The sequence below is a fragment of the Proteus faecis genome (assembly GCF_030286765.1).
GTDB classification, from domain to species: domain Bacteria; phylum Pseudomonadota; class Gammaproteobacteria; order Enterobacterales; family Enterobacteriaceae; genus Proteus; species Proteus faecis.
On record NZ_JASVWV010000008.1, the window covers coordinates 57672 to 115342 of the forward strand.

41 protein-coding genes (1 of these 41 only partly in view) are annotated in these 57671 nt (G+C 36.8%); 8 read left to right on the forward strand and 33 right to left on the reverse strand.

Annotated elements, in window-relative coordinates; translation table 11 throughout:
• The 6 genes from QSH13_RS11620 to QSH13_RS11645 form a co-directional block, all read right to left on the reverse strand.
• Positions 1 to 686, reverse strand: the 5' portion of a protein-coding gene (locus QSH13_RS11620) for a polymorphic toxin type 24 domain-containing protein (protein WP_109396355.1). Its footprint begins 64 nt before the window's first position; 686 of the gene's 750 nt are visible here — the first part of the coding sequence; its start codon is at positions 684 to 686; the stop codon falls past the left edge of the window.
• 158 nt (positions 687 to 844) lie between these two features.
• Positions 845 to 1342, reverse strand: coding sequence for an immunity 42 family protein (locus QSH13_RS11625; RefSeq protein WP_109396356.1), 498 nt, complete (start codon positions 1340 to 1342; stop codon positions 845 to 847).
• Positions 1339 to 12426, reverse strand: a complete 11088-nt coding sequence (locus QSH13_RS11630; protein WP_286039166.1) for a hemagglutinin repeat-containing protein — start codon at positions 12424 to 12426, stop codon at positions 1339 to 1341. The genes QSH13_RS11625 and QSH13_RS11630 overlap by 4 nt, the downstream gene beginning before the upstream one ends.
• 79 nt (positions 12427 to 12505) lie before the next feature.
• Positions 12506 to 14152, reverse strand: coding sequence for a ShlB/FhaC/HecB family hemolysin secretion/activation protein (locus QSH13_RS11635; RefSeq protein WP_286039215.1), 1647 nt, complete (start codon positions 14150 to 14152; stop codon positions 12506 to 12508).
• 710 nt (positions 14153 to 14862) lie between these two features.
• The gene (locus QSH13_RS11640; RefSeq protein ID WP_286039165.1) at positions 14863 to 15750 is read right to left on the reverse strand and encodes a DMT family transporter; all 888 of its coding nucleotides are present in this window, start codon (positions 15748 to 15750) and stop codon (positions 14863 to 14865) included.
• A 180-nt stretch (positions 15751 to 15930) separates the two neighbouring features.
• Complete coding sequence (locus tag QSH13_RS11645) at positions 15931 to 16947, reverse strand: sialate O-acetylesterase (RefSeq protein WP_109396998.1); 1017 nt, start codon at positions 16945 to 16947, stop codon at positions 15931 to 15933.
• A 104-nt stretch (positions 16948 to 17051) separates the two neighbouring features.
• Here QSH13_RS11645 and nanR point away from each other — a divergent pair, with 104 nt between their 5' ends.
• A complete protein-coding gene (nanR, locus tag QSH13_RS11650; protein WP_109407078.1) occupies positions 17052 to 17753 on the forward strand; it encodes a transcriptional regulator NanR in 702 nt (233 codons plus the stop codon).
• A 24-nt stretch (positions 17754 to 17777) separates the two neighbouring features.
• On the opposite strand, the gene QSH13_RS11655 is transcribed toward nanR, so the two are convergent.
• The 6 genes from QSH13_RS11655 to nanA form a co-directional block, all read right to left on the reverse strand.
• A complete protein-coding gene (locus QSH13_RS11655; RefSeq protein WP_228407245.1) occupies positions 17778 to 18710 on the reverse strand; it encodes an alpha/beta hydrolase in 933 nt (310 codons plus the stop codon).
• A gap of 132 nt (positions 18711 to 18842) precedes the next feature.
• Positions 18843 to 19946, reverse strand: a complete 1104-nt coding sequence (locus QSH13_RS11660; protein WP_286039164.1) for an N-acetylneuraminate epimerase — start codon at positions 19944 to 19946, stop codon at positions 18843 to 18845.
• 16 nt (positions 19947 to 19962) lie between these two features.
• Positions 19963 to 20670 (reverse strand): oligogalacturonate-specific porin KdgM family protein, encoded by a 708-nt coding sequence (locus tag QSH13_RS11665; protein WP_109397001.1) that lies wholly within the window; start codon positions 20668 to 20670, stop codon positions 19963 to 19965.
• Positions 20671 to 20730: 60 nt separating this feature from the next.
• The gene (locus QSH13_RS11670; RefSeq protein WP_286039163.1) at positions 20731 to 21576 is read right to left on the reverse strand and encodes an alpha/beta hydrolase; all 846 of its coding nucleotides are present in this window, start codon (positions 21574 to 21576) and stop codon (positions 20731 to 20733) included.
• A gap of 12 nt (positions 21577 to 21588) precedes the next feature.
• On the reverse strand, positions 21589 to 23061 hold the full coding sequence (locus QSH13_RS11675; protein WP_162556466.1) for an MFS transporter: 1473 nt from the start codon (positions 23059 to 23061) through the stop codon (positions 21589 to 21591).
• Between the two features lie 132 nt (positions 23062 to 23193).
• Positions 23194 to 24093: an N-acetylneuraminate lyase gene (nanA, locus tag QSH13_RS11680; RefSeq protein ID WP_286039162.1), complete on the reverse strand. Its 900-nt coding sequence runs from the start codon at positions 24091 to 24093 to the stop codon at positions 23194 to 23196.
• A 796-nt stretch (positions 24094 to 24889) separates the two neighbouring features.
• Here nanA and QSH13_RS11685 point away from each other — a divergent pair.
• Positions 24890 to 26146 (forward strand): Zn-dependent hydrolase, encoded by a 1257-nt coding sequence (locus QSH13_RS11685; protein WP_109397005.1) that lies wholly within the window; start codon positions 24890 to 24892, stop codon positions 26144 to 26146.
• Here QSH13_RS11685 and QSH13_RS11690 read toward each other — a convergent pair.
• Positions 26140 to 27024, reverse strand: coding sequence for a helix-turn-helix domain-containing protein (locus tag QSH13_RS11690; protein WP_109397006.1), 885 nt, complete (start codon positions 27022 to 27024; stop codon positions 26140 to 26142). The two genes, QSH13_RS11685 and QSH13_RS11690, sit on opposite strands and share 7 nt — an antisense overlap.
• A gap of 533 nt (positions 27025 to 27557) precedes the next feature.
• On the opposite strand from QSH13_RS11690, the gene QSH13_RS11695 reads away from it, so the two are divergent.
• From QSH13_RS11695 to QSH13_RS11715, 5 genes are all read left to right on the forward strand, one after another.
• Positions 27558 to 29357, forward strand: coding sequence for a M10 family metallopeptidase C-terminal domain-containing protein (locus QSH13_RS11695; RefSeq protein ID WP_286039161.1), 1800 nt, complete (start codon positions 27558 to 27560; stop codon positions 29355 to 29357).
• Between the two features lie 348 nt (positions 29358 to 29705).
• Positions 29706 to 31160 (forward strand): ZapA family metalloprotease, encoded by a 1455-nt coding sequence (gene zapA, locus QSH13_RS11700; protein ID WP_109397008.1) that lies wholly within the window; start codon positions 29706 to 29708, stop codon positions 31158 to 31160.
• Between the two features lie 167 nt (positions 31161 to 31327).
• A complete protein-coding gene (locus QSH13_RS11705; protein ID WP_109397009.1) occupies positions 31328 to 33061 on the forward strand; it encodes a type I secretion system permease/ATPase in 1734 nt (577 codons plus the stop codon).
• 16 nt (positions 33062 to 33077) lie between these two features.
• Positions 33078 to 34403: an HlyD family type I secretion periplasmic adaptor subunit gene (locus QSH13_RS11710; RefSeq protein WP_286039160.1), complete on the forward strand. Its 1326-nt coding sequence runs from the start codon at positions 33078 to 33080 to the stop codon at positions 34401 to 34403.
• A 2-nt stretch (positions 34404 to 34405) separates the two neighbouring features.
• Positions 34406 to 35755 carry a TolC family outer membrane protein gene (locus QSH13_RS11715; protein ID WP_286039159.1) on the forward strand — a complete coding sequence of 450 codons (1350 nt, stop codon included), beginning with the start codon at positions 34406 to 34408 and terminating at the stop codon, positions 35753 to 35755.
• 489 nt (positions 35756 to 36244) lie between these two features.
• Here the strand turns inward: QSH13_RS11715 and arnT are convergent, their stop codons facing one another.
• Positions 36245 to 37891 carry a lipid IV(A) 4-amino-4-deoxy-L-arabinosyltransferase gene (gene arnT / locus QSH13_RS11720; RefSeq protein WP_286039158.1) on the reverse strand — a complete coding sequence of 549 codons (1647 nt, stop codon included), beginning with the start codon at positions 37889 to 37891 and terminating at the stop codon, positions 36245 to 36247.
• Between the two features lie 385 nt (positions 37892 to 38276).
• Entirely contained in the window at positions 38277 to 38615 is a 339-nt protein-coding gene (locus tag QSH13_RS11725; protein ID WP_109397013.1) for a carboxymuconolactone decarboxylase family protein, read from the reverse strand.
• 129 nt (positions 38616 to 38744) lie between these two features.
• Between QSH13_RS11725 and QSH13_RS11730 the strand changes: the two genes are divergently transcribed.
• Entirely contained in the window at positions 38745 to 39137 is a 393-nt protein-coding gene (locus tag QSH13_RS11730) for a DnaJ family domain-containing protein (protein WP_196544865.1), read from the forward strand.
• A 58-nt stretch (positions 39138 to 39195) separates the two neighbouring features.
• Here QSH13_RS11730 and QSH13_RS11735 read toward each other — a convergent pair whose 3' ends face one another.
• The 18 genes from QSH13_RS11735 to QSH13_RS11820 all read right to left on the reverse strand — a co-directional run bounded on the left by QSH13_RS11735 (position 39196) and on the right by QSH13_RS11820 (position 57609).
• Positions 39196 to 40770, reverse strand: coding sequence for an AbgT family transporter (locus QSH13_RS11735; protein ID WP_109397015.1), 1575 nt, complete (start codon positions 40768 to 40770; stop codon positions 39196 to 39198).
• Positions 40771 to 41385: 615 nt separating this feature from the next.
• Entirely contained in the window at positions 41386 to 41703 is a 318-nt protein-coding gene (locus tag QSH13_RS11740) for a helix-turn-helix domain-containing protein (protein ID WP_109397016.1), read from the reverse strand.
• Between the two features lie 21 nt (positions 41704 to 41724).
• Positions 41725 to 42576, reverse strand: coding sequence for an MrpH family fimbial adhesin (locus tag QSH13_RS11745; RefSeq protein ID WP_109397017.1), 852 nt, complete (start codon positions 42574 to 42576; stop codon positions 41725 to 41727).
• Between the two features lie 20 nt (positions 42577 to 42596).
• Positions 42597 to 43148 carry a fimbrial protein gene (locus tag QSH13_RS11750; RefSeq protein WP_109397018.1) on the reverse strand — a complete coding sequence of 184 codons (552 nt, stop codon included), beginning with the start codon at positions 43146 to 43148 and terminating at the stop codon, positions 42597 to 42599.
• Positions 43149 to 43158: 10 nt separating this feature from the next.
• Positions 43159 to 43623 (reverse strand): fimbrial protein, encoded by a 465-nt coding sequence (locus QSH13_RS11755; protein ID WP_369961648.1) that lies wholly within the window; start codon positions 43621 to 43623, stop codon positions 43159 to 43161.
• Between the two features lie 42 nt (positions 43624 to 43665).
• Positions 43666 to 44223: a fimbrial protein gene (locus tag QSH13_RS11760; RefSeq protein WP_286039157.1), complete on the reverse strand. Its 558-nt coding sequence runs from the start codon at positions 44221 to 44223 to the stop codon at positions 43666 to 43668.
• A gap of 11 nt (positions 44224 to 44234) precedes the next feature.
• Complete coding sequence (locus QSH13_RS11765) at positions 44235 to 44993, reverse strand: fimbria/pilus periplasmic chaperone (protein ID WP_109397021.1); 759 nt, start codon at positions 44991 to 44993, stop codon at positions 44235 to 44237.
• A 44-nt stretch (positions 44994 to 45037) separates the two neighbouring features.
• Positions 45038 to 47659 carry an outer membrane usher protein gene (locus tag QSH13_RS11770; RefSeq protein ID WP_109407073.1) on the reverse strand — a complete coding sequence of 874 codons (2622 nt, stop codon included), beginning with the start codon at positions 47657 to 47659 and terminating at the stop codon, positions 45038 to 45040.
• Between the two features lie 20 nt (positions 47660 to 47679).
• Positions 47680 to 48240, reverse strand: coding sequence for a fimbrial protein (locus QSH13_RS11775; protein WP_109397023.1), 561 nt, complete (start codon positions 48238 to 48240; stop codon positions 47680 to 47682).
• 86 nt (positions 48241 to 48326) lie between these two features.
• A complete protein-coding gene (locus QSH13_RS11780) occupies positions 48327 to 48854 on the reverse strand; it encodes a fimbrial protein (RefSeq protein WP_109373867.1) in 528 nt (175 codons plus the stop codon).
• A gap of 1938 nt (positions 48855 to 50792) precedes the next feature.
• Entirely contained in the window at positions 50793 to 51113 is a 321-nt protein-coding gene (locus QSH13_RS11785; protein ID WP_109397025.1) for a helix-turn-helix domain-containing protein, read from the reverse strand.
• 20 nt (positions 51114 to 51133) lie between these two features.
• On the reverse strand, positions 51134 to 51961 hold the full coding sequence (locus QSH13_RS11790) for an MrpH family fimbial adhesin (protein ID WP_109397026.1): 828 nt from the start codon (positions 51959 to 51961) through the stop codon (positions 51134 to 51136).
• A 21-nt stretch (positions 51962 to 51982) separates the two neighbouring features.
• A complete protein-coding gene (locus QSH13_RS11795) occupies positions 51983 to 52531 on the reverse strand; it encodes a fimbrial protein (RefSeq protein WP_109397027.1) in 549 nt (182 codons plus the stop codon).
• A gap of 10 nt (positions 52532 to 52541) precedes the next feature.
• Positions 52542 to 53027, reverse strand: a complete 486-nt coding sequence (locus QSH13_RS11800) for a fimbrial protein (RefSeq protein WP_109407072.1) — start codon at positions 53025 to 53027, stop codon at positions 52542 to 52544.
• 11 nt (positions 53028 to 53038) lie between these two features.
• Positions 53039 to 53584, reverse strand: coding sequence for a fimbrial protein (locus tag QSH13_RS11805; RefSeq protein WP_109397029.1), 546 nt, complete (start codon positions 53582 to 53584; stop codon positions 53039 to 53041).
• A gap of 13 nt (positions 53585 to 53597) precedes the next feature.
• A complete protein-coding gene (locus QSH13_RS11810; protein WP_109397030.1) occupies positions 53598 to 54356 on the reverse strand; it encodes a fimbria/pilus periplasmic chaperone in 759 nt (252 codons plus the stop codon).
• A 55-nt stretch (positions 54357 to 54411) separates the two neighbouring features.
• On the reverse strand, positions 54412 to 57027 hold the full coding sequence (locus tag QSH13_RS11815; RefSeq protein WP_109397031.1) for an outer membrane usher protein: 2616 nt from the start codon (positions 57025 to 57027) through the stop codon (positions 54412 to 54414).
• A 21-nt stretch (positions 57028 to 57048) separates the two neighbouring features.
• Positions 57049 to 57609: a fimbrial protein gene (locus QSH13_RS11820; RefSeq protein WP_109397032.1), complete on the reverse strand. Its 561-nt coding sequence runs from the start codon at positions 57607 to 57609 to the stop codon at positions 57049 to 57051.
• Positions 57610 to 57671 lie beyond the last annotated feature (62 nt).

Here is a 57671-nt window from a genome sequence, read left to right on the forward strand (position 1 = left end):
ACTTGCCCATTAGGTAATACATTACGCCCATATTCTATAACATGGGGAGTTGCTATGCCTCCGTGAGCAGCTCCAGTAACATCAACTCTCTTTAAAATCATACCATTAGAATCATAGGTCGCATAACTTGTAATATTCCCTTGGTTATCCGCTCGATAGACTATACCGTTTTTAGGTCCATTCTCAATTTGGAATCTTCCACTTACTTGTTGAGCTCTCTCTAATGGACCACCTGCAAGGTTAGCCGCATTTCGAGGTGGTCGTTGATGATTACTACCTGTATTTTGTGGTGGCTGAGAACTACTTTCTAAGTCTTTTTGTTTACCTGCCCCAGTATTTACCTCTACACCATGATCTGGTTTCCATGCTCCACTTGATGATTGCGATGTAGGACTTGAAGGCAATTTTGTTGGTATGGCATCACTCGCATCTTTTATGAGCTTATTCGCCCCCTCAAGATCGCCGGCTTTTAACAGTAATTTAGCTTCTTTCAGTGGCTTCGTGAATACCTTGGCAAAAGGCAATGTGCCCGCAGCAGCTAATGTGTAATCAATCCAGTCATCTGCTTCAGCAAAACTTTTAAAATCACCGACCACTGGCACAAAATCAATACCTAAAGAAGCGACTTCTCTGAAGAATTTATCGCGATCTTCTGCCATTTTAGCTGAGCAGGCACCTGCGCTCATTCTTGCACAGTTTTCCTTTTTATAGCGCTCAATCTCTGCATTAACACGCTCTTCAGCAACCTGTTGAGGTGTTCATTGATAACATCACTCAGTGAGTTATTCTCAACAATAAATTGCTGAGATTTCCTTTCATACTTAGCGACTTACTCGTATCTTCCCTAAATAGAATCCTTGTCAGGTAATTTATTTAGTACTTTTTTTATTGTCCCTTTGGGAAACATCACCTTACTAATTGTAACTCCATAATCTTTACTAAAAATTAAACTCTCATAATCACCATTCTCAATATAATAAAAAAGATAAAACCCAACATCTGAGATTTCTACTGGACTTAGGTCAACGCCAATAGGTTGACTCGGAATTATTTCAAAATCATCGGGATCTGTATCCAAAATTTTTATATGAGAATGAGCTATTAAACCAAATAATTCACATTCGTTTATTGAGTGGTCATCCAATGGTCTGCAATTATCAATTTCTTCTACACTATCCTTTAAGTAATTAATTGCCATATGAAGGGTATAATTAGAGCCTTTGGCTGGAAATAGTTCATCTTTGATAACAAAATTAAAAAAACCAAATTTCCAGTAACCATCGTTAGACTCTTCTACTTTCTCATAAATAACCGCAAAATCATAAGGATCACCAAAAATCATTTGGCACCTCTAAGCGTTTTAATTTCACTATTAAATTTCTTTAATTCTCTATGTCCAAGTGAGCTATTAGTATCGCCGGTACTTCCACTCCAGTGAAATGCTCCACTTCCATCTTTAGATTCACTAAAAAATCTATGGATATTACCATCAGAATCAATTGACAATCTAGTTTTAGGATCCTTTGTTGGTATAGAATGCTCAAAAAGTTCTAATGAATTTCGAGGTTCAATACCCGCATCAGGTTTATATCCAGCCCCTCCAGGTGTATGCTTCGTATTAGATTTTATGCTTAATCCATTGCCTGAAATTATTGGTTCAGGGATAGGTAAGCGGTTATCCCGCCCCTCTGCAAGATAAATAAGATCATCTTTTGTAGGTGGTTCTAGAATGGGGGTTACGTGTTTACTATCAACAGACTCAGGTATCTGATTGCCACCGGTATCCGTCGGTATTGTAACATTTCCCTTTCTTTCTGTATCTCCTGTATGGTTAGGCCCAAATTCATCCGGATTAGGTGTCGGTGTGATATGCGTGTTGCTGATAGGGTCAGGTATTTGATTCCCACCCGTATGATTAGGCACCTTAATATCTGGAATTGCCGATAAATAACGTCCTTCATAAGAGTCACTAACAACCCCGTTACGACTGCCATCTGGGTTCAGGGCATTAAGGAATTTCCCTTCCTTAGAGTATACAATCAGATACCCTCCATCAATAACAACCATATCTCCTTGTGCAATATAATTTCCTGCACCGCCTTTATCCATAATACGGACAGTATTTCCGTACTGGTCTTTCGCATCAACTGAACTATGGACAAATGCCGAACCAAATGCCCCCTGCTTACTGATAGCTTCTAATGAAACTTGAGATACATTCATAGCAAGTGCATTCTTTTCCCAGAGAATATCAAATTGTTTTTGCTGTTCCGGTGATAAAGCCGCTTTTACCTCAACAATATTTACTTCACCTTCGCCATTGATAAAATCATTGATAGATTTACCAATATTTTTTAATGCGTTATCCAGTGCTAAAGCCATTTCTTTGTTTGCATCGGCATCATTTATACCCGGAAAAATGATTGGCATAGGAACAGGGCCTGCTGGGGTCATAACAAATGCTACTGCATTATTCTCAACCGCATTCTTCCCTGCCTGCGCGGCAGTGACTGCACCCGCCATATCCCCCGTAGTAAGGCCACCCGCTAAACCTGCTGCCAATTGACTCAATGCACTGACTTGCTGTTTCTCCTTCTCACTTAAATCAGAAACCTTCTTGCCTGGGAAGAGGGTGTTTAAGATAACATGAGCGGACAGCTCACCACCGCCTGCACCTAATCCACCCGCAGCAACAGATTGGTTATTTAGCTCAGCAACCACGGCACCTAATACGGCATGCGCCATGGCATTCGCGGCTTTATTCTCTTCACCCACTTGTTGTTTTATCAACGTCGCTAAGTACGGTGAAGAAACATTTGCCAATGCACCTGCTAAATTATCACCGGCCAGTCCTTGCAACAAACCGGTAACCGCCTGAGCCGCTTTTTGGACATCACTGCCCGTGCCGTACTGCGCCATGGCATTATCATAGGCCTGCTGCTGAATTTGTGCCTCAGTTGGTGCCTCTGACAAGTTATTCTCTTTGGCTTTTTCTTCCAGTTGTTCTTTCGCAGCCGCTAACGCATCCGGGTCTTTTTGCGCTTTGTAGCCCGCGATTTCCCCTTCAGCACGGATGATATCCATCGTCTGATTGCCAATTTCACCAATCAACTGAGACTGTTTTAAGCGATTTTGTTCTTTCTCTTTATCGAATATCGGGTTAATACTGCTGTCATTGGCGTGGTCCGTATCGCGATTAAGCGTATTAACATCCTGTTTTTGCTTATCATCATGACGAACGATGATTGTCCCGTCACTAACGGCCGATTTTGTCGTACCTTCTGACTGACCACTGTTATTGGCATTAGATAATAACCCACCCGCTGCATTGGCCAGTAACTGACTGCCAATCGGTCCTCCTGTACCCATTGAACCGCCTGTATGCTCAGCAGTAAAATCGGCTTTGTTGTCAATATCTTTCCAACCCAGCGTCCCCGTATCCAGGCGGTTTTTATCTTTGTCCGCAGTGGAAGCCATCACCGCACCATCAAGTTGAGTGTGCTCTTTGACGCTGACATCAAAGCCACCTTTGCCGGCAAAAATACCGGTTTGTTCTTTCACACTGTCGTAGTTGCTGTGTATCTTGTCTTTGCTGGCACTGATATTGATGTTTGGTGTACCACCTAGCGTGTAACCGCCACCGACGCTGATCTCTTGCTGTTTGGCATCATAGCGGTCACTGTCCTGCTCACTTTGTAAGGTGAGGTCGCGACCGACCTTGACGGTGACTTGTTCACCGCTGACCTGTGCGCCTTTGAGGGTGGTGTCCTGTCCGCTGTTTAAGGTGAGTTTATGACCGGCATCCAGCGTGGTTTCGGTGTGGGTAAGGCCATTGCCTTTTTCATGCCCCTTACCAGCATTAACCCCCGCAGAAATGGTAATGCCATACCCTCCTGAACCGACGCCAATACCGATACCCACGTTACTACCCTGACTGCTGTTTTTACCAGTAGTCTGTTCGGTATTTTGCGCGGAAACCAGATTGATATCTTGTGTGGCAGACAGTGATAAGTCTTTGCCGGCTTTGAGTTCACTGCCGGAGACCGTGATATTACCGCTGTCTGGGTTGCTGTTTTTGTTTTTACCGGTTGCGGTAATCGACAGGTTCTGACCCGCGTTTAATGTGCTGCCCTGTGACTGACGGCTATTAGTATAGGTTTCACTTTTCGATGACTGGCTACCGTAAGACACGCTGACGCCAACTGTATTGGTCTCGCCTTTTTGGTAGCCGTCATTGCTCGGTTTGAGGTTATTTGCAGTATTGTAGTCATTGGCGGCCTCGGTTTTAAGACCATCCAGTTCATAGGCTTGCTGAGCCTGTACACCGGATAAGACCGCTTTGGTATTTTGCAGAGCACTTAATCGACCATCACTTTCTTTTCTCGCCTGCTGAGCGGTACTCACCGCAGTGTTGAGAGCACCGCCAACCGTGCCTGATAACGCCAGCGTCAGGCCACTTTGTTTGGTTTCAAAGGTTTCGGTGCGGGTACGCTCATCATAACCTGGATCTATTTGGACGCTGTCACCGGTGAGGTTTAAGTCTTTCTGGGCAATCAGGTCAGCCCCCCCCACATGCAGTTTATTCCCTGCGGTGATATTGACATCACCTTGTGTGCTACCAATAGTGCTAACACTCTGACTTTGTGTGGTGCCTTTCTCATCCACTTCATGACGGGTGGATTGTTTACCGAGAGTAAATCCGAGCCCACCGCCACTAAACAGACCGCTTTTCTTCTTCTCTTCCAGAAAGTAATGCGAGTCCGTTTCAGTGGCCGCCGTGATATCCACATTATTACCCGCATTTAACGTGACATCCTGTTCAGCAACCACGGAAGACCCTGTTACAGTTAAGTTATTACCTGCATTAACAGTCACTTTTTCTCCGCTCAGGAGACTCTCTCTTTCACGTGTGGTTTCATCGTTTTGGATAGTATGCTCACTGCGGGAGCTTAAAAAGCCTTTTTTGCTGCTGTGTGTTTCCAGATAGGATTGGGTTTCTTCGGTCGCTGTGTTCAGCACCACATTATTCTGAGCATTAAGATTGACGGCGCCTTTTTCACTGTGAATAGCACTGCCTGTCACGGTAATATCGTCAGCACGCGCCGTGATATCAACACCTTTCTGCCCGCTGAACGTACTGCCGGTAACAGTGTGTGATGAGGTTTCATCAATTCGTGAGCCATTGCTCTTCCGACTGAAACGAGTTTTCTCATAATCCTGTGCGGAGATATCCTGTGTAGCAGCAGTAATACTCACCTCTTTCGCACTGACAGCGACGTTTCCTTCACGGCTGTCAACCTGAGCACCTTCTGCGAGGAAATCATTACCTGCATTTAGGGAAACACCTTTATCTCCGCTTAATGTACTGAGTAATAAACGTTCTTCCTCCCGGGTATTGCTGACAGAAGATGTTCTGCTACCTGCTTCAAGATGCGTTTTTGTGGTCGTCGTATCAGACAGAATATTGAGATTATGCCCCGCATCAGCAGCGAGTTGCCCACCGGCTTTTGCCTGACTTCCCTGAAGCGTAATATTCTGCCCTGCTTTCAGGGTAAGGTTACCACCAGCATTCAGTTCACTGCCTTGTGATCGCTGCCATTCACCACTGATATGTGCAAGACGATGTTCACCCGCTTTTTCAAGCCCGTCACGGGTACGGTTACCCATCGCCCCCGAAATAACACGGATATCTCCAGAATGTGTGCTTCTTGCAGACGTAATAGATAAATTATCGCGGGCAGTAACACTGATATCGTTTAATGCCGCAAGTTTAGCGCCCTGCAACTGAATATCATGTCCATTGAGACTGATGTCCGTTGCACTTAAAGAAGCCTGGCGTAATGCATCCTGTAGATTGGTGCTCAGCGTAATGCTGTCCGCCTGAATATTAATGCGTTCTGCACCGATATCCCCCCCATGATGTAAGAACTGTTCCGCATTAACTTCCAGCCCTTTGTCAGCGAGGAGTTGCCCTGCGTTATTGACACTTTCAGCTGAAAGTTGCAGATTTTTACCGCTGATCACCGCGCCACTACTCAGCAGACGCAATGTTGTGTTGGCTAGGTAAACCTTTGGAACCCAAACAGTCTGAGGTCCGTTCGCTGTTTCAACCGTTTCACTGACTAACCAGACAATATCCTGCTGTAGAGCTGCAATTTGGGCTGGGGTTAATTCAACCCCAGGACGTAAGCGAAAGTCTTCCGCGACTTTAATCCCGTTATTCATCAGATATTGATACTGGGCCATCGCATCTTCTTCACGCAGAGATGCGCGACCGGTGAGTTTTAATACTTGCTCGCGCACCAGACGTTGCTCATAAAAACCATCGCCTAAACGTTTATGAACATCTGCCGGAGAGTAACCCACACGAGCCAGTAGATAGTCACTGCTGATAAATTTATCCCTGTCAGTAAACCGTTTATCAGTCACCACCAAATATGGACTATCCGGCGTTAAATTCTGACGAAATAAACCATTATCAGGAATAAAGGTGGCAACATTACTGATATGCTGTTTCTTTGTAAGTGCCAGTTCTGAAGGTAGTAAAGGACGCCCGGAGGGCGATATAGCCTCAGAATACGTTAAATCCGATTTATCGCTCGCAGAAAAATCCGCATTCAATATCGGTTTACCAGTACCTTCAATATGAAAAGCCAGCGGATTACGTGCAAACTCAGCACGCTCAGCTTTTACCGCATTTAATGCTGCTTCAATTTCACTGATTTGAGCGGAATTTACTGTTGTATTGGTAATTGACTGACCATTAATAACAACATTTCCGTTACCTGAAATAATACCGTCGATGGTTTTCAGCGCTATCGTTTCATCGTGTTCAAAAGTCGGATACCAATGCCGGGTATCTCTGTCATAGTGATCTACAATATGCTCCCGGCGATGCTCATTCACTGAATAACCTTTATTCTCAAACCGTCCATTTCCCCTCTTATGGAGATCACCGGCAGAAGTGATCGTACTGGCATCATTAAGTAAGGACCCAGTAATAGTCAGCACCATATTCCCACCAGAAAGAATACGAGCTCCCGTTCCTTCCGAAATAAGTTTATCGCGACTGATAGTTCCTTCGACTGAACGCTCGCGTAAGTTGTTATAATCTGTTACATATGGAATATCAGCAAGATCAAGATGTAATGCAGGATCCCATTGTTCAATAAACCCGATGTCATGCTCACGCCACACGGTATTGTGATAAGGCGTAGGAGGGGTATTCTGACGCCAGCCCCGGGTTTCATAGAATGTCATGGTATAACCGCCATCACTGTCAGGCGTTAATGCCAGATAATTGACCCAAACATCCGTTAACTGACCATCCTTATTTTTTACACGTACCTGCGCGCGTTTATTGCTCGCATCAATATTTAATAACGTACCATAAGGATTTGTGGTTGCCGCGATATCGTTTTTAAATGTCAGTTTCTGAGTTGTCGGGTCAATAGTCGTTTTATCGGTATTCACACCAGATCCGTAAGAGCGCCAGTTATAACTATAACGATGCCACCGGTAATCACTTTTTTCTACATCACGTTGAATTTCCAGTCCTTTACGCAAATTATTGAGTAACCGTGCAGTAATGGAAACAGCACCATCGGCCTCAATAAAGCTGGCATTATTTTCAATTAAATTATCACTGGTGAGTGTGAGAGTATCACCACTATAAATCAGCGCCTGATCACGGTTAGTGAGCGTGTTTTCTGTATGTAGGTCAATGTGTTTTGCTGCAGCAATAACCGCCATTTTTCCCTGATTATCCAGAGTGTTAGCTTTAACACGGATATCATCTCCCATTAAAGTGGCGCTATTGTTCAGGGTATCTACATTAAACGTCATCTTATCGGCTTCTAACCGATTAAGGTTATTCAACTGACCCGTAGTGACTACGAGGTTTTTACTGACCAGCGAGCCTTGGTTAATGAAGTTCAGTCCCGAAAAGGTGAAATCCCCCGGTAATAACCAGTCAGTGAGGTTGGTCAGCGCACCCGCAATATTCAGCGTGACCGATTGATTACTGGTGAGGGTATCGCCTGCGCGGTGCATATAGTCCTGTGCAGCAGTCAACGAAAGTGCTCTCTGGCTTTGGATTGTTCCGTTCTGATTGTTAATGGACTGAGTGTTGATGGCGAGTGCCGAACCACTTTGTAAAGTACCTTGTTGATTCAAAAGAACAAGCTTCGCAGAAGTGGAAGCCTCATCGGTGTTGATTGCAATATTCCCATTAGCTAAAACCTGACCGGATTGATTATTGAGAGTATTCACCCCCGAAAATGTCAGGCTTTCGTTACTTTGCAGTCGACCTGTCGTGTTTTCGATATTTTTGATGGTCAGCGTAGTTTCTTTACTGCCGTGAACCAACCCGTTTTCGCGATTATCTAAGGTATTCAACAACGCCCTGAGGCTACCCTGACTGCTTAGAATACCGTTATGTCGGTTATCCAGCGTGAGCGCAATCAGTTTCAGAGCCTTAGTGGAAACCAGTTGTCCTTGTTGGTTTTGGATATCAGAAGTGGTTAGCGTTAGGGTATCGCCACCATGAATTTTTCCCTGCGTGTTATTGATCTGTGCGATATTGTAAGAGCCCGCCTGCTGACTAATGACAGTTCCCTGACTGTTATCGAGTTGTGTTGCGTTCAGGACAAGTTGATCGAGGCTGCTGACAGTACCTTCACGGTTGTTAAATGTTTTTGTTTCCAGTTGTTGATTTTGATTACTGCGGATCACTCCCGAGGCATTATCAATTCGTTCTGTACCAGTAAGGCTCAACGTTTGCTGGCTTTCGATTTTGCCGGAGGTATTGTCTAATACTTTACTGGTTAATATGAGATTTTCGCCACTTTGCAGTTTGCCCAGAGTGTTATTGAACGCATTTTCAATGGATAACAACAACTGTTTTTGACTATATAGTAAACCACTTTGTGAGTTATCGGCATTCGATACACTGAGCTGTAATGTGCCCCCCGAGAGCAATTGCCCTTGCCGGTTTCTGACGGATTGCCCTGTGGCGACGAGGTTTTGCCCCGCACTGATTTTACCTTCAGTATTATTGATTTCGTTAGCAATCAAGAGTGAAGCAGAGGCACCTGCTTGTAATTTACCTTGTAGATTTCCCAGTGTGTTTGCTGTGAGTTCAATCTCTTTTTGGCTTTGGATTTCACCATTTTGGTTATTAAACATCTGAGCAGTGGCTTTCCAAGAGTCCAAACTACCTATCCACCCCTGCTGGTTGAAAATATTTTGTGCTTGTAATGTTTGTGCCTGCTGGCTGAAGATGCGCCCATCGCGGTTATCGAGCTGTTGTACTACCCGAACCGTTAAACGCCCAAGGGCATTAAGTACCCCTTTCACATTATTAATAAGGTTTGCATTAATGACGGTATCACCTTGGCTGGTAAAAATACCGGTTTGGTTATTAAAATCACCATTGAGAGTGAATAACAGCGCATTCTGGCTGAGTATCTGACCTTCTTGCTGATTACTCAGTTGTTCTCCCGTCAAGGCTAAGGTGCCACCACTTTGCAGCAAACCTGCGTTATTATTGAAAGCGTGACCTTTCCATTGCAATGCGTTACCGGCACTGACTTTACCTTGGCTGTTCTTAAGATCATTTTGTGTGTTTAAGGTGAGCAGGCTACCTGATAACAACTGGCCCTGAGTGTTATCAATAGAGCTTGTGATGAGATCCACCTTTTTTCCTGCTTGCAACATGCCTTTCTGGTTATTGGTATTCCCTTTGATTTTCAGGGTTAATTGAGTACCTGCTTCTAATAAACCAGACTGATTATTCACATCACCTTGACTGATGAGGTTGAGATTTTGGGTCGCAATCACTTTACCGGTTTGATTATCCAGTTGGGCGGTATGGATATTAACGTTTTGACTGCTGACTTCGCCTTTAGCATTATCAATTTGTGTCGTGGTTGCAATATCGAGTTTTTGGCCAGATAGCACTTGCCCATCACGATTATCCAGTGTGTTGGTGGTGATAGCTGTTTGCTTACCACCTTGCAATAAACCTGCTTGGTTGGAGAGTTGCTGTCCGACAGACGTGGTTAGAATCTCATTGGCAATCACTTTTCCTTTCGTGTTATCTAAAGCATTTTTTACTTTGATATCAACAGTGTTTTCACCAACAATCTGTCCTTGCTGATTCTTAATATTGTCAGCAGTCAGTACAATATCTTTGCCGGAAAGTGCGCCATTTTGGTTATCAAGATCGGTGACCGTATTAAGAACAAGTTGCTTACCGGACAATATTTTGCCACTTTGGTTATCAACACGTTGCGCCCCAACAATAAGCTGAATGTCACTTTGCATTGTACCTTGTTGGTTATTAACCACATCTTGCGCTGTTAAAGTTAATTTATCCCCCGCCCCTATAAACCCGCCGGTGTTATTCACCCGCTGGCGAGCGACAACATCAAGAGTGGTTTGGCTAATCAGTCTACCCAGCGAATTATTGAGATTGCCAGTATTGACGGTGACTTTCTGGCTATTAATGATACCAGATTGATTATTCAGTAATTTGTCTGCCTGCAAATCGACTGAATTTCCTGCGACAAGGTTACCGGTAGTATTATCAATCTGTTGTTTAGCTTCTAAGCTTAAGTGGGTTTGGCTTTTAATCGTGCCTGATTGGTTATCAATTGCGTTTGCGGTAAGGGTTAAGTTCCCATTTGCCCCAATTTCGCCTTGTGGGTTAGTAAGAGTATTTTTGACCAGCCAATCTTGCTGAGTATTGCTTAACGCAACTAATCGGCCAGCTTGATTGTTCAGTGAATCAGCACTGAATTTGAGGCGATTGGCTTCAATCACACCACCCTGGTTATTCAGCTGCCCTGAAAGCGCAAATTGACTCTCGTTTGCCCCAGTTTGTACCCACGCACCTTTCTGATTAAACAGGTTATTTGCATTGACCTGCCACTGTTCTGCTTTGACTTGCACTTGTCCGGCGTGAATATCTCGTGCACTGTGGAATTTGACGTGATTAGCATCAATCTTGTCTTGGATGAGGGCAATGTCCCCTTGTTTGGCGGTGAGTGCCAAAGCAGAGGCGGCGATTTGTGTCTGGCTTAAATCCAGAGATTGACCTGTCGCGGTAACATTTTTTTTACTTAATAGAGCACCTCGGGTACCAATTGTACCATCACTGTTTAGAGCAATATCAGCATTATTGATAATGTTGCTTTTATTATCACTGCCTGCGAGCAGGTTACCCTGACTGAGAATATCGCCTTTCGCATTGATTTTAACATCTTGCAGAGCAGCCAGCGTGCCCGTGTTGCTCACCGAGCCTGTTTGGCTTTCAAGGTTTAAGGTACCGCCACTGTGCAATTTACCTTGGTGCCCAATGGTGTCTTTGGCTATCAAAGTAATATCACTGCCTGCTTGGGTGGTGGCTTGTTGTGATTCGCTTCCCCAAATTAGCTTACCGTTGCTATTAACTGTCAATGTCTTATCCGATTGGATGTGCCCGCCTTGGTTACGCACGCCCACGCCTTTTTCGGTACCCACCATTTGGATATAACCGCTGTACATGCCACCCATTTGCCCCATGTCGATGGCAAATTTAGGTTGCGCGGTTTGGCTCTCTATCCGAGTGGCTTTATTTTGCGTATCAACTTTGTTTTTACCCGCAACAACGGCAATTTTTTCTTTTGCCCACACGCCTGAGTTAATTTCAACTGCACGGGCAAGCAGGTCAACATATTGAGTATCGTGACGACTGTCAGCATTCAGTCCTCCACCTTCAACGCGAATAATTCCGCGCTCAACCTGATATCCGGCAAGACTGCCATCCGGATTAAATTGGGGTTTACCAGTAGTGAGAGTCATGCGACCTGCGTTGATGGTGCCACAACCATTACAAATAATTCCCGAGGGGTTAGCAACAATCACTTGTGCTTTACCACCGGCGACTTCAAGAAAACCTTTGATCTGGCTCGGGTTATTGCTGTTAACTTCATTGAGAATGATACGAGCAGGCGCTTTGTTTGGATCAAGGTTCGGATTACCCTGGATCACGCCTGCAATTTGTGTTGAAGTCATCACCGCGGAGTTATTGAGCACAGCACCACGATTATCGACATCAAATTGTTTATATTGGTTATGGGAAATCCCCGAATCATTCGGTGCTACAATATTGACTTGTGGAATACCATTTTGCGTATTGATCACTTCAGGGCGCTGGTTTGGAAGTGCATTATTATCGGCAATAATGTTGCCCGCCATGGCAGAGCTTCCCCACAAAGCCAGCCACAGCAGCAACGAAGTACGGCGCAAAGTGACCCACAAGCGACAGCCATTTGTGCCTCGTGTTTGGCCTGAGTCAGTGCTACAGCTTTTAGCTAGTTCCGATACGACACGTAATTCCCCATGAGTGCGGCTGAAAATTAAACGATAACAATGCTTATTCATAATGGAATTCCTTCAAGAAACAGTACAAACATGGGTAAAACTGAAAATGTCTACTGGCTATCAAATCAATAAAATGCGATTAAATTTCAAGGTTGAGGCTAAAACCAGCCGTCGCCCCTGATGTATCGAATTTTTTCGGCTTATATAACGGCACGCCAACAAACAGGTCGTAGCTTAAACGCGATGAAATTGAGCCACGAAGCCCCAATGCGCTACCCGCGAGTTGGCGACCCACAAGGTATTGAGTACTTTGGCCTTCAACACGCCCGTAATCAGCGGCTAAATACAGCTCTTGTCCTTTAGCAAAAACATTCCAAACCAGTTCGTTGCGCCATAACAGCCCCTTTTCACCCGACAGCACTTGCTCACCGTCAAAACCACGAACGGTATAGCGACCACCGATAGACATGCGTTCCTGAGGGGTTAAAGCATGTTGAGTCCATTGTCCTCGTAGTGCGGTATTCCAGCGCCAGGGTTGTTCACCTAATGTGAATGGTTGATTGAAACTGATATCGCCAAGGAAAATTCCCACGCGAGCACTACCGCTGTGAGTGTCTTCTTCTGGTGCACGGCGTGCGCCATAGGCACCTGTTCCACGACGCCAGTTAACATTGGCATCAAGCGTCGCGTTACCTAAAAAGCTACGCTGGTTAACACCCACTTCCCATCCCGCGGTACGTCGGCGTTGCTGCTCAATATCAATGTCATTAACTGCATTACTGGCTGTTTTTCGGTAGGTACGTAAGTTAAGGGTGGTTTTATGAATTTGATTGCGAAACAGTAACCGTGACACCGTAAGTTGTGCGGTATCGCTCTTGCCACTATAACGTAGCACTTCGTTCGCATTAGGAATATTTTGGTGATAATTATATTTATTGTAATTAACGTTAAAGCCCCAATTGCCTACAGGGATAAAATAGTTCAGGGTGTAAGAGCGGTTACCAAAAGGGCCTTTATCAAATAAGTCTTTGCTAATATTGGCATAAAACATATCATTTTGAGCAAATGGCGCATCTATGGCTAAAGTAGTAGAACCTAAATAGCGCCCGGTACTTTTTGAACCACTGTCATCAAGACCTAAACTAAGCCGTACAGGACGTTTTTCCTGCCAGCTGACCACTAAGTCACTGGTACCATCAATCGGACCGGGCTCAATACGAATATCCGCTGTTACATTAGGTACGCGTTTAAAGTTTTCCAGCCCTTGTTCAATATCACGCAAATTCAAAATATTACCGGACGAAGCAGGGATAGCATTCCACAAACGTCCACGCCATGAAGTGCCGTCATTAAAACGAATGGCATTAATTCGTCCTGGCTGAAGCGTGAGAACCAACTCCCCCCGGGTTAAATCCTGCTCTTGTGCCATTACGCGAGTGGTCACATAACCTTTTTCTAAAATGGCATTTTGTACCTTATTAAGAACCAGCAGAACTCCCTGGCTACCAAGGCATCGGCCTTTAGCCTCGTTAACAGCATTCAATGCCCATTGAAAATTCTCAGCTTCCTCACCTACAAGTTGAATGGAAGAAATAGTAAAGCAAGGGTGTTCATTTTGCGGGTAATCCGGTAGTGATAAATCTGGCTGCTGGATATGCATGTCCACAGCGGGCATGTTTTGTTTCTGTAATAAGCGCTCTCTTTCCTGCTGGCGCTGCTGTTCTCTGGCATCAACAGATAATGCGTGTTGTTCCGGTTGATTTAATGGCTCGGCTAACAACGGCATCGCAACAAAACATCCACCTAACAACCACCACTGATACTGCTTTTTATACTTAAAAAGTTTGTTTGTCATAAACCAACCGAAAATTTATCCGCTGACAAGCATTCTCACTGTCAAAAATTGACCTTAAATTTACACTTCATTACATTAATAAAATTAAATTTAACCAAACGTGCTTTAGATCAAATTTCAGAATAAAAGATCGAATTAATAAACTATTTCAAAGCAAAGATCTAAGATATAACACCAAATAAGAGTATTAGTCTGCATTATTTTTTTGCGCACAAATTTTTTCTGTGTAAATTGATGTAAAAATGAAGAAAAACAGATAAAAAACCGGATACATGCAAGTCTAAATCAGTAAAAAAACTGTTTATTAAAAGAAAGTTTCGATTGAGGATGCTGAAAACAAAAATCGAACGACTTTTGATGGTTAATCAAATAAGGAATAATGATATCAAATGACCTATTTTTACCAGAATTCTCATTCGTATAATATTCAGTATATAATGAGACTGACTTGTGTTTTATATTAACTACCGCTCAAACCATTACTGTATTTGAATTTATAAAATTCACATGTATTTCCCCCATTAGTTATAATACCCCTTCCTTTTTCACATGCGATATCTATTTAAAAGCAAATATTAAAATCAGAAAATGAATTATATTTTACTATCTCAATAATTCCAACATTATACATAAATACCTGACTATCGCTTTGTTGCAAAAACACATCCAACAATGATAATCACCGCGCCTGTTGCCTGAATAACATCAACTTTTTCCCCTAAAGTGAAGTATCCAAAAATTCCTGTTGATACGGGGATTAATAATTGTGTAATATTGAAAATAGTTACCCCCTGTGTTTTTAAAATATAAAATGCCATAAGCATACCTGTGAACATTCCATATATGCCAGCAAGAACTAATAATATTAATAGCTCTTTAGATGTTACCGATAATTCAGAAATAACACCTGTTTTTATAGCTAATAATAAAAACATCAATCCTGAAATAGTTGCTGTTGACGCACTAATTACAATTGCGGGAAGGTATTGCGCTACTATTTTAACAATGACATTTTGTATCGATTGAATACAAATAGCAATGGTTAAAAAGATAAATCCTATATAATTAAATGAGCTAGAACTTAAAGAGCGGTCATTAAAAATAAAAAGAAACGATCCTAATATTGCAATTAATGCACCTGTTATAAATTTATAGTTAAATGCTCTTTCTCGTTCATCAATAAAAAACAAACTGGCAACGAGAATACCTAGTGGCATTGCCAATATACTAAAAACACTCCCTGATAAGGCTGATGTATTCTTTATTCCATTAATGAAAAAGAACATATTGCATGTCATAAATATGGAAAGAACAAAAAGTAGTAGCGCTGTTTTAATATTTATCTTTTTTAAGTGGTTTTTGTACTTTAATAAACAAAAAATACAAAAAAGAACTCCCCCAGAGATAAATCTGACCGCATTATTATTTAATGTATCAAAGTTTAGGCTCATATATCTCATGATAGGAAAACCTAGTCCCATCAGAATTACGTACATACAACGGACTAAAAAATAGTTTTGATTGTTCATCCCCCCTCCTTTATCCTGTATTAATAAAATAAAGTCACAGGCACGCTGTGCACAGAAAAGCAAGCGATCTCAATTAATCTTTTATTTGCAAAAAAACTAAAAAATCACAGCCAACGAATAATTAGATCAAATGAAGTTTCCATTTTTTAATTCCCCCACCCCTCCCACGCGATCAATATATTAATTAACTAATAATAATCTTTTTGCTATAAAATTAGAAAAAGATGTAGAAACAATCCCTCTACGTGCCTGTGAATTAAAATGAGAATTTCTTAAGTCCGTGGTCCAATTACTTTTATCTCTCCATGAAGAACCTAAATAACCTTTATATGTTCCATCAGGATCTTCAGAAGGTTCATTAGTTAAACCTCTTTCATTATTTTCTTGAAATTGTAAAAAATAAATTTCTTTATCTTCATGACAACGATAATTACCATATACAAAGTCATACTCTTTTTTATATTTCTCTTTCCAATACCATGTAGTATCACCACATAGCCAAGGTACTTTATCAATATTATTATCAATACATTGAGCTGAATAATCACTCAAATCATTTCTAAATCTTTCCACCATAGCATTAAATAATTTAGGTTGTTCATAATAATGCTCCGATGCTAAATCAAATTCGCCTTGCATCCAGCAAACCGCTATTAACTTATTTAATGGATTGTAATCAAGAGCAAATTTTACTCTAGTTAATAAATCAAAATATAAAGGTGTATCAATCCCCCAACGTAATGAATCAGGACTGGCTCCTGTAGCTAAATTAAAAGAACCGTTCAAACCAATAGTAAAAGCGGCTCCGCCCCTACAACAAGGAACAAGTAAAATGCCTGCGTTGTCAGGTATATATGGAAGAATTTTTTTAGCTATATGCAATCCCTGACCGACACAACCATATTCACCATTTGTTAAGTTAGCTTTAGGATGATGAAATAAGCTCATATCTTGCACATCATGAAGACAATGATCGGCAGGAATAATTTCATTATACTGGCAGGGTTTTCCTCCAGGAGTGATTGTACTTCTTCTAGCCAATTGTTTAATTCTTGGATTCGGGCAATCAAGCGTTTGCGGGAGTGGAAGCCCCTCGCCATAAGCCATACCATTAGATTGTCCTGCCAGAGGTAGCACATACCAGAATTCAACTTTAGCGCCCCCATTGTTTTTTCCTTCTAAATCAGAGCTATACATACTCTTATATCCTCACTTCATTATTTTGTATAATCTTTAATGTTTTCTTATAATGTGTCACCATTCTCTTTACTATTTTTGGGCGTAAAAATACGGAGTAACAGATGTTGACCACTAAAAGAAAACCACTGGTAACAAAAAAGTTATCTGAAATTGTTGCTGATGAGTTAGAAAGTATGATCCGACGTGATGAGATCAAAGAAGGAGAATATCTTCCTTCCGAACGTGAACTTATGGATTTCTTTGGCGTTGGTCGACCATCAATCAGAGAAGCATTATCTGTATTAAGGCACAAAGGTCTTATAAAATATAATAAGGGTGAAAAAGCCAGTGTATGTCGACCTTCTGCGGAAATGATTATCAACAGTTTATCTGGCATAGTTACCGATTTTCTCTCTACCCCAGAAGGTGTTAGTGACTTTGAAAGACTACGCATATTTTTTGAAACTCATCTAGTCAGATATGCAGCTAAACATGCAACCGAAAAAGATTTAGAAAAACTAGAGAAAATACTAGACATTCATCATAATTCATTAAGAACACCTGATGCCTATGCACAATATGATATTGAATTTCATAAAATATTAGCCGATATTCCACAAAATAAGATCCTCAAAACACTTCACTCTGCACTATCGGAATGGCTTATCTCAGCTAAGCCTCTTGAAAAAAATAAAATGACCTATGAGAATAATAAAAAAACACATACTCAACACATTGAAATCTTTCAAGCTATAGCCAATCACGATGCAGAAAAAGCAGAATTATTGATGGAAAATCATTTAAAACATCGTATCAAATTATGATCCAATAATATTAATGCTTTATACTCAATATATTATTTTTGACTCAATCCAATTTATAAATAGTTCAGGCCATCTTTTTACTGGTAAATCAGAAGTCCATTGAATACCAAAACCATGGCCCCCCTTCTCATAAATATGCATCTCTGTTGGTACATTATATTTTATAAGGGAGTCGAACATTAATAAGCTATTTTCGACAGGCACTAAAGGGTCATCGCAACAATGTAATAGAAAAACGGGTGGTAGTTTTGAATTAACATTACATTCTGCGCTATAATTTTTTATATTAATATCATCAGTATCATGACTAATTAATTTATCTTTTGAGCCTTTATGTGTGATTGAATCACTCATTGATATAACAGGATATATTAATCCGGCAAAGTTAGGCATAATTAAGTTAATATCAATTTTTTCATTAGATAAAATACAACTATCAGCATTATATGCTTGGGTAATAAGCATTGCCGCTACATGACCTCCAGCAGAAAACCCCATAATTCCAATGCGATCTTTTTCAATTTTCCATTTAGATGCATTTTTTCTTATATACATCATTGCCAAAATAGCATCATTAAATGGGCGATTAATATCGTCAGAAAATAAAGGTGACGGTAATCGATATGTCAGAACAAATATTGTGTAACCCTTAGATAAGAAAAAAGGCGCTAATGCAGTACCTTCTTTATCAAACATAACTGCCTGATATCCCCCACCGGGTATCACTAAAATACCACATCCATTAGAATGTTCTGGAGTAAAAATAGTTAATTGTGGATGAGATATATTTGTAACGACTCTATCAAGAGAATATTCACCATTGTGTTCAGGATCTTGATAAACAAGTTCACCTAGAGGTTCATTAAATAGAACATTTGATGTAATTAAATCTATTCTTGTCGATTTTTCAAATAAATCCACCATCATTTCATTTAGTTTTTCATTTATGATTTCCATATACGCCTCGATACCATAATAATAAAAGTTTTAATAAATTAAATTCCAGTAGAGTGATTAATGTTTAATAAAACATCTATATTTAATTTAAAATAAAAGCCTATATTTTTATAATATAGGCTATTTATTATTCTATTTAATGACTTTTACGTCATCACCATTTTGTTTCAAGAAAAATATATCGGATATTGCCTCTCCGTTACCTTTTTCACCACCAATAATAAGCATTCCATCTTTCCACGGAAGTGATACACCGTATGCAATTCCTTCCGGCAAAGAAGCAACTCTGATCCATTTATCATTTCTCAGTTGATAAATATCCTTGGAATAATGTTTTATTAAACCTTTATGAGACCAGTATAACCCTTTGTTATAATTATCAATCGCGCCAGGGAAATAAGCCCCTCCAGCGAGAGTTAAATTACCATTAATAAAAGCACCATATGCTCCAGATACACCATCAGGTACTGCAACAGAAGGAAGTTTTGACCACTCAATAGTTCTATCTTTTATATTACCAGCCCACACAGATGTTGAACGAAGACCTGGCTTACGCTCGCCTGCAAGAAGAAAAATGTGATTATTGTCGGTCACAACAGAAGAACCTGCCGTGCCAGCAAATGGTAATATTCCAAAATTCATCCAAAGATTATTATCAGGACTAAATGAAATAATCTGCTTGTTTAAAAAATAATCTTCCTCAGGTTTACTAAAGTAATTTTCATTTATTTTATCTTTTAGCGAAGTATTATTATTTGCATAATTTATATCATGAAATAATCCATTAAATATATTAGCATTCACTCCACCAAAGGATATTATTTGATCTTTATAGGCAAAAGAAATATGTCCAGCAAGACTCACAGGAGGACGGGTTAATAATTTCTCCCACTTATCCTTTTTGATATCATAAACATAAACATATTCTTGTACTTTTGTCAGGCCCGAATTATCTTTACCAATTCCACCTAAAATATAAATTTTATTATTTAAAGTAATCGCAGTTGCCTGTTCTCTTGGAACATCAGGGAAAGATGCAATTTTGACCCACTGATTATTTTCTGAATTGGCATCTATCTTATACCAATTCTGCCCCATACTTCCTAACCCAACATAAATATTATTATTTACAGCAACACCAACTCCATACTTCAATGGTTCAGGAAGATTAGGTAGAACAGAAGCATACGCACTTACATTACATATTAAAACCAATAGCAAAGTTAATATTCTCATATATTATCCTTACTTATTAAAAGTTTATAAGAACACCAATACGATAACTATTTTCGTGTAAATTATCCCGACCAAGATAGGCACCTTGCTTATCAAGATAGTCATATTCAACATATGGTGTAATAGTTGGTGAGAATTTATATTGAACAACAAATGCATTTTCTGTTGCTGTTTTTTTATGATTCCCGTATCTGAAGTTATTCGCTTTTGTATATGCTGTTGTCTGCCAAGCAAATAACCACGAATCGTTTATCCTGTATGTGAAATATCCATCAATTTGGTATTGATTATTTCTTGAGGAATTTCCATCAAGATCTGTTTGCCGAAACGCTTTCCAATCATAACGAAGACGAACACCGAGATTAATATCAGGATTGACTTGATAAGATAATTTAAGATAAGGATTGTATTGGCTACCTGCAGACATCCATTGGGTTTGGATCCCTGGGATTAAGCTCCACTTATCATTAAGTTTATATGTTTTATTTAAATCTATTTTGCTGTAATTCAGAGCAAGCAATTCATTACTATTGTCATGAATTTTATTCCAACTAGTAGATTCAAAACTCGCCCACCAACCATTGCTCCATCCATGACTAACTTGTACCAATGATTCATAAGCATGACTAGCGCTTCGATATCCTCCTCTTAAGTTTAGCGTTAAAGCCTGCGAACAAAAAGGAATGCTAAGAAGCGCTAATAATAGCGTTGATTTATATTTCATAATTACCCTTATATTTAAAATAAGATTTTTATCATATGAGATATTTCATACAGCATTGTTTTAAAATTTTTTAGCTTCAAACCAATCTAAGAATAAATATTTCCATTTTTCAGAAGGTGTTTTTTTTAATTCAGAAATACCAAAACCATGCCCTCCTTTTTCAAATAAGTGTAAATCAACAGATAATTTCTTTTTATATAACTCCATAAAGAATCGATACGAGTGGTTAAATGAAACATCCGTATCATCTATTGAGTGAATAATAAAAACTGGAGGCATCTCCTCGGGAATGTTTAATTCCGCACTATATATATTTTCTTTTGATGAATTACCTATAAGATTGAATTTACACCCCAAATGTGCAATATCTTTTTGCATAGATATCACCGGGTAAACCAATGCTAAATAATCTGGTTTTATATTTATATCCACCTTATTTAAATAACACTGAATAACCAAATTACTTGCTATATGCCCACCCGCTGAAAACCCCATGACTCCTACACTATTCAACTTAATATTTTGTTTTTCCTCCCATCGTTTTATAAATTGCAACGAATTAAATGCATCAATAAAAGGAAAAGGAAAAGAATTTATTTTAAAATCGGGCATTCGATAAGATAAAATAAATGATGTATATCCTTTTGATGCAAACCATTTAGCAACAGATAATCCTTCTATACCATATACAACTCTACGATATCCTCCACCTGGAATAATGATAATACCGTGTTTATTACTTACATATGGCTGAACAACTGTTACAATAGGTTTTTTAATATTGTATAAAATAGCATTTTCACAGAAATATTCCGTTGACTCGCTAATTGATAACAATTTATCTTTTTCTAAAAAATAATGTTTTATTGTATATTCTTTGAATTTAAGCAGTATATTTCCTTTCATCATAGACCTGCTTTATATATCTATTTTTTGTTTATTCTTTTTAGCTCCATAAAAAGGTTTTCCATCGACTGTATCGAACTCTAAAGCAACCTCTGGATTAATCCAGCGTTGAACTCTTGATGGCATATCAAATCCAATAAGAATCAATACAACAAATGTTAAAATAAACGCAAGAGAACACATTGCGGTTCCTAAACTAAATTGTGATGCGAGCATTGCGCCTAATATAGGTGCACAAGCCCCACCCAAAGAACCGACATTATAGATAAACCCTAAACTTGCAGCTCGTTGTTCCACTTCAAAATAGCCACTAATAATTTTAGGTACCAGAGCACCGATACCCTGACCAAATACCTGTTGAGTGAATATAAGCAGACCGAGTAACCATACATATTCCCTATCTACTAAAAAAACTGGAATTATGACAAGTTGCCCAATAAGAAGAGAAATCACATATGCTTTACGGGTTCCCCACCAATCCCCCATAAATCCGCCAATACAACTTCCAACAGCAGAACCAAAGCCAGCTAATGTAAATATCAACGCAACAGTTTCAGGTGAATACTGCATATCAACCTTCAACCACGTTGGCAGAAACGCCTGTAGTGGCCATCCATAAAGGAAGCAAAACATCACGACTAACATTAGCATGACACCTGTTGGCCAACGTTTTCCCATACTCTGGCAGATAAAGCTAATAAACACCCCAGCACAGCACAATGCCATTATCGTAATTAATAACGCGTTTGCAGTTACACCTGAAAAACAGACATAAAGACAGGTAAATGCAACACCAGACAATAAGATGTTTTTATACTTATTTTTTTCTTTGTATAAAATATCAATCATTGTTCTTATAGGTTTATTTTCAGCCTGACGTTTTTTCCAGTCATCTGATTCTGGTAAATTTTTTCTGAGATAAAATGCAAAGAAAATTGGTATAATTCCAACAAAGAAAAGAGAGCGCCATCCCCATTCAGGAACAATTAAGCTATAAACCTGAGCAGCAAGCCCTCCTCCGATTGAAAACCCCGATATCAAAAAACCACTTGCTTTATTTCTTAATCTGACTGGCCAACTTTCAATAACATATGTGACACTAGAACCATACTCTCCAGCCATTCCAAGCCCAATAACAATACGGGCAATAAACATAACTGTATAGCCAGGTGCTAAACCGCAAGCTAAAGTACCAAGAGAGAAAAGGACAATACTTAAAACCATTGCCATTTTCCGCCCCCACTTATCAGAAAGCGCCCCTATAACCAGCCCACCAAACCATCTAGATATAAATGCAGCAGAGATTAAACTGGCAGCTTCAACTGTTGTCAGTCCAAACTCATGTTGAACCTCTGTAAGAACCAAAGAAATTAATACAAAATCAAAGCCATCAAGTAAATATCCAGTCCATGCTGCTGCAAATATTTTCCATTGTCGAGGCGAGAGATGTTTATACCAAACCTTTTTTTGCATATCAGATTCCATATATGACCCCATATAAATATATAAATGAATAAGGAAGTATATTAAGTTCAAAATATTATTTATTAATCACCTTTAGAGTAGGCTCATTCCATTTAACAAAAACAATAAAATGAGCCTTCATAATAATAAGGATTAATAGCTATTTTTTTCTTCCAATAATTTTCTAGCCAAGATATTTAACTCAGGAAGATATTTTTCATCAACAGGAGAGAATGGCGATCTGCATACAGGAGAATTAATTACCCCCATATATTTTAATAAAACTTTAATACCAGCAAGCACACCTGTTTTAATTAATGTATCAATAACTCCATTACAATCACTTTGGATTTTTTGAGCACCTAATACATCACCAGACATTAATAAAGAATATATTTTCTTATAACGCCATCCCATAATATTATAAGTACTACCAATCCCGCCATTCGCACCCGCAATTATTCCAGATGCAAATATTTCATCGAAACCATTATATAGGGTCAAACTAGGATGGGCTCTTCTGATTTGTTCCATTTGAAATAAATCCCCAGATGTTTGTTTTAATGCACATACACCTGGTAATTCAATCAACATATTCATTTGTTCTAAGGATAATCGAACACCACTTAATACTGGTATGTTATAAACTACCATAGGTAATCCATCAGCAGCATTAATAATAGATTTATAGTGCTCACAGATTTCTTGAAATGAAAATGGATAATAAAAAGGAGTCACCGCAGAGACAGCATCAAAGCCATATTTTTTAGCTGCTTTTGCTAATTCCTGACTTTCACGAGAACTAATTCCTCCAACATGTGCAATTAAAGCTAATTTTCCTTTTGCTTCTTCTGCAACAACCTCAAAAACAGCTTCTCTTTCTTTAGCATTTTGCAAAAATGCTTCCCCTGTAGAACCACCTACATATAAACCATGCATATTTTGCTCAATATTAAAGCGTACTAGGCGCCTGAGACTATCCACATCAACATTTTGTTCACTATCAAATGGAGTTGGTAATGCTGAAATAACGCCATTGAGTACTGATGTCATACTTATCTCCGAATTTATCTGTATATAGTTGCTTCTTTGTTTGCAAGGCAAAATTGGTATACCTAGTACACCAATCTATACCTAAAAAAACCACATAAAAAAAAATATTATGTGATCTTTTTCAAATTATTTTTGCATGAAAAATAAAATATCCTTATAATTCAATTGATAACAAAGAAAACAACGTTCTAAGTATGAAGCTATATTGTTAGCTCAATGACATGAAAATTTAGTGCTCTAGATAAACATATTTTTCTTAATAGTAAATTTACTAATTAAGTGACAGAGATTAATACTATCCAATACCTAAATTTTATAAATAGTGCTCGATATAACCATTCCATCTATTTATAAAATTATTAATACAAATAAAAAAATTTAATTACACGGTACATTTAGCATAAAATTTGAATGATCCATTTATCTAAAAAAATAATAAACTCAAAAAGATAAAATAAAAAAATATTATTCGTACTAATTATTATTTTCATTTAAATCTTAAAATATTTAGTTTTTTTTATATATAAAATAAAAGCGATCTGTTTTATAACATTTATCATACAATTTAAATTCATTTAAGAAATACTCCGGATATATATCTCACTTTAATTAATACCTACCTCACAGAATATGAAATTCCCCCTAATTATCATTGACGAAATATAACTTCAGCAGTAAATATAATAAGTAATGATTATAAAAACAGTGACCATCTTTGAAGATGGCTTTTTTAATCCTCAAATTGTCTCATTTTTTAGACAAAGAGATATTACAGAAACCACGGGAGAATTTTCGTATGACTCAACAAGATACAGCAACTCATTATTCGATTGATGATATGAAAGCATTAATCGAGACAATGCAAATTTATAAAAAAGATAACAGTGGCAAGGGGATCACTCGTATTGCCTATGGCGAAGAAGATGAAGCCGCTCATCTGTATCTTGCTAGTTTAATGAAAGAAGCGGGTCTTGAAGTTTATCGTGATGGTATTGGTACACTTTATGCACGATTACCAGGACAAGATCGTTCACTACCCGCTGTAGGTACAGGATCTCATCTTGATACCGTTCCTCAAGGTGGCGCTTATGATGGAGCATTAGGTGTTATCGCAGGATTTTATGCCTTAATGCAATACAAACCACAACAACTTAAACGTGACCTTGAACTAGTTGTTTTCCGCGCAGAAGAGTCTAGTCGTTTTGGCTTTTCCTGTATTGGCAGTAAAGTATTAACAGGAAAAATAGATAAAGAACGTTGGGAACAAAATAGAGATGATGACGGCAATAACTTCTTTGAAGTGCTAAAATCTTTGGGCTATCAGCATGATAATTTTGATGATTGCTTAATCACAAAAGATCGTTTTAGTGCCTTTGTTGAGCTTCATATTGAACAAGGTAAACGCCTCGAGAATGACAAAAAAACTATTGGTATTGTCAATGGTATTGCAGCACCGACACGTTTTTCAGTTACTGTTAATGGCCATGCTGATCACTCTGGTGCAACACCAATGTATCAACGTCAAGATGCTTTAGTAGCAAGTGCAGAGATTATTACTGATATTAACCGTGCAGCATGTACTGAAGCCGTCTATGGCACAGTAGGTACAGTGGGTAAACTCAATGTTACCCCTAACTCTATGAATGTCATTCCAGGGCAAGTAAAATTTTCGGTTGATATTCGAGGTATTGATACAGAAAGTATTCAACGTGTTGTACAGCGCCTAAATAATAGTGTTGAAAAAGCAGAAAAAGATTTTGGTGTCGCTATTGATGTTCAACCGATTTCTGCTGAATCGCCAGTCAAATTAGATGATTCAATTTGCCAAGTTATTGAAAGCTTGTGCCAAAAACACGATATCAGCTATATGACAATGCTAAGTGGCGCAGGCCATGACTCAATGAATATAGCGCCACTTTATCCGACTGCAATGATCTTTACACCTTCAGTTGCTGGTATTAGTCATCACCCTGATGAATTTACCGAATTTAGTGATATTGCTGTCGCTGCAGATTTATTAGCAGAAACATTAGGCACATTAGCAAATCAATAATTACTAACTATTTGTTTTAAAAGGTTAATTGCATCATTTCCCTTGGTCGCTTTTAACCATAACTTATCAAAAAGAGATTGATATTGAAATATCGCCTCAGTTGAAGAAGTTACAGTGGCAATGCCCGTACTGACATTAGGGAATTCACCTAAGCGGAACGGGCTAACGGCTAGAGAAAGTGGTACTTTATCTTGATAAAATAATTGGAAAGTTAAAGACGGCATAGTGTCTGAAATGATTGCAATATTAAGATAACTATTTTTTTGTTCTAACTTTTCAATTAAATGAAGAATTTCATTTTTTGCCCGTTTTTTTCTTTCTTGTTGCAGTGTTTTAGTTAAATTAACCGAACCTAACATGCCAACATAAAGAAATTTCTCAATTTGTTGCTGGCTAATAAGGTTATAAATATGAGGTGAATGTAAGGACTGATGTTTCTTACGCTCTTTTAAAATAGACAAAACTTCTTGTTGTTTCTCAGACAAAAGGTTTAAAGGTGATGCCTCTGTTAACATTTCAACCAATGTTTTGTCATAACAATCTGAAGTTAATAAGTAAGAGAAAGGTTCGAAGTGGGTATAAATATGTGAAGATTGAGTTTCAAGTTGGCGCATTCGTTCAAAAAAGCCATTTGCACTTGAATAATATTCAGTATTAATGCCCAACAAACTGGTTAATGAGGTATTTAATAATCTAGCAAGATTATCAAGTGTTTCAATTTTAACAATTTCGCCTTTTTCTAACCGATATACAGCAGCACGAGAAATACCCAAGCTTTCTGCTACATCTTCAGCTTTTAATGAAGAGGCTATGCGGTAAGCACGCAAGCGATATCCAATGGATTGGTAATCTATTTTTTCTCTAGGTATGTAAGGCATATTTATAATTGGCTCCCAAATGCACAAAGTACTAGGGTAAAGTAACGGCACAATAATAAGACGTCAGTTCAGATAGTTTAAATTAAACCAAAAATAAAAAGAATCACCTTCCTCACAATGAGGTAAATAAAAGTAGTTTGCAGTAAAAAGTTAGTCTATATCAATAAACCTGCTTTTAGCAGGTAACCTCACCAGGGTTAAAGTAGTAAAAATTAACAATAAAAAAACAAAAAGTGCTGTTAATGGATATAACAGCACTTTTTTATTATTCATTAACTCACATTTATTAATCCATAAAAGATCAATCAAACACATATAAGTTGCTCATTAAATGAGCCCACGATGTAAATGCATAAATAAAAAATCATACAATATCATTATTATATAATAATAAAGCTTATCTTCTTTCACTCTAACACTAATTCACAAGATTAATTAACTTCAAAATAATTTAAAATATTTCTTTTTTGAAAGGCATTTAGCCGGTTATCGATAAACTACCCGCCGCTCAAAAAAATAAAGGAGTATTAATCATGAATAAGTATTCAAAAAATATATCACCTAATTTTCATTACATTTACAATATAATGAAAATAAACGAAAAATATAATAAATGGGATAATTATAATATCGAAAAAGGTTATACTGAAATAACCTATAGCTTTCCTAACTGGTCTGCATTAAGAGGTAATAAATATAAAACAATTACAACATTTACAGAAAAAGGAAAAGATTTAGTTAGAGAAAAACTCCAGCAATGGGAAGATGTTGCAAATATTAAATTTATTGAAGTAAGTGGGGAACAAGATACAGACATTAAATTTGGTCTGTATAATAATATTAATGAACTTGGAGGTTACTCAAGCTATACAACAAAAGGATTTGCCTATAAACCAAACAGTTTAGAAAAAAATAATAAAATAATAAAAAATAAAATAGAGAAAGTTGAAGATTATAGTTTTAGTGGACAAGTTTGGATAAATATTTCAGACATGAATGTCATTGAATACATAAGTAAATCAACAATAACCCCTGAACAAAAAATAAGAGTAAATCAATTTAATTCTAAAAATAATAATATTGATTATATAGTTGATGAAAACAATAGCTATTATTTTCTACTAAAAAATAATAATGCTCGGGCTCATATTGATAATACAGAAAATGTACTTAAAGAAGGCTCTAATATACAGCGAGTAATTAATCATGAATTAGGACATGCTCTTGGTTTAAATCATACATTTACTAATAAAAACACAACTAACCATGCAGAAAACACCACTAAATACTCAATAATGGCATATAATTATCCTGAATTTAAAGATGCTGATTTTAAAGGCATGACTCCATTAACCCTTCAGTTAATGGATATTTACGCTATTCAAGAAACATATGGACAGAATAAAGCTACACGCATTGGTAATACCATTTATGGTTTTAATTCTAATACAAAAAAAGATTGTTATTCATTAAAAACATCTGAAGATAAACTTATTACATGTATTTGGGATGCTGGTGGCATAGATACATTAGATTTTTCAAAATATAACGTTAATCAAAAAATAGATCTGAATGAAGGGAGTTTTTCTGATGTAGGTGGATTACGTGCAAATATTTCTATTGCCTATGATACTGTTATTGAAAACGCAATAGGAGGTAGTCAAACAGATATCATATCTGGGAATAATGCTAATAACAGCCTATTTGGTGAACTTGGTGATGACACTTTATACGGTAAAAGAGGTAATGATATCTTATATGGTGGAGAAGGAAATGATTATCTTTATGGAGAAGAAGGCAATGATTACTTATATGGAGAACAAGGAAATGATTCTCTGATAGGTTCCGCTGGCAACGATTACTTATATGGTGGGCAAGGAAATGATTATCTTTGGGATCACGAAGGGAATAATACTCTTGATGGTGGATTAGGTAATGATATTTTACTTAGTTCTGAAGGGGATGATGTACTTAATGGGGGAGAAGGCAATGATTATTTAGATGCAGGGATGGGTAATAACAAATTAACAGGTGGTACAGGTTATGATACCTTTAGTTTCAATATTAAAGATAATAATTCCTCAAATTTAATTACTGATTTTGAATCAAGCATTGATAAAATCTTTTTTTATGAAAAAACAGATAATGGTAATATTATAAAGAACATTAATATTGTTAATTCAAATCATCTAAATAATGATGAAGGAAATCTTCATTATGACAATATTAATAACATTACAAAGTTAAAAATAAACACAGCAGATAAATTAACGCCTAAATATTTAAATATTGAACTCGTCGGAAAATACGAACATGAAGATTTATTCTGTTAATTAAAATATCGCTATTACTTCCTATATTACTTGATAATAAATTATCAAGTAATATATTAAACACTTTTAGTTATAAGAATATTCCATAAAAGAATAGAAAGTCTTATTTAAAATAATAATAACAATAAAAAAAATCCCCACAGAAAAAGTAACTTTAGATTTATTTACATCATTAAATTATTCTGACTTAAAACACCCCTGACTTCACAATTATTTAAAATCATATTTTACCCCTCTAGATTAATATCAATAAATGTCTATCTTTATTATTTCTGGCACTAGCTAGATAATAAAACTATTTTCAATGTGAAAATAAACTTAAATTAAACTTGATATCCGGAGGATATTATGGGTTCTTCTTTATTAAAAAAAGCAGTAGGACTATCTAATGTTTCTGATTTATTAGATAAGAGTGATATTTTTTATAATTTCTCAGCTATAACTCTACGTTCTTTTAATTATGATGATGCAGGAAAACATATTGCACGTGAAAATTCCACATGGAATGGAAAGTCTGTTATTGGACAAGCGGCTGAGGTGACATATTCATTCCCAACTTGGGCGGGTAAAAAGTTTAATGATTTCGGTGATAAAGATCCCTATGGATTTAATTCAAAACAAAAAGATCATGCAAGGCAATCTTTAGATGCATGGTCTGATATTGCAAATATCAAATTTACCGAAGTAGCGCCAGATGTAAAATCAGATATTACTTTTGGTAATATTACTGATCCAAACGGCAAATTCCAAGCTTATGCAACACTACCAAACACACCTAGTTATTATGGACGTGATATTTCAGGTCAAACTTGGTTTAGTGACAATTATTATGCAGGTAATACAACACCTGAATTAGGTAATTATGGTCGTTTAACTATTATCCATGAAATTGGTCATGCACTTGGCTTAAAGCATCCTGGCGATTATAACGCAGGGCAAAATGTACCTGGTTATTTAAAATCTGATTACGCTGAAGATAGTCGCCAATATACTGTTATGAGCTATTGGGATGAAAAAGAAACTGGGGCACATTTCCAAGGTGCTTATGCTGGCGCTCCTCTACTTCATGATATTTCAGCCATGCAATACCTTTATGGCGCAAATACAACAACAAGAGTTGGTGATGATGTTTACGGTTTTAATTCAAATACAGGTATTAATTATTACACGGCAACAAGCAGTAATGATAAATTAATATTCTCAGTTTGGGATAGTAGTGGTAACGATACTTTTGACTTCTCAGGATATTATCAAGATCAAGTTATTGATTTACGTGAAGGTCATTTCTCTGATGTTGGCGGACTACAGAAAAACGTTTCTATTGCACAAGGCGTTACAATAGAAAATGCAATCGGTGGCTCTGGTAATGATATTATCTATGGAAATGATGCTGATAATATTCTCATCGGTGGCAGTGGTGACGATCAACTGCATGGTGGCCGTGGTAACGACATACTGTATGGTGGCAGTGGTCAAGATATATTATGGGGCGATGATGGTAGCAATACTTTTATTTATAAAGAAATCTCCGACTCTCTAGCCTATGCTGCTGACAAGATAATGGACTTCAAATCGGGTATTGATAAGATTGATTTATCAGAATTAATCGAAAATACCTTTAGCCATAAATTCCTTAATTTTGTTGATAACTTTACAGATCGCTCGAATGAAGCAACCATTAAATATGATCAATCAGCAAACTCAAGCGAACTCACTATTAATGCTTCTGCTTATGGATATAGCCATGATTTCAAAATTGACATTATAGGATTTGTTAATTACGAAACTGACATTATTGTTTAATTTATAATTGAGTAGGAGAAAGACATTTCTCCTACCTTTCTTTTACCTATAAGGAGTTATTTTTATATTATCTTATTAAAAAAAAGATAGAGTGTTCACTCTTTATTGATAGAAAAAATGCAGTAAATAGCAATAAAACAGATAAAAATAAAATCAGGAATAACATTATGTCAGTAAGCAAAAATAATAATGAAATAACAGATATTATAAAAGAGAGAAAAAAGGTATTTCTTTCCATTGGAATATTTACAGCCTTAATAAATATTTTAATGTTAGTTCCATCCATTTATATGTTACAAGTTTACGATCGAGTATTACCTTCAGGTAATGAAATGACTTTATTAATGCTAACACTTATTATGTTAGCATTATTTATTTTTATGGGAGGGTTAGAATACTTAAGAAGTATTATTGTCATTAGAATGAGTAACAAGCTTGATTTATCTTTAAACTCAAGAATTTATACTGCTGCATATCAAGCAAAATTAAACAAAACCCCCGGAATTAATTCTTCTTTAGCATTTAATGACTTAGTGACTATTAGGCAATTTATTACAAGTCACGCCATTTTTACTTTTTTTGATTTACCATGGTTCCCTATTTACCTTCTTGTTATTGCATTATTTAATCCATGGTTAGGATTATTTGCATTGTGTGGTGCACTCGTTTTATTTTCCTTGGCAATTCTTAATGAATATTTATCTCGATCATCATTAAAAAGCGCCAATGATTTTGCTAATCAAGCACAAGTAATACAAAGTCATCATTTTGAACACCCACAGCCTATTGAAGCAATGGGAATGTTGGGTTATTTACGTAATCAATGGCAAATTACTCACTTTAAATATCTACAGGCACAAACTCACGCGAGTGATAATGCAGCTGGTGTTAATGCAATAACGAAAGTGACTCGAATGGCACTGCAATCTTTAATGCTAGGATTAGGTGGATGGTTAGCAATAGATAATACAATTAGCCCAGGAATGATGATCGCAGGATCAATACTATTAGGTCGTGCTTTAGCGCCAATTGAACAAGTTATTGCTGTATGGAAAAACTGGGATAGTAGTAAAGAAGCTTATAAAAGGTTAACCACACTATTAAAAACGTATCCTGAAGAAAATAAAAAAATGGCGCTACCGGCTCCTAAAGGTGAATTGACAGTAAATATTAATCAAGCTCAATACCCTCAAACAGAACGCACACTATTAAATAATATTCATTTTTCACTAAGTCCCAGCGATGTACTTGGCATTATTGGCCCTAGTGCTTCGGGTAAATCCTCTTTAGCTAAATTTATTGTTGGTATATGGGAAGTTAAAACTGGTGCCATACGTCTTGATAATGCAGATATATATCAATGGAATAAAAGTGAAGTTGGCCAATATATTGGATACCTTCCCCAAGAAATTGCCCTTTTCCCCGGAACAATTGCCGAAAATATTGCCCGATTTTCTGAAATAGATCCTCAAAAAGTCACTCAAGCAGCGATGATGGCAAATGTTCATGAAATGATTTTACGTTTTCCTGATGGCTATGAAACCGTTATTGGCGCTCATGGCGAAGGATTGTCAGGAGGACAACAACAACGTATAGCATTAGCTCGTGCATTGTATGGTGATCCTACTCTAGTTGTTTTAGATGAACCCAATTCTAATTTAGATGACTTAGGTATTAAGGCTTTAATACAAGCAATTCAAATACTTAAACAGAATAAAAAAACCGTCATATTAATCACACATCAAAAACAATTACTCTCAGTAACCAATAAACTCTTAGTACTGTTCGATGGTCACACCAAATTATTTGGTTCAACAACAGCAGTTATTGCAGAGTTAAATAAATCATCAGTAATCAAAAGTACACCAACAACAACGCCTATTACACAAAGCAATATTTAATATTGAGAAGACTATTATGATCACAAAAAAAAATGAAATCGATATTGTTCATGGTATTTCAGATGATCCTAGAAAATTCTTAATAATAGGATGGTCAGTTATTCTTTTAGGTCTTGCTATTTTTATTTTTTGGGCAGCCTTTGCACCTTTAGATAAAGGCGTCTCTACGAAAGGTAATGTTTCAATTTCGGGTAATAAAAAGAGTGTTCAAGCTTCAATAGAAGGTATTATTACTGACATTTTAGTGAAGAATGGCGATAACGTAGTCGAAGGGCAAACGCTTATTCAATTAAGTCCTATTCAATCAAAAGCCTTAGTAAAATCCTTATCAGAACAATATGATAATTTACTTGTTACTCAACAACGCTTATATGCTCAATTAAATGAAAAAACAGAATTTATCCTAGACCCTAATGAAAAATATTATTCTCATTCGGAAAATTTAAATAAATTATCCCAACTACAAAATAAATTACTTAATGAAAAGTATATTGAATTGCATAGTGAAATAAATGGCTACAATGCGATTATTGATGGTATTTCTAATCGCTTAGTTCATTTAAAAAAATCTACGCTAAATAAACAGCATCAAATTAATAGCCTACAAAAACAGATCAAAGATTTATACACACTTGCCAATGAGGGTTATATTCCTCGTCATCGTTATCAAGAAATTGAGCGAGAACTCGCTGAAAATAATAACCATCTTAATGATACATATGGGCAAATAAGTACATTAGAAAAACAAAAATTGGAATACCAGCAAAAAATATTGCAGCGTAATGCTAATTTTTACCAATCAGCACGTACTGAACTTAACCAAGTTCAGTTACAAATAAGTGAAACAGAAAAACAACTTATCATTGAAATAGATAAACTAAAAAAGATGCAAATTACTGCACCCATTTCGGGAATAGTAATGGATTTATCTGTTTTTACTCAAGGTGGTGTTGTAAGAACAGGTCAAACATTAATGGAAGTCGTTCCTCAAGATCATCAATTAATTATTGAGGCACGCTTAGCTCCTCACCTTATTGATAAAGTTACTCTTGGTCTTCCTGTTGATTTAATGTTTAGTGCATTCAATCAAAATACAACACCTAAAATTCCTGGAGAGGTAACATTAATCTCAGCGGATAGACTGATTGATGAAAGAACAACAGAACCTTATTACCAAGTGTTTATTAATGTTAAAGATAATAATCTTCTTACAGATGATAAAAATAAATTAAAGGCAGGAATGCCGGTTGATGTATTTATTAATACAGGTGATCGTTCATTACTAAATTATCTCTTCAAGCCTGTTTTAGATAGGATCCACACTTCATTGACGGAAGAATAATAATGCGAATAAAAAAACTCTCTATCATTTTATTTATATGGATGCTAAGTTTTCACGCTTTTGCGATCACACTTTCCGATCTCTATTTCTTAGCAATAAAAAATGACCCTACATTTAATGCTGCGATTAAAGAGCAGATTGCGGGTAAAGAGTATGAGAATATTGGGTTATCACAATTACTTCCAAGTATACATGTAAACTATCAAAATAACCCTCGAAATTGGCAACGAAAAGTTTATCCTATTAATACGAATCAAGGAGAAATAGAAAGAACAGAATATCAAAACTATCAAAGCCATTCTGTCAGTGCAATTATTAGCCAACCGCTTTTTGATTACACCGCATTTAGTGATTATAAATCATCAATAATCAAAACATTATTATCAGACAGCCGTTATCAAGTGAAATTTTCTGAGCTTGTGATCAGATTAGTGGATAATTATATAGAATTGGCTTATGCGCAGGATAAATTATTATTAAATCTTTCACAGCAAGAAATTTATAAAAAGCAACTAACATCAAGTCAGCGTTTATTCGAATTAGGTGAAGGGACTATAACTGATATTTCAGAGATCCAAACACGATTATATTTAACTCAATCTCAATATACGGATATCCAGCTTGAGTTAGATAATGCTAAAAATAAACTAAGTTCAATGATTGGCACGCCATTGCCTTACGCAGAACATATAGCGAAATTAAGTAATAATAGTTTTATATTACAACCTATCACACCCAATAATTACGAATCATGGGAAAATGAGGTTATGCAAAACAACCTCAATATTCAAACAGCCCGTTATGAAATGGCAATAGCAAAACAAGAAGTAGAAAAAAATAGAGGTGAATTTTTCCCAACAGTGCAACTCTATGCTTCTTATTCTAATAGTGATTCTGATAGCAATAATACCGTAAATCAAAAATATCAATCAGCAAACGTTGGATTTTATGTCAGCTTGCCTTTATTTAATGGTGGAAAAACAACAGCTTCAATGCGCCAATCTACTGCCTTGTATCAAATGAGTGCTTTTGAAAGAGATGCCATTATCCAACAAATCACGCAAGAATTACGTCATCAATACCAAATATGTACAACTAGTAGCATTAAATTGAATGCCTATGAGCAATCTGTTTCCTCTGCAAAATTGCAATTAGATGCAACTCAAAAAAGTTATATTGGCGGGCAGAGAACAATGGTTGATGTTCTTAATGCTGAAGAATTATTATATCGTTCTCAACAAGATTTAATTAAAGCTAAATATGATTACATTCAGGCTTGGGCATTATTACATCAATATACTAATACATTAGATATTGAAAAAATAAAATTAATTGAAGGCTATTTTCAATAGAGTTGATAATTTCTTTGATAACATATATGAATATAATTATAAAAGTCCTAGATCGTGTGTAGATATAGGACTTTTAATTATAAGCAATCGTTAATTACTTATTTTAGCTAGCGGGTATCATCACTTCTTTTTATTACCGTACAACGTTAATACACGGTGAGTAAGAGCAATTGATGCTAGACCGATAAAACACTCAGCTAGGAAAATCAGCATAAATTACCCCCATTCATAAGTACATTTTGTTTGGGCGGGGGTTCTGATAAAGTAAAGTGACTTGTCATATAATGCTTAGCTAACTCCGATTTAATGGACACATTTTAAACCTACCATTAAAACCAAAAAGAGCAAAATATATTTTTCAACAAAATCCATTTTTGGACTTTGATCACATAAAAACAACACAAAAAATCAAATCTATGTCATTTTAAAAGTTAAATTTATTTGCTCTTTTATAACCATCTTGTAAAAAAGAAATAATTTTAAAATCAGTTAATTAAAGAAAACAAATGTTAAATCGCCCTGCTTTTCTACAATAGGTTTTACCTTTAACTGGCTTATAATAGATAATATCTCTTTTCGCTCTGGACGAACTAAAATAATCGCAATTCCTTGATAGTTATTCTCTTCAATTAAATTAACTAGTTGCTTAAGATCATAATATTTATTTTGCACATCAGGGTATGCTAGACCATAAGCCAACTCTCCTTTCGTCTCTGTTAAACGAATATCAGTGCGTTTTAAACCCCATGCTAAAGACGTACCAATCCCAACTTCATCTGTTAAAAGATAAGGCTTATTTGCTAGCTCACTATAATAGTGATTAATTACCTTTTCAGGAGTGCTTTTGCTTTCTACTTTATGAGGAATAGCATATCCAATTACTAGACTTAATCCTATCGAGCAAAATAAAGTCAGTAACCGTGTAGGTTTAAAGAATGAAGCAATTCCCATCACACTCCAGCATAAAAAGCCAGCAATACCCAGCAATATTTTATATTGCTCATTGGTTTCATATAACGTAAATCGTGTAGAGAAAAGTGAATAAACAATAATAGAGACACCTACAAGCCCAAAAAGTGTATTTATGATCGCATTAATATTATGAATTTTCTCATTTTGTTTATTTCTTAGTTCTTCTATGTAATGTGCAATCAAGATAGAAAGTGGCACAAAGCAAGGTAACATATAGGTTAATAACTTACCGCTAGAGGCAGAAAAAAAAGCAAAAAATAGAAATAACCAAAACGAAAAATAAAGAGTTCCTTTTTTCAATAAAATAGCTGATTTAATAGCCCCAAATAAGAATCCTAACCAAGGCAAAATACCCAAAATAATAATAGGTAAATAAAACCACATAGGTTGTGATCTTGCTGTTCCTTTTTCAACAAAGCGTTGAACATGCTCAATCCAAAAGAAATAGTGCCAATAATCAGGAGCTTGAAGCGCAACTGAAATAACCCATGGGCCAGCAATAATAAGCATAGAAATAAGCGCTATTGGTGCATAACAAAGGACTTCTTTAAAACGAGATAAGCTAATTGCAGTTACAACAAAAACTAATGCCGGTAATACAACAGCAATAAAACCTTTAGTTAAAAAACCTAATCCACAGAAAACACCAACTAAAAGATAAGCGCTGATTTTTGATTTTCTATTCTGTGCAGATAATCCACTTAAAAAATAATACATCGCAATAGTGACAAACATTGTCACAATAGGATCAAGAATATTATAGGTACCAATAGCTAATACAAGAAACGAGGATAAAAACACGACCAGTGCATTAAACGCCAAATTACGGTTATGCCAAACTAGCATCGCAGCACGATAAACAAATAAGCCAGTTAATAAAGTTGAAGTGACAACGACAATACGAACAGAAAAATTACCACCACCAAATAACCATTGTGCAATACTGTTAAGCCAATACCCCAACACTGGCTTTTCAAAATAGCGAATATCCAGCATGTAAGGTACAGACCAATTACCTGATACAAGCATTTCTCGACTAATTTCAGCATAGCGGATCTCATCTGGTTGCCAGAGTAGTCGCGTTTCGAGAGGAATGAAATAAGTTAAAAGTATAAAAATAAAAAGTAGAAACCATTTATATCTTTCTACAAAATCAACACGCATATATTCCTCGTCAAAATAAAACAATATCACTTTATACGAACCATTCACTTAGAATAGCTATCCTATAAAAGATTCAATTATTATTTATTAAATTATAATTAATTAATGTATTGCTTTATTTTTAACCAAAGATAAAGAGTGTCAAAAAGCAGGATCTTCAATATTAATCAATATGATAAACTGTAATTCAGTTTGAAAGTTAAATTATGCATCATTAATCTTTTATTAGTAGCAATGAGTTTTTTTATCAAAAGATTAATCTAATTAGTATTAAAATAAAAAAATAGAAGGTAAAAACCAAACATAAACAACAGATAAACAAAAAACCAGAAGGAATTTATTCTGGTTTTTGATTGCTTTATTAAATTATATGATAATAAAGTTCTTATTTACTAAACTCTTTAAAAGCACCCATGGTGTTAGACGCATACATAACTGAAGGGCCTCCGCCCATATAAATAGCAACACCTAATGCTTCAGCAAGTTCTTGTTCTGTTGTACCGAGCTCTACAAGTGTTTTTGTATGAAAACCAATACAACCATCACAACGATTTGCAACAGCAATCGCAATAGCGATCAATTCCTTCGTTTTTGCATCTAAAGCACCTTCTTTACCACCCGCTTTTGTCGTGCTCATAAAAGCTTTCATTACGTCTGGAATATTTTGAGACAATGTCCCCATGTTGCTGGCAATGTCTGTTACTATTTCTTTGTACTTGCTCATTTTTGATCCCTTACAATATATTTATTTATATAATATAAAAACATAATATCAAATTATATAATCTAAGCAAGTCAATTTAATCTAAGGTGATCTTTTCTATTATGATAGTTACCGAAAAAGAGGTTTAAAGTGTCTATTTTAGATGAGTGGGCTGAACGCCATATCGAAAAAGCATTACAAAAAGGAGAACTTTCGTCACTTAAAGGCGAAGGAAAACCGTTGATCCTTGATGATAATAGCCATGTTCCAGAGTCATTGAGAGCAAGCTATCATTTATTAAAAAATGCAGGTTTTTTACCCCCTGAAATGCAAGATAGAAAAGAAGCCTTATCTCTAGCTGAGATCCTAAGCACACTAAATGGAACAGGAACAGAACACGAATCACTGCAAAAACGTTTGGCATTACTTGAGTTGAAATTGCAACAGGCAGGATTAAATACTCAATTTTTACATGCAGACTATGCTACACAACTAACAGAAAAATTGGCAAATCATAAAAAAGAAACCGATCAAAAAGAATGAAATTTCAAAATAGAAAAAGCTTATACATCCTTGTATAAGCTTTTTTCATCGCAGAAAATTAACCTGCTGTTGGAGAATAGTACGTTGGTGAACCTGGCCCTACAGGTAAGTTAAATACAAATACCCATAAGTAGAATAATAATGACCAACCAATTAAGAAAATAATGGAATATGGCAACATCATAGAGATCATCGTGCCAATGCCTGTGTCTTTCTTATATTTTGTTGCAACGGCTAATATCAAACCAAAATAACTCATCATTGGTGTAATGATATTAGTGACAGAATCTCCTATTCGATAGGCTGCTTGGATTGTCTCTGGTGCATAACCTGCAAGCATTAACATTGGTACAAAGATAGGTGCGGTTACCGCCCATTGTGCTGATGCTGAACCAATCATTAAGTTAATAAATGCACAGATTAAAATAAACCCTAAGAACAGTAATCCACTTGGCATATCAATGCTATTAAGTAGTGCTGCACCCTTAACAGCAATAACCTGACCGATATTTGTCCAACCAAAGAACGCAACAAACTGAGCCGCAAAGAAAATAATCACTAAATAGAGCCCAAGCGTACTCATCGAATTCGCCATAGCATCAACGATATCTTTATCTGTACGCATTGTCTTAGCAATCCATCCATAAACAATACCCGGAATTGCAAAGAATAAGAAAATAAAGACAACAATAGATTTTAAGAAAGGAGAATTACCAATTAGCCCTGTCTCTTGGTTTCTCAATATGCCGTTTTCAGGAACAACCGTTAGCGCTAAAATCGCCCCCATAATAATAAAGGTTCCTGTTGCCGCCCATAATGCTCTTTTTTCTAGTGGTGTAACTTCAGCAGCATTCCTTAAATCATTTTCTTCATCATCAAGTTCATTACCGTTATAAGGCCCTAGTTGAGGCTCAACGATTTTTTCTGTAATGAAGTAACCTAAGAAAGTAATAAGGAATGTACTGACAAACATAAAGTACCAGTTTGCTTCAGCACCAACGATATAAGTTGGATCTATAATGCGCGCTGCTTGCTGCGTAATACCTGATAATAATGGATCTATCGTCCCTAAAAGTAAGTTAGCAGAATAACCACCAGAAACCCCTGCAAATGCAGCCGCTAAACCAGCAAGAGGATGCCGTCCTAACGAATGGAAGATAATTGCTGATAACGGTATTAGTACGACATAACCTAATTCAGCCGCAGTATTAGACATAATACCGGCAAAAACAATTGCCATAGTGGTCATTTTACGTGGCGCTTTCATTACCACTAAACGCATAACCGCAGATAATAAACCTGCACGTTCAGCAATACCGACACCTAATAACGCCACCAGCACCGTACCTAATGGTGCAAACCCTGTAAAGTTTGTGACAATATTTGCCAATATACGACGAATACCATCTGCATCTAGCAGACTAATAATGTGAATATAGCCATCTTCTGCGCGTCCTTTGGCACCTTCTGGTCGGGGATCTTGTACCGTAACACCGAAGTATTCACCAACTGCAGAAGAGACAAGTAAAATAGCAATTAAAATAATAAATAAAATAACGGGATGGGGTAGCGCATTTCCAAGCCATTCCACTGTGCGTAGAAAGCGACTGCCTCCCTGTTTTTTTGTTTGCATCATTTATCCTTTTTATAAAAAAAACAGAAAATGCACAGTACACAACCCTTTTTATTATGACTATCTGTTAATACTATTTATAAGCACATTATTTTAGATAAATACCAGTGTAAAATTATCAAATTAAATATTTTTTATGTTAATAAACAATAAAATAAAAGAAATTAATACAATTTCAGATCACTTACATTAAAATTAATTTATAATATCTAAAATTAAAAAATGTGCATAAGGTAACATTTTTTAACATATTTGTGATTATTTATTAACCCATGATAGATAAAAATACCTTAAATTAATAATCAGAAACGATTAAATACTCAGGTAAACCTGATAGTAACGGTTGTAATTACTATAAAAGAAAAAACAATGACGAATAAATGGTCAGATTAGGTTAAAACTTTAGATTATTTGTAACATTTGCAAGTGATTTTGCAGTAGATATTGAACGTATTATTATACATAGAATAAAGAATTGCTGGTCTAAAAAAGAAAATTAGAAATCGTAAAATAGATATAAAAAAAACTATGTCGTAGATATTTTAAAGATAAAAAAAGAGGGTAAGAATAACCTTACCCTCTTTATCTACCACTCAATGAGAAAATCTTTGTTGATTAGAAGATAATATCTGGCGTAGATTCCGCCGTAAAGTATATACACTTACTTGCGTGTCTATCTTCAATCTCTTCTTCAATATGAAAACAATCTTCAAAAAACCAGTAAATGGGCGTTTTTAAATAGATGGCCAATATCACAAGGTAACTCAAATCTATTTTATTTAATCCACGCTCATAACGTGAAAACTGTTGTTGGCTAATTCCTAATTTATCGGCAATGTGGACGCCGGTATAGCCAAGCTCTTTACGTTTTTTCTGTATTCTTTTACCAACTAGCTCATTCACATTGATGTTTATAAGATCATAATCCATCATGCTTTAACCTTATATAACCGACTATGGTAATGTTAAAATAAGCGCACCAGAGCCTGAGAAAAATCCTGCATCAACACGACCATTTGTATGTAATACAGAACTGACTGATACCGATGTCGCTCTACCTTTAGGAACAAAAATAATTGCGCCGTCTTCCCCTGGATATTCCCCATTAAGGGTTCCTAAATATAAATTTGCATATAAGCTATTATCTGAGCGTAAAGGTATACGATCGCTGACCATACCTGTTGCAATCACTTTTACACTCATATCTTTATTGCATGTGATATTGATATTTTTTGAACGGCGTGCATTATTTAATTCGTTTTCATTAATTTCGCCATAGTCTAAATTCACTGAACCATCAATGATTTGACAAGCACCCACTGGAGGAGGCGCTATACCACAAGAGGATCCAGGCAATAGACGGCCACTCTTAGCAATACCACTTGACTCTTCTTGATAAAATAATCCCACACATTCCTGAAGAAGAGAGGGATCAACCCCTCTGTGTACGGCTTTTCTAGGGCCATAAGGTAACGCTAATTTAGCCAAAACGGCTTCGCGTAATTGTTCCATAGTGCGATAATTTTGTGCATTATTTAATATCACTTTTGTTGCTGTACCGCCTGAACCATCAGCTTCGTGTCGGTGGTTAATCGTGATATAACATCTTTTCGTTCCATAACATGGATTTAATGTAGAGGGAGGTTCTGGATCCCAACGTTGAATAATAAAGGTGTAGTCAGCACCTTTTGCACCAACAAGCTTAGATTCAGTTATATAAGAGAAAATTGCCGCCATTGATGATGTTGAAAATAACATCATCATACTAAATACAAATAATGCTGATAATCGTTTTGGGGTAAACATATTAACCTCAATCTTAAGGATTAATCATAATTCAGGTGGAATGTGGCTATTGCACTAAAACGGCCTCGTTTTATTGATTCATTGGCAATAGCATTAGGCTCTGCTTGTATAAAGGCTCGAAACCTTAAAATCGAATCCCCTGAATTTAAGGCGATATTGCTGGTTTCTTGATTAATCCGTAGCGGTGTACCATCTGAGTTTTCTAATCCGATAGCAATACCTTCAGCTTGGCTTCCGGCACTTAAAGCAAGAAACCCCTGCCCAACCATTGCCTGATTTTCAGTACCACTAAATGTCACTCTCACTTTTTTATTAATCGAAAGATCACATTCTGATAAATGAATTTGAAAGTTTTGGCTATTTGTTCTTCCTGCACCAATATAGAATGTTTTATCAGGCACATTACCGAATTCAAGTGAAATGGTTTCATCACCCGGCTTAATCACACAAGGTTCATCAACCAATGTGCCATAAAGTCGCATATTATTCGGTGCTGCATTGGCTGTTGTAAATATTCCTATTAAAAGCGTAAGCCCGCAAATAACAGGAAGCGACAATGTTTTAAGCTTCATTTTCACACTCCTATTGATATTCTGCGAGCAACGTTGCTGTTACTTCAAATGGACCTTCTACTAAGGTACTTCCCGGTTTTTTTACCGGAACAGCTTGAATAATAGGTGGCTTATCCGGTGAGATAACAAAGCGCTCATTTAAAATAAAAGGCTCACCATTTCGCGTCATATGAATGGCTAAATCTGTAATATTGGTTTGTAATCCTGCATCATCAAACTGACTTTTAGGACCAATAATAGAAAGCCCCAAATCCCATCCTTTAATATTGGGATCGCACTTTAATCTATAATTAACTGGTTGGGTGTAATTAATCCCGTCAATTCTATGAATACCAACATTGTGACCAAAATAAACTTCAATTAAGTTATTATCTTCAATCACACAAGGAGGCGGAATTAATAATGTGCCAAATAATTTCATATTAGGTTCATCTGCTGCGCTCACTGATAATGGGGCTATTACAAGTAGAGTCATCAAACAAACATTTTTCAATTTGCTATACATCATTCAGACTCCTTACTGGTATTCCACACGAAGCGTTGCAGTAGCACTAAAATCACCGCCCGTTAATTTTGCTGAATAATCACGAACAGGAATTGCTTCAAGAGTAGGAGCATTAGGATAAGTAAAGTTTATCGTCTGCCCTAAACGTAATGTTTTATTTTGATAAAGAATACGAACCCCTAATCCTGTGATATTAGTTCTTAACGCATTGCTATCAAAACCTGTACTATTGCCACCTACCGAGATTTTCATCATATTAGTTGGCATTTTTGTACATTCAACTTTATAGACAACAGGCTGTTTATAGTTGCTACCATCAATTCTGGTACTCATTATCTCACCAAAATTAACCTCAACCATTTGCCCATTATTAATAACACAAGGCGGAGGAGCGATAACATAACCTGTAATATTTACAGGAACCATGCCTGGTGAAACGCTAACCGCTTTAGGTGCGAACATACTTGATGATGTATTTGCAACAGCAGTCGAACTCAGGACACCAGTAAATGTTGTCATTAATAAAATCAACACTGCTTTGCTTGTGTTAAACCGCTGTTCCATATCCATAAATAAACCTATTAATTTCCGATTGCTGTTTCTACAACCTTGCACTCATTACCACTACAACTAAATTTCAAACGAGGGCGTCCACCATAATCGTTGATATAACTTAATACCGGTGAGGCACCAAGTGTAGAGGCTTTCAAATTAAGGTCCGCACTACTTTTTGGATCAACCATTAAAGGCGTAAACCCGGTAATACTTTCACCTTTTAACCCAGTTAACCCATCAACGATTGTTACAAAGTAAGGGGTTGGATTATTAACTTGATAGGTATCCCCTTTTTTCGTTAGGGTAATTTTTTCCTGCCATGGATTTGTTAAATCCGTTTGTGTCGCATAAATCGCAGTAGGGCGATAAAACAATTTAATTCGTGTTTGTAATGCAATTTGCAGTACATTTGGCTTATCACTACGTGGTGGAATCTCACGCAAGTTAAAATAGAACACACTTTCCCTGTCTTGAGGCAATTTAGATACATCAGGCAATGCCTGTATTTTTATTTGGCTTTTATCACCTGGTTCAATACGTTGAATCGGTGGCAGCACGATTAATGGACTTTCCACTTTTTGTCCATTTACATCTTCCATCCAACCTTGAGCTAAATAAGGCAGATCTTTATTTTGATTACTGACATTAAGGCTAACTGATTTATCAGCTCCATTAAAAATGACACGAGTTCTATCCAATGCAATCGCAGCAATAGCTTGTTGAGTAAATACCATGCCCGTCAATAATGTGGTTGCTACAATGAATGAGCGCTTTAATAACATCATCTTTAATTACTCTTTTGTTTATAAAATCGTTTAATTTTCCCTTCTCAACCTTCAGTTTTAATTAACTGTGGTTGAGATGGTGATTCAGTTCTCTCTTGTGCAGAATAAGAGATTGATGGAGTGTCCCCACACGTTAATAATAGAGAAGAGATAAAGAAACCTTCATCTAATTGAGGTACTTGTACTTCACATTGTTTTTTACCACTCCAACGTACATCTAAAATATCACCCGAATTTATTCCACTTAAATAAACATTACCGCTATCATTCACAATACCCAGCTCTCGTCCTTTTGCTGTAGTAATGCTAGCGCCAAATGGTGGGTAACTACCGTCTTTCAAGCGAATAATCGCCATCGCTTTTTGCCCTGAAATAACGTCAAACTCACGGTAGCCGATTGCCCCTTCTGTTAGGGTTAATTGTTGAATTGAACGCACGGCATCAACATCATCAGGTAATTTATCTAAATCAATTGTCGCACTACTACGATAGTAATTATTGATATCTGGCAGTACTGCTTTACCAAAATAGTTAGTATGGCTCACAGCCCCTAAACTTCTAACCGGCACATCAGCCACACCATTAGTATCAACTAATAAACGCGCGGCACCTGGCATTGCGGTACGATGGAATGCTCCACCTTTTGCTGTTAACGTTGCTCCACCTTGTAAAGAAAGTGACGCTGAGGTATTTTCACCTTGAGTATGACTCGCACTTGCTGTTACCAGTGCTGTATCCCCATAACGCGTATAATAAGCATCAGCAGATGGACGACCACGGCTACTTAACCCTGCACCTAAGCGATAGTTATTATTATCATCAAGGCGGTCAAAATAACTTACATTATGTGAGTTACCATGCTTATTAATGACCGTGTTATAACTAATTGTCGCTTTATCACTCCATGGCATACTAACATTCAGATAAACACCATCATCATTCGTGCCATTAAATTTGTTGCGATAAGCAGATAAATTAAAATTGATATTTTTAAAACTACCAATATCCATAAATTTAGATAAAGATAAGTTGTAATAATCGTTATTGGGTTTATTCCAATAGGTTTGGTGATTATAATTAAGATAAGCGCTCATTCCCCAGTCTGGGAATTGCTTACTTAATGTAATCGTATAAAGTTCTTTATTATTATCGCGATTGTTATCACGATAACGACGATCTAAATATTGATCCATACTCATAAAATCACGTTCAGAGAAACGATAACCAGCGAAAGTTACCTGACCATTAATAGCCTCAAAACGTTTAGAGTAACTCACTCGATAAGAGCCACCATGATAGCGTTTATCATCATTTGGAATTTTTGCCCAAGAGTGCGTCGCATCAAATGAAATGGCTCCTAATGCCATCAAATCACGACCAATACCTAAAGAAACAGAGTTATAATCTCCCGCAACTAATGAGCCGCCATAGAGTGACCAACCATTGCTAACCCCCCATGAAAACTCACCCATTGCAAAAACGGGCCCTTCTGTCTTGTGATCCATATCAGAAGGTTTACCTGCTGATAATTTATATTGCACTCGACCCGGACGTGTTAGGTAAGGGATACTTGCTGTATCCATTTGATATTCTTGTACTGAGCCATCCTGCTCTTCAACGCGAACATCCAACTTACCACTGACGGCATCATTAAGATTTTGAATACGGAATGGACCCGGTGCGACCTGTGTTTCGTAGATCACACGACCTTGCTGACTAATTGTCACTTTCGCATTCGTTTTTGCAACACCAGTTACTTCAGGTGCATAACCTCTTAAATTAGGAGGCAACATCTGATCATCTGTTAATAAACTGATACCTGTGAAACGGAAGTTATCAAAAATATCAGAGCGCGAATAAGTCTCACCCATAACAAGGCGAGCCCCCCACTGGGTTATTGCTCTATAAAGATAATATTGACTCCAATCCCAATTATTCTCAGTACTACCACTCACACCTGTTGTGTGTTGATAGTTTGCTTGCCAATCAGCACGAAAACGCCAAACCCCTAAATTAGCACCCGCAGTACCGCTACCCGTAACTTGTTGTCTTTGTTTGCCATTATTGGGATCGGTTACATTTGCATTCAGGTTATAGTCAAAAATAAGTCCTGAAATACCTTCATCCCAACGAGAAGGTGGATCCCAATCTTCAGTAGCATACTCAACATAGGCTTGAGGAATAGTCACAATAAAACTACCTGCACCTAAGTTAGTACTTGTTGTCATACCAGGTATCGATGACTCATCAAGACAGGCACCGCCATCTTTCCAAGTTACCGCTTTGAGCCACTCGGGTTTTAACGTAAATTGATTCACTAATTCGCGAGGAATACAAGGAATACTCGCTTTAGGATCATTTTCGGGAACAATATAATTAATGGTATAGAGATCCGGTAATTCATTATTGTTAACTTTAACAATAAATTCATACTTACCGGGCATAATATAACCAGCACGAGAGAAATCAGATAAGTCGATATTTTGCTTATCTTTTAGATCAAGAATATCAGAGTTAAACTCAATATCACCGGCTGCAAATGCCATGCTAGAGGCGCTGGCCATGCCAGCAATAATTAAATAGATCAGTGCTGCAACAGGTCGAATTGTATGCTGATTACTCTTTTTTTCTGCTTTTATTGAAGCAGTTTTGAATGATTTAGCCATAAATAATCCAACCAATCCATTTAATAATATTCGAGTTTAAAACGCAGGGTTGCTTGATAATTACCTGCTCGTGGAATGTCATTATTTTTAACAAGTCGTGCTTGATACAACAAAGACAACGATTTAGTATCGATATCCACAGGAGGTAAAGGCTTCCCTGGTATTGCCAATCTTCCATAACGGTCAGCAATAGCTAACGAAGCACCTTTCGCGTCGCCGAAAAGTTGGAATAATCCGTTCTGTGCAGGGCCTTCAAAAGTAGCAATAAAACGAGGACGTTCAGCTTGTGTACCTTTTTGGTCAACAAGGGAACATTCTGTTAATCGAATAGAGAAATATTCAATAGGTCCTTGGCCTTCAACGGCTAAGGTCGGAATAGACACAGTACTTAAAGAGATAACTTGCTCTCGACTTCCTGCCGAAATAGTACATGTTGGCTCTAATATAGAACCTTGTAGACTCACTACACCGAATCGCTGATGTGATTTTACATCTTGTTTTATGTCAGTCACTGCTATTACAGGCTTAACAAACAATCCTGTTGCAACAAGTAATAATAGTGACACCATTTTGCGATTCATTATTTTCTACTCCATAAGATAAACCATAAAATAAAACTAAAAATGAAGCCCTATACATCCTTATACAGGGCTTAAAAACAGATCTATTATTGGTAAGTTAATGCGAAAGTTGCGATCGCAGTAAAGTCACCAGGTACAGCTGCATCTGTTGCAGAACCTTGTAAGTAAGCAGCAAAGTTCAGGTCATTTGAACCATCACGAATAGTTTGAGCTTTTGTTGGTTCACCTAATTTAATTTGTGTACCACCAGCATCTGTAATAACAACAGCTGCGTTTTTAGCTAAACCTTCGATACCTAAAGAACCAGGCAGAATAGCCGCTGCTTCAGCACCAGTGAAAGTTGTTTGAACTGTTTTATAAGTTTCAGTAGAGCATTGAAGTAATTTAATTTTAAATGTGTTAGATACGCTACGGCCGCCATCTTTCAGTGCATTTGCTGAAACTTGTCCTAATGGAACACGTTGGTCACCTGAGTTAGGATCAATTGAACATGGAGCATCGATGATTGAACCCCAAAATTCTACAGTACCATGACCTTGATCAGCAGCGAATGCAGAACCAGCAGCAACAGTTAAGCCTAAACCTAAAACTAAACCTAATTTATTTAATTTCATCTTTATGTTTCCTGAAAATATAAGAACGAAGATATTTAAAATAATAAAATTCAATATAAGCAAATTGCTTAAATGAATGACACACTAAATAGAGTTTCTATATTTTGATAAAATTCACCCAGCCAATTTCATATTTAATTATGAAATTAGATAAAGGAATCGCATCAAGTTGGATATATTATTCTCTCCGGTTTTATTTAAGTCAAACCACCCAAATTTCATTAAGTCTATTTTTATTAATTTACTGATATTATGTGTATTTTTTACATTTACATACAAAATATTACTTTTTCAAAACACCTCAAACGGATTTTAAAACCAAAACATTACTCCTAAAAAGAGTAATTTAAGATTTAAATTTTAACAATTTGAAATTTAAAGTGAAAAGATCTGATTGTCTTTTTACGAATAGGAATAATATCCAGTTAAATAACATTTCCTGATTTATCTATTTTAACGCAATATAACCAAATGTTTACATAATGAAACAAATCAAATTTAACTAATTGAATTATAAGAAGATCAAAATAATGAATTTGTTAATTTATTTATTATCATTATTTACTCTCATACAAAAAGCACATTAAATAAGCCTTTTAATGATACTCTTAATTTGAATTAAATATTAAAAATAGAATATCGAAAATATATAACTCATTGTATTTAATGGATTAATTAATAATTACATTTTTTATAATCACATATGTTTATAATATAAAACATAAAAAGTTCAAAAAAAACGTAACCAATTGATTTTAAATTAGTTATACAAATAAGATAATCAAGAATGGAATATTTTGGTAATAATTTAACACTTGAATGTAAGTATTTACACTTAGGAAATTGATGTCAAAAAGTGAGTTTTTTGTACAATTTATATTTTTTGATTCAGAACCATCTCGCAATTTAACTAACTGATAATTCAAAAAAGAAATTCGTGTAACGCCCATTTTTTCCTCAAAAAAAAACAAGATTTTAATCATTTGATTAAGAATGGTTACACGTTTTTTGGGTAAATTTTTTAATGTATTTATTAAGGACTGCTTCAAATATTTAAATTATTTATTTATTAAATTATTGACTATTTTACGTATTACTACTAATTTTATTATTAGCTCATTCATATTATTGCATTCCCATAGAACCCACATATTTTTATCCAAACAGAAACACAATAAAATACACTTTTTTTACATTATAAACATATTGAATTAACATTACTCAGATAATGCGTATACATTTTAGTCATTATTACTCGTTTTTTTAATTATCAAATACTTTTCAATAAGAATATTGGCGTTTTTTTATATTTCAGATAAATTAGGAATTGTTTTACCTTATTTGAATAAAATTAACTCTTTCTAGAATAGTTAATTAATTCTAAGAAGTAAGTTTTAAGGTATATATTGGAAATAACCTTTTATCGACCGAATTATAATAAGTTAATAAATTAAATAAAAATGAAGGATTACATTAATAATATTTAATTATTCAACAAATTGTCTCTTAATAAGAATATCATTATTGGAAGATCTTTATTTAATAAATAAAATTAATATTATTTATCTTTTTCATGATGCAATAAAAAAAAGGCATGTATAGCCTAACAAAAGTCAAAATTTGTCAAATACTCGTTTTAAGAGTATTCCTACCCCGCATTCCAAGAAAAATCCCTGTTTTAGATAATTATCATCATCATAAAATGATAATTTTACCGTTATGACCAATTTTCGTCTCTTATAAAAAAGTAAAAATTGATTATCTATATCTGCTCTTTTGGCTGATTGTGCGATTAATAACTCAAGTTTGGCTAACAGCACTTAGTCTTTTTTGCATAAAAAAAAGCAGGGATGCCCCTGCCTTACCAATTTGGTAATCAATCAAAGAATAAGCATACGCTTTAAAACACCAATTTTGAGTATCCTTTAGTAATATGCACTAGTATGAAAAAACATCAGGTGTTGCTTCAGCGATGATATTGCTACATTTATCAATGCGCGAATGTTCTGATGAAGATTTTGGTATAAAACAGTCTTCAAAAAACCAATAAATAGGTGTATTAAGATAATTGGCTAATAAAACAAGATAACTTAAATCAATTTTATTCATGCCACGTTCATATCGAGAGAATTGCTGTTGGCTTACACCAATTTTTTCAGCAATTTGCATACCGGTGTAACCTAATTCTTTACGCTTTTTCTGAATTCGTTTTCCAACTAACGCATTAACATCAATATCTGTAAAATCGTAATTCATCATATATCCACCTATTATCATGATTAAGGCATCGTTAAAATAATTGAGCCCGAACCAGAGAAATAGCCCGGTGCAACGCGACCATTCGTGTGTAAAATTGATTTAACCTCTACAGGTATGGTTCCATTTGCAGGAACATCAATTACTGTACCTTTTTCACCAGGATAATTATCAAGAAACAAATCGGCATAAAGGCTATTATCAGGTCGCAATGGTACTCGGCCACTGTCTGAGCCTGATGCAATAACCAGAACTTTCATTGCTAAATTACAAGTCACATTAATATTTTTAGCTCGTGTTGCATTTTCTAAACTAACTTCGTCAATATCACCATAATTAAGGTTTACAGCCCCTTCTGTTATTTTGCATGCACCAACAGGTGGTGGTGCAATCCCACATAGTGATCCCGGTAATAAACGTCCATTTGGTGACCAGCCTCCTTCCTTAGATTCATAAAATAGCCCGACACATTCTTGGTTTGAGGTAAGCGGATCACCAACATGTCGCGCAGTGCCTTGTATTGGAAAACTTTCCATTCGCATTACCGCATCACGAACGCCAGCTAAATAACGCTCTTTTTCAACACGGACAATGCTTCTTACTGCAGATCCTGGAGAACCATTAGCATCATGCTTATGGTTAATTGTTATCCAGCATTGACTCCAGCCATAACAAGGATTTGGAGTGTAAGGATCTTCAGGATCCCAGCGTTGAATAACATAGGTATAGGTTGCATTTGCTGGTGTTCCTGTTGATTCGGTTATATAAGAAAAGATAGATGCCATTGCGGGTGCCGAAAACAACAAACCTATTGCAATACATAAAGCCGGAAATCGCTTTAATATGGACATATAAAACCTCAACCCTAATAATTAGTCATAATTCAAATGGAATGTGGCGATTGCACTAAATGGGCCACGTTTAATGGATTGGTTAGCAATCGCATCTGGCTCCCCTTGAATAAAGGCATAAAAATTTAAAATCGTGTCATCCGCATTTAATGACATTTTGTCTGTTTCTTTATTAACAGGTAGCGCATTGCCGTTTTCAGATTCCAGCCCAACAGCAATACCCGACGCTTGACTACTTGGGCTAATGGCTAAAAAACCTTGCCCTGCCATGGCTTGATTTTCATCCCCTTTGAAAGTGATCTTGACGCTTTTACCAATCGTTAAATCACATTCAGACAAGCGTATTTGAAACAACTTGCTTGGCGTTCTTTGATATGCATAAAGGTTTTTGTCCGGAATATTGCCAAAATCCAGCTCAACGGTTTCGTCACCGGGCTTTATGGTGCAAGGCTCGTCAACTAATATGCCGTGAAAACGCATATTGTCTGGCGCTGAAAAAGCCGTTGATGTTAATCCCGTAAATGTGGCTAGACCCAATATGAACGGGATCGATAATCTTTTAATATTCATCAATACGCTCCTATTGGTATTCAGCAAGCAGTGTTGCCGAAACTTCAAAGGCACCTTCGGGCAAAGTGCTACCAGGTCTTTTAACTGGTACCGCTTGGATCACGGGGGGATTATCCGGTGATATCGCAATACGCTCGTTTAATTTAAAAGGCTTACCATCTTGCGTAAGATGAATGCCTAGATCTGGAATATTGGTTTGTAGCGCAGCTTCATCAAACTGTGTTTTAGGGCCAATAATAGAAAGCCCTAAATCCCAACCTTTTAAATTTGGATCACAGACCAATTGATAATTAACCGATTCGGTATAGTTAATACCATCTACTTTATGAATACCTACGTTGTGCCCAAAATAGACATCAATCAGTTCGTTGTTACTAATGACACAAGGAGGTGGTACCAATAATGTGCCAAATAATTTCATATTAGGTGCGTCTGCGCTCATGACAGAATAAGAATTCAGTAATGCAATCAGACATATGTACTTTAATTTATTCATCTTCTGACCTCTTACTGATAATCCACATGCAGTGTGCCACTTGCGACAAAATCACCACCCACTAAAGATTCATTCAGATCACGAACAGGAATAGCTTCTAATTCAGGTAAGTTGGGATAGGTAAAATTCACCGCCTTACCTAAATCTAATAATTTTCCCTGATACAAAATGCGCACCCCCAATCCAGTAATATTTGTTTGTAGCGCATTTGAATCGAATCCAGTTGCACTTCCCGTAACATAAACTTTCATGGCATTGGTTGGCATTTTTTGGCAAGTCGCTGTGTAGTGGATAGGCTCTTTATAACGAACACCATCAATACGAGTACTCATCACCTCACCAAAATTAACTTCGATCATTTTGCCGTCATTAATTAAGCAAGGCGGTGGCGCAATGACATTCCCTGAAATATTGATATAAACGATCCCAGGAATAGGATTGTTCACCGCTCTAGCGGGTAAATTCGCAACAGCAGTAAAACTTAGGCCTCCAGTAAACGTTGCCAAAATAAGAATCAACACTGCTTTGCTTGGGCTAAACCGCTGTTCCATTTTCATAAAATAGGCCTATTTAGTTTCCTGCTGATGTTTCTGTAACTTTGCATTCATTGCCATTACAGGTGAATTTCATCTGTGGTCGTCCACCGTAATCATTGATATAACTGAGTACAGGTGATGCCCCAAACGCGGAAGCATGCAGATTTATCGTTCCTGTACTTTTAGGGGCAATCATGATCGGTTCAAAACCATCGAGGCTTTTTCCTTGTAACCCTGTTAACCCATCCACTAATGTCACGTAATAAGGTGTTGGGTTATTCACTTCATAGCGATCACCTTTCTTTGTTAAGGTGATTTTTTCCTGCCAAGGATGAGTAAGATCCGTTTGTGTGGCATAAATCGATGCAGGGCGATAAAACAACTTAATTCGTGTTTGTAATGCAATTTGCAATACATTGGGTTTATCACTACGAGGTGGAATTTCACGCAAGTTAAAATAGAAAACGCTTTCTCTATCTTGTGGTAATTTGGCAATATCGGGTAAGGACTGCACTTTTACTTGGCTTTTATCGCCTGGCTCAATACGCTGAATCGGTGGTAAAACTAATAATGGACTGTCAATACGTTCTCCATTTTCATTTTCCATCCAACCTTGAGCCAAGTAAGGTAGCTCTTTGTTTTGATTGCTAATATTTAAGCTAATAGATTTATCAGCACCATTAAAAATGACACGCGTTCTATCTAAAGCAATCGCAGCAAGGGCTTGACTAGTAAAGACCATTCCAGTCAATAAAGTGGTTGTTACAATGAATAAGCGCTTTGATAACATCATTTTAAATTACTCTTTTTGTCTGAAATTATTTTTATCTTTCCCTTCTTTCCTAACCTTATTTCGTAATCAGTTGAGGTTTAGGTAAGGGCTCTGCTCTTTGATTGATTGTCGAAGGTGTTACTTCTCCATCACTACAAGTCAGTAATAATGAAGACATAAATAGCCCTTCAACTAATGTTGGTATACGGACTTTGCACTGATCTTGACCATTCCAACGAACACTCAATACATCATCACTGTTAATCCCCGTCAGATAGACATTCCCACCATCATTGACAATGCCAAGCTCACGCCCTTTCTCAGTTGTGACACTGGCACCAAATGGCGGATAAGTTCCATCTTGTAAACGAATAACCGCCATGGCTTTTTGTCCCGATATCACATCAAAGTGTCGGTAGCCTATTGCGCCTTCTGTGAGGGTGAGTTGCTGAATTGAGCGTAATGCTTCAGCGTTATCAGGCATCTGGTCAAGGTCGATGCTGGCACTACTGCGGTAATAATCATTGATATCAGGCAGTACCGCTTTACCAAAAGCGTTGGTACGCGTAATCGCGCCGATACTTTTCACTGGTACATCTGAAATACCATCTGTATCAACCAGTAAACGAGTACTTCCTGTACGACTTGTACGGTGTAATGCACCACCTTTTGGTGTTAAGGTTGCCCCACCTTGTAGTGATAATGTGGCTGATGTGTATTCACCATTAATATGGCTCGCACTCGCAGTAACCAATGCAGCATCCGCGTAATGCATGATATAAGCATCTGCGGATGGTTTACCGTTACTGCTTAAACCAGCCCCAACACGATAGCTACTATTGTCATCAATACGATCGTAATAACTGACATTATGTGAATTACCATGTTTATTAATCACAGTGTTATAGCTAATGGTTGCGCGATCACTCCAAGGCATACTGACATTCATATAAACGCCATTATCATTGGTACCATTGAATTTATTGCGAAACGCCGACAGACTGAGGTTGATATTTTTAAAGCTACCAATATCCATCGTTTTAGCTAATGACAAGTTATAGTTATCGTTATTAGGCTTATTCCAATAAGTCTGATGACTATAGTTTAAGTAAGCACTCAATCCCCATTCAGGGAACTGCTTACTAAACATAATGGTATAAAGCTCTTTATTGTTATCTTCTTCACCACCACGATAACGGCGATCTAAATATTGATTCATACTCATAAAGTCACGTTCAGAGAATCGATAGCCTGCGAATGTCACCTGACTATTTATTTGTTCAAAACGTTTTGAGTAACTTAAGCGATAAGAACCACCGTGATAACGCTTGTCATCACTTGGAATTTTTGCCCAAGAATGTGTCGCATCAAAAGAGATAGCACCCAGCGCCATTAGGTCTCGACCAATACCTGCAGATACCGAGTTATAATCGCCCGAGACTAATGAACCACCATAAAGTGACCAACCGTTACTGATCCCCCATGAGAATTCACCCATCCCAAAAATAGGACCTTCCATATTACGGTTCATATCCGACGGTTTACCCGCAGATAATTTATATTGCACTCGACCAGGACGTGTTAAATAAGGGATACTTGCTGTATCCATTTGGAATTCTTGAACCGAGCCATCTTGCTCTTCAATACGTACATCTAATTTGCCACTTACTGCATCATTGATGTCTTGAATGCGAAACGGTCCTGGAGCAACCTGAGTTTCATAGATCACACGGCCCTGCTGGCTAATCGTCACTTTCGCATTCGTTTTTGCTACACCTGTTACTTCAGGAGCATATCCTCTTAAGTTAGGTGGCAACATATTGTCATCCGTTGACAAGTTAATCCCAGTAAAACGGAAGTTATCAAAAATGTCAGAACGAGAGTAAGTCTCCCCCATCACAAGGCGAGCCCCTAATTGCGTGATTGCTCTATAAAGATAAAGCTGGTTCCATTTCCAACTATTTTCAGTGCTATCAGGAAGCCCCGTTGTATGCTGATAACTTGCTTGCCAATCGGCACGGAAACGCCAAACACCAAGGTTTGCTCCCACGGTTCCTAAGCCTGTAACTTGTTGGCGCTGTTTTCCTTTAGCGGGATCAGTCACGTTAGCATTGACGTTATAGTCAAAAAGCACGCCTGAAATACCGTGATCCCAACGAGACGGTGGATCCCAGTTTGGTGCCGAATATTCAAGATACGCTTGAGGAATAGTAAGAATAAGATTGCCATTTCCCAGACTGGCATTTACCGTCATTCCGGGAATAGAAGAGATATCAAGACAGCTTCCATTATCTTGATATTTAACTTTTTCAGCCCATTCTGGTTTGAGCCCTATTTGGTGGATCAATTCTGGTGGTAAGCAAGCCTCACTACCCTTGGGATCATTGGCTGGTACAACATAGTTAATGTTGTAGAGTTCAGGAAGTTCATTATTATTTACGCGAACAACAAACTCATATCGACCGGGCATAATATAGCCGGCACGAGAGAAATCTGATAAGTCAATATTTTGCTTATCTTTTAGATCCAAAATATCGGCATTAAATTCAATATCACTATTTGCTAAAGCTGAACTTGAAATACTGGAAACACCAGTAAGAATTAAATAGATCAGTACAGCAACAGGCCGAATAGTATGTTGTTTTTTCTTTTTTTCCGTCCCTAAACCAACGGTTTTGAATGTTCTAACCATAAGTTATCCAACCCGATCCATTTAATAGTATTCCAGCTTAAATCGCAGCGTTGTTCGGTAATTTCCAGCTTTGGGTATTTCGTTATTTTTGACTATTCGCGCTTGGTAAAGTAACGCCATTGATTTGGAGTCAATACCAACAGGAGGTAATGGCTTACCAGGAATTGCTCTCCTACCATAACGATCAGCTATCGCTAATGACGCACCTCTTGCTTCACCAGAAAGTGCAAAATTACCATTCTCGCTAGAGGGACCTTCAAACGTTGCAATAAAACGAGGGTTGTCCGCTTCCTGACCTTTTTGTTCAATTAGCGTACATTCCGTTAATCTGATAGAAAAATACTCAATAGGTCCTTGCCCTTCAGTCTCCAGCATTGGAATAGAAACAATTGTCAGTGGAATAACTTGTTCACCACTTCCTGCTGCAATCGTGCAAGATGGTTCTAAGATCGAGCCTGAAAGATTAAGTACCCCAAATCGCTGATGCATGTTTTTATCTTGTTTTACATCACTCGCTACTGCCTTTGGTATCAGTAAGCTGGCAATAAGGCATAGCCATAGTGGTGTCATCTTGCGATTCATATTTTTCTCCGTAAGAAAAAAATCGTTAAAAATAGACACAGGAAATAAAGCTCTGTACATCC

Coding starts and splice junctions, on each gene's coding strand:
- QSH13_RS11710 (WP_286039160.1), top strand. CDS start 33,078: ATGATCACAAAAAAAAATGAAATCGATATTGTTCATGGTATTTCAGAT.
- nanA (WP_286039162.1), bottom strand. CDS start 24,093: ATGACATCAGTACTCAATGGCGTTATTTCAGCATTACCAACTCCATTT.
- QSH13_RS11755 (WP_369961648.1), bottom strand. CDS start 43,623: ATGACTCTACTTGTAATAGCCCCATTATCAGTGAGCGCAGCAGATGAA.
- QSH13_RS11655 (WP_228407245.1), bottom strand. CDS start 18,710: ATGGAAATCATAAATGAAAAACTAAATGAAATGATGGTGGATTTATTT.
- QSH13_RS11725 (WP_109397013.1), bottom strand. CDS start 38,615: ATGAGCAAGTACAAAGAAATAGTAACAGACATTGCCAGCAACATGGGG.
- QSH13_RS11665 (WP_109397001.1), bottom strand. CDS start 20,670: ATGAAATATAAATCAACGCTATTATTAGCGCTTCTTAGCATTCCTTTT.
- QSH13_RS11715 (WP_286039159.1), top strand. CDS start 34,406: ATGCGAATAAAAAAACTCTCTATCATTTTATTTATATGGATGCTAAGT.
- QSH13_RS11705 (WP_109397009.1), top strand. CDS start 31,328: ATGTCAGTAAGCAAAAATAATAATGAAATAACAGATATTATAAAAGAG.
- QSH13_RS11760 (WP_286039157.1), bottom strand. CDS start 44,223: ATGGATATGGAACAGCGGTTTAACACAAGCAAAGCAGTGTTGATTTTA.
- QSH13_RS11820 (WP_109397032.1), bottom strand. CDS start 57,609: ATGAATCGCAAGATGACACCACTATGGCTATGCCTTATTGCCAGCTTA.
- QSH13_RS11645 (WP_109396998.1), bottom strand. CDS start 16,947: ATGTATAGCTCTGATTTAGAAGGAAAAAACAATGGGGGCGCTAAAGTT.
- QSH13_RS11625 (WP_109396356.1), bottom strand. CDS start 1,342: ATGATTTTTGGTGATCCTTATGATTTTGCGGTTATTTATGAGAAAGTA.
- QSH13_RS11775 (WP_109397023.1), bottom strand. CDS start 48,240: ATGAATCGCAAAATGGTGTCACTATTATTACTTGTTGCAACAGGATTG.
- QSH13_RS11695 (WP_286039161.1), top strand. CDS start 27,558: ATGAATAAGTATTCAAAAAATATATCACCTAATTTTCATTACATTTAC.
- QSH13_RS11805 (WP_109397029.1), bottom strand. CDS start 53,584: ATGAAAATGGAACAGCGGTTTAGCCCAAGCAAAGCAGTGTTGATTCTT.
- QSH13_RS11795 (WP_109397027.1), bottom strand. CDS start 52,531: ATGAATATTAAAAGATTATCGATCCCGTTCATATTGGGTCTAGCCACA.
- QSH13_RS11740 (WP_109397016.1), bottom strand. CDS start 41,703: ATGATGGATTATGATCTTATAAACATCAATGTGAATGAGCTAGTTGGT.
- QSH13_RS11810 (WP_109397030.1), bottom strand. CDS start 54,356: ATGATGTTATCAAAGCGCTTATTCATTGTAACAACCACTTTATTGACT.
- nanR (WP_109407078.1), top strand. CDS start 17,052: ATGTTGACCACTAAAAGAAAACCACTGGTAACAAAAAAGTTATCTGAA.
- QSH13_RS11785 (WP_109397025.1), bottom strand. CDS start 51,113: ATGATGAATTACGATTTTACAGATATTGATGTTAATGCGTTAGTTGGA.
- zapA (WP_109397008.1), top strand. CDS start 29,706: ATGGGTTCTTCTTTATTAAAAAAAGCAGTAGGACTATCTAATGTTTCT.
- QSH13_RS11815 (WP_109397031.1), bottom strand. CDS start 57,027: ATGGTTAGAACATTCAAAACCGTTGGTTTAGGGACGGAAAAAAAGAAA.
- arnT (WP_286039158.1), bottom strand. CDS start 37,891: ATGCGTGTTGATTTTGTAGAAAGATATAAATGGTTTCTACTTTTTATT.
- QSH13_RS11770 (WP_109407073.1), bottom strand. CDS start 47,659: ATGGCTAAATCATTCAAAACTGCTTCAATAAAAGCAGAAAAAAAGAGT.
- QSH13_RS11800 (WP_109407072.1), bottom strand. CDS start 53,027: ATGAATAAATTAAAGTACATATGTCTGATTGCATTACTGAATTCTTAT.
- QSH13_RS11690 (WP_109397006.1), bottom strand. CDS start 27,024: ATGCCTTACATACCTAGAGAAAAAATAGATTACCAATCCATTGGATAT.
- QSH13_RS11765 (WP_109397021.1), bottom strand. CDS start 44,993: ATGATGTTATTAAAGCGCTCATTCATTGTAGCAACCACATTATTGACG.
- QSH13_RS11630 (WP_286039166.1), bottom strand. CDS start 12,426: ATGAATAAGCATTGTTATCGTTTAATTTTCAGCCGCACTCATGGGGAA.
- QSH13_RS11670 (WP_286039163.1), bottom strand. CDS start 21,576: ATGAAAGGAAATATACTGCTTAAATTCAAAGAATATACAATAAAACAT.
- QSH13_RS11750 (WP_109397018.1), bottom strand. CDS start 43,148: ATGAAGCTTAAAACATTGTCGCTTCCTGTTATTTGCGGGCTTACGCTT.
- QSH13_RS11640 (WP_286039165.1), bottom strand. CDS start 15,750: ATGAACAATCAAAACTATTTTTTAGTCCGTTGTATGTACGTAATTCTG.
- QSH13_RS11735 (WP_109397015.1), bottom strand. CDS start 40,770: ATGCAAACAAAAAAACAGGGAGGCAGTCGCTTTCTACGCACAGTGGAA.
- QSH13_RS11745 (WP_109397017.1), bottom strand. CDS start 42,576: ATGTTTACCCCAAAACGATTATCAGCATTATTTGTATTTAGTATGATG.
- QSH13_RS11660 (WP_286039164.1), bottom strand. CDS start 19,946: ATGAGAATATTAACTTTGCTATTGGTTTTAATATGTAATGTAAGTGCG.
- QSH13_RS11780 (WP_109373867.1), bottom strand. CDS start 48,854: ATGAAATTAAATAAATTAGGTTTAGTTTTAGGTTTAGGCTTAACTGTT.
- QSH13_RS11675 (WP_162556466.1), bottom strand. CDS start 23,061: ATGGAATCTGATATGCAAAAAAAGGTTTGGTATAAACATCTCTCGCCT.
- QSH13_RS11790 (WP_109397026.1), bottom strand. CDS start 51,961: ATGTCCATATTAAAGCGATTTCCGGCTTTATGTATTGCAATAGGTTTG.
- QSH13_RS11685 (WP_109397005.1), top strand. CDS start 24,890: ATGACTCAACAAGATACAGCAACTCATTATTCGATTGATGATATGAAA.
- QSH13_RS11635 (WP_286039215.1), bottom strand. CDS start 14,152: ATGCCGTTGTTAGCCGAGCCATTAAATCAACCGGAACAACACGCATTA.